Origin of the sequence: Catenulispora sp. GP43 (assembly GCF_041260665.1) — a bacterium.
Taxonomy (GTDB): Bacteria; Actinomycetota; Actinomycetes; order Streptomycetales; family Catenulisporaceae; genus Catenulispora.
The window spans coordinates 115,343-171,785 of the sequence record NZ_JBGCCT010000012.1; the positions used below are offsets into that span (position 1 = coordinate 115,343).

At 70.6% G+C, this 56,443-nt stretch carries 52 protein-coding genes and 1 tRNA gene (2 of these 53 cut by a window edge); 25 read left to right on the forward strand and 28 right to left on the reverse strand.

Features of this window, described 5'->3' with window-relative positions; all coding sequences use genetic code 11:
• Window positions 1-2,490, reverse strand: partial view of a pyruvate, phosphate dikinase gene (gene ppdK, locus ABH926_RS24565; protein ID WP_370368090.1) — the 5' portion only. The gene continues 207 nt to the left of window position 1, outside the view; only the first 2,490 of its 2,697 coding nucleotides appear in the window; its start codon is at window positions 2,488-2,490; the stop codon falls past the left edge of the window.
• Window positions 2,491-2,817: 327 nt separating this feature from the next.
• Between ppdK and ABH926_RS24570 the strand changes: the two genes are divergently transcribed.
• Window positions 2,818-3,369, forward strand: coding sequence for a YceI family protein (locus ABH926_RS24570; RefSeq protein WP_370368091.1), 552 nt, complete (start codon window positions 2,818-2,820; stop codon window positions 3,367-3,369).
• A gap of 67 nt (window positions 3,370-3,436) precedes the next feature.
• Here the strand turns inward: ABH926_RS24570 and dusB are convergent, their stop codons facing one another.
• Window positions 3,437-4,504 (reverse strand): tRNA dihydrouridine synthase DusB, encoded by a 1,068-nt coding sequence (gene dusB, locus ABH926_RS24575; protein WP_370368236.1) that lies wholly within the window; start codon window positions 4,502-4,504, stop codon window positions 3,437-3,439.
• Window positions 4,505-4,743: 239 nt separating this feature from the next.
• On the opposite strand from dusB, the gene ABH926_RS24580 reads away from it, so the two are divergent.
• The gene (locus ABH926_RS24580) at window positions 4,744-5,517 is read left to right on the forward strand and encodes a hypothetical protein (protein ID WP_370368092.1); all 774 of its coding nucleotides are present in this window, start codon (window positions 4,744-4,746) and stop codon (window positions 5,515-5,517) included.
• 109 nt (window positions 5,518-5,626) lie between these two features.
• Entirely contained in the window at window positions 5,627-5,920 is a 294-nt protein-coding gene (locus ABH926_RS24585) for a hypothetical protein (RefSeq protein WP_370368093.1), read from the forward strand.
• A 53-nt stretch (window positions 5,921-5,973) separates the two neighbouring features.
• On the opposite strand, the gene ABH926_RS24590 is transcribed toward ABH926_RS24585, so the two are convergent.
• Window positions 5,974-7,356 (reverse strand): glycine--tRNA ligase, encoded by a 1,383-nt coding sequence (locus tag ABH926_RS24590; protein WP_370368094.1) that lies wholly within the window; start codon window positions 7,354-7,356, stop codon window positions 5,974-5,976.
• Window positions 7,357-7,620: 264 nt separating this feature from the next.
• On the opposite strand from ABH926_RS24590, the gene ABH926_RS24595 reads away from it, so the two are divergent.
• The 4 genes from ABH926_RS24595 (at window position 7,621) to ABH926_RS24610 (ending at window position 11,066) form a co-directional block, all read left to right on the forward strand.
• Window positions 7,621-8,559, forward strand: a complete 939-nt coding sequence (locus tag ABH926_RS24595; RefSeq protein WP_370368095.1) for a metal ABC transporter substrate-binding protein — start codon at window positions 7,621-7,623, stop codon at window positions 8,557-8,559.
• Window positions 8,559-9,434: a metal ABC transporter ATP-binding protein gene (locus ABH926_RS24600; protein WP_370368096.1), complete on the forward strand. Its 876-nt coding sequence runs from the start codon at window positions 8,559-8,561 to the stop codon at window positions 9,432-9,434. The genes ABH926_RS24595 and ABH926_RS24600 overlap by 1 nt, the downstream gene beginning before the upstream one ends.
• Before the next feature lie 208 nt (window positions 9,435-9,642).
• Window positions 9,643-10,629: a metal ABC transporter permease gene (locus ABH926_RS24605; RefSeq protein WP_370368097.1), complete on the forward strand. Its 987-nt coding sequence runs from the start codon at window positions 9,643-9,645 to the stop codon at window positions 10,627-10,629.
• Window positions 10,626-11,066: a Fur family transcriptional regulator gene (locus ABH926_RS24610; RefSeq protein WP_370368098.1), complete on the forward strand. Its 441-nt coding sequence runs from the start codon at window positions 10,626-10,628 to the stop codon at window positions 11,064-11,066. The genes ABH926_RS24605 and ABH926_RS24610 overlap by 4 nt, the downstream gene beginning before the upstream one ends.
• Before the next feature lie 141 nt (window positions 11,067-11,207).
• Here the strand turns inward: ABH926_RS24610 and ABH926_RS24615 are convergent, their stop codons facing one another.
• The 5 genes from ABH926_RS24615 to leuA all read right to left on the reverse strand — a co-directional run bounded on the left by ABH926_RS24615 (window position 11,208) and on the right by leuA (window position 16,490).
• Window positions 11,208-11,465: a hypothetical protein gene (locus ABH926_RS24615; RefSeq protein ID WP_370368099.1), complete on the reverse strand. Its 258-nt coding sequence runs from the start codon at window positions 11,463-11,465 to the stop codon at window positions 11,208-11,210.
• Window positions 11,466-11,573: 108 nt separating this feature from the next.
• Window positions 11,574-12,467, reverse strand: coding sequence for an isoprenyl transferase (locus tag ABH926_RS24620; protein ID WP_370368237.1), 894 nt, complete (start codon window positions 12,465-12,467; stop codon window positions 11,574-11,576).
• Between the two features lie 57 nt (window positions 12,468-12,524).
• The gene (gene recO / locus ABH926_RS24625; protein WP_370368100.1) at window positions 12,525-13,256 is read right to left on the reverse strand and encodes a DNA repair protein RecO; all 732 of its coding nucleotides are present in this window, start codon (window positions 13,254-13,256) and stop codon (window positions 12,525-12,527) included.
• A gap of 137 nt (window positions 13,257-13,393) precedes the next feature.
• Complete coding sequence (locus ABH926_RS24630) at window positions 13,394-14,668, reverse strand: zinc-ribbon domain-containing protein (RefSeq protein ID WP_370368101.1); 1,275 nt, start codon at window positions 14,666-14,668, stop codon at window positions 13,394-13,396.
• 64 nt (window positions 14,669-14,732) lie between these two features.
• Window positions 14,733-16,490: a 2-isopropylmalate synthase gene (gene leuA / locus ABH926_RS24635; protein WP_370368102.1), complete on the reverse strand. Its 1,758-nt coding sequence runs from the start codon at window positions 16,488-16,490 to the stop codon at window positions 14,733-14,735.
• 331 nt (window positions 16,491-16,821) lie between these two features.
• On the opposite strand from leuA, the gene ABH926_RS24640 reads away from it, so the two are divergent.
• The 4 genes from ABH926_RS24640 (at window position 16,822) to ABH926_RS24655 (ending at window position 21,413) form a co-directional block, all read left to right on the forward strand.
• A complete protein-coding gene (locus ABH926_RS24640) occupies window positions 16,822-17,886 on the forward strand; it encodes a M4 family metallopeptidase (RefSeq protein ID WP_370368103.1) in 1,065 nt (354 codons plus the stop codon).
• Between the two features lie 79 nt (window positions 17,887-17,965).
• Window positions 17,966-18,943, forward strand: coding sequence for a GNAT family N-acetyltransferase (locus ABH926_RS24645; RefSeq protein ID WP_370368104.1), 978 nt, complete (start codon window positions 17,966-17,968; stop codon window positions 18,941-18,943).
• Window positions 18,944-18,951: 8 nt separating this feature from the next.
• Complete coding sequence (locus tag ABH926_RS24650) at window positions 18,952-19,923, forward strand: GNAT family N-acetyltransferase (protein WP_370368105.1); 972 nt, start codon at window positions 18,952-18,954, stop codon at window positions 19,921-19,923.
• A 68-nt stretch (window positions 19,924-19,991) separates the two neighbouring features.
• On the forward strand, window positions 19,992-21,413 hold the full coding sequence (locus ABH926_RS24655; protein ID WP_370368106.1) for a hypothetical protein: 1,422 nt from the start codon (window positions 19,992-19,994) through the stop codon (window positions 21,411-21,413).
• 92 nt (window positions 21,414-21,505) lie between these two features.
• Here ABH926_RS24655 and ABH926_RS24660 read toward each other — a convergent pair whose 3' ends face one another.
• From ABH926_RS24660 to ABH926_RS24690, 7 genes are all read right to left on the reverse strand, one after another.
• Window positions 21,506-23,509, reverse strand: coding sequence for a cell wall-binding repeat-containing protein (locus ABH926_RS24660; protein ID WP_370368107.1), 2,004 nt, complete (start codon window positions 23,507-23,509; stop codon window positions 21,506-21,508).
• 100 nt (window positions 23,510-23,609) lie between these two features.
• The gene (gene era, locus ABH926_RS24665) at window positions 23,610-24,737 is read right to left on the reverse strand and encodes a GTPase Era (RefSeq protein WP_370368108.1); all 1,128 of its coding nucleotides are present in this window, start codon (window positions 24,735-24,737) and stop codon (window positions 23,610-23,612) included.
• A 96-nt stretch (window positions 24,738-24,833) separates the two neighbouring features.
• Window positions 24,834-25,163: a cytidine deaminase gene (locus ABH926_RS24670; RefSeq protein WP_370368109.1), complete on the reverse strand. Its 330-nt coding sequence runs from the start codon at window positions 25,161-25,163 to the stop codon at window positions 24,834-24,836.
• A gap of 60 nt (window positions 25,164-25,223) precedes the next feature.
• Window positions 25,224-25,296, reverse strand: a tRNA-Gly gene (locus ABH926_RS24675).
• An 83-nt stretch (window positions 25,297-25,379) separates the two neighbouring features.
• Window positions 25,380-26,657 carry a hemolysin family protein gene (locus ABH926_RS24680; RefSeq protein WP_370368110.1) on the reverse strand — a complete coding sequence of 426 codons (1,278 nt, stop codon included), beginning with the start codon at window positions 26,655-26,657 and terminating at the stop codon, window positions 25,380-25,382.
• A 49-nt stretch (window positions 26,658-26,706) separates the two neighbouring features.
• Window positions 26,707-27,186 (reverse strand): rRNA maturation RNase YbeY, encoded by a 480-nt coding sequence (gene ybeY / locus ABH926_RS24685; protein ID WP_370358267.1) that lies wholly within the window; start codon window positions 27,184-27,186, stop codon window positions 26,707-26,709.
• A 5-nt stretch (window positions 27,187-27,191) separates the two neighbouring features.
• Window positions 27,192-29,504, reverse strand: coding sequence for a PhoH family protein (locus ABH926_RS24690; protein WP_370368111.1), 2,313 nt, complete (start codon window positions 29,502-29,504; stop codon window positions 27,192-27,194).
• A gap of 189 nt (window positions 29,505-29,693) precedes the next feature.
• Here ABH926_RS24690 and ABH926_RS24695 point away from each other — a divergent pair, with 189 nt between their 5' ends.
• From ABH926_RS24695 to ABH926_RS24705, 3 genes are all read left to right on the forward strand, one after another.
• Window positions 29,694-30,803 carry a hypothetical protein gene (locus ABH926_RS24695; RefSeq protein ID WP_370368112.1) on the forward strand — a complete coding sequence of 370 codons (1,110 nt, stop codon included), beginning with the start codon at window positions 29,694-29,696 and terminating at the stop codon, window positions 30,801-30,803.
• Window positions 30,804-30,816: 13 nt separating this feature from the next.
• Window positions 30,817-32,217, forward strand: a complete 1,401-nt coding sequence (locus ABH926_RS24700) for an adenylosuccinate synthetase (RefSeq protein WP_370368113.1) — start codon at window positions 30,817-30,819, stop codon at window positions 32,215-32,217.
• Window positions 32,218-32,373: 156 nt separating this feature from the next.
• The gene (locus ABH926_RS24705) at window positions 32,374-32,730 is read left to right on the forward strand and encodes a hypothetical protein (protein WP_370368114.1); all 357 of its coding nucleotides are present in this window, start codon (window positions 32,374-32,376) and stop codon (window positions 32,728-32,730) included.
• Window positions 32,731-32,781: 51 nt separating this feature from the next.
• On the opposite strand, the gene ABH926_RS24710 is transcribed toward ABH926_RS24705, so the two are convergent.
• Window positions 32,782-33,144: a histidine triad nucleotide-binding protein gene (locus ABH926_RS24710; protein ID WP_370368115.1), complete on the reverse strand. Its 363-nt coding sequence runs from the start codon at window positions 33,142-33,144 to the stop codon at window positions 32,782-32,784.
• Window positions 33,145-33,224: 80 nt separating this feature from the next.
• Between ABH926_RS24710 and ABH926_RS24715 the strand changes: the two genes are divergently transcribed.
• Together ABH926_RS24715 and ABH926_RS24720 are read left to right on the forward strand one after the other, a co-directional pair.
• On the forward strand, window positions 33,225-34,712 hold the full coding sequence (locus tag ABH926_RS24715; protein ID WP_370368116.1) for a N,N-dimethylformamidase beta subunit family domain-containing protein: 1,488 nt from the start codon (window positions 33,225-33,227) through the stop codon (window positions 34,710-34,712).
• Window positions 34,713-34,759: 47 nt separating this feature from the next.
• Window positions 34,760-35,251 carry a GNAT family N-acetyltransferase gene (locus ABH926_RS24720; RefSeq protein ID WP_370368117.1) on the forward strand — a complete coding sequence of 164 codons (492 nt, stop codon included), beginning with the start codon at window positions 34,760-34,762 and terminating at the stop codon, window positions 35,249-35,251.
• Window positions 35,252-35,287: 36 nt separating this feature from the next.
• On the opposite strand, the gene ABH926_RS24725 is transcribed toward ABH926_RS24720, so the two are convergent.
• Window positions 35,288-35,611: a hypothetical protein gene (locus ABH926_RS24725; RefSeq protein ID WP_370368118.1), complete on the reverse strand. Its 324-nt coding sequence runs from the start codon at window positions 35,609-35,611 to the stop codon at window positions 35,288-35,290.
• A gap of 200 nt (window positions 35,612-35,811) precedes the next feature.
• Here ABH926_RS24725 and ABH926_RS24730 point away from each other — a divergent pair, with 200 nt between their 5' ends.
• From ABH926_RS24730 to ABH926_RS24740, 3 genes are read left to right on the forward strand one after another with little or no spacing between them, the layout of a single operon-like run.
• Window positions 35,812-36,204, forward strand: a complete 393-nt coding sequence (locus ABH926_RS24730) for a GntR family transcriptional regulator (protein WP_370368119.1) — start codon at window positions 35,812-35,814, stop codon at window positions 36,202-36,204.
• A gap of 54 nt (window positions 36,205-36,258) precedes the next feature.
• Window positions 36,259-37,143, forward strand: a complete 885-nt coding sequence (locus ABH926_RS24735; protein ID WP_370368120.1) for an ABC transporter ATP-binding protein — start codon at window positions 36,259-36,261, stop codon at window positions 37,141-37,143.
• Window positions 37,140-37,772, forward strand: a complete 633-nt coding sequence (locus ABH926_RS24740; protein WP_370368121.1) for an ABC-2 transporter permease — start codon at window positions 37,140-37,142, stop codon at window positions 37,770-37,772. Before ABH926_RS24735 ends, ABH926_RS24740 begins: the two co-directional genes overlap by 4 nt.
• 15 nt (window positions 37,773-37,787) lie before the next feature.
• Here the strand turns inward: ABH926_RS24740 and ABH926_RS24745 are convergent, their stop codons facing one another.
• From ABH926_RS24745 to hrcA, 3 genes are all read right to left on the reverse strand, one after another.
• Window positions 37,788-38,531, reverse strand: coding sequence for a 16S rRNA (uracil(1498)-N(3))-methyltransferase (locus ABH926_RS24745; RefSeq protein ID WP_370368122.1), 744 nt, complete (start codon window positions 38,529-38,531; stop codon window positions 37,788-37,790).
• 61 nt (window positions 38,532-38,592) lie between these two features.
• Entirely contained in the window at window positions 38,593-39,714 is a 1,122-nt protein-coding gene (dnaJ, locus tag ABH926_RS24750; protein WP_370368238.1) for a molecular chaperone DnaJ, read from the reverse strand.
• Window positions 39,715-39,781: 67 nt separating this feature from the next.
• Window positions 39,782-40,813: a heat-inducible transcriptional repressor HrcA gene (hrcA, locus tag ABH926_RS24755; RefSeq protein ID WP_370368123.1), complete on the reverse strand. Its 1,032-nt coding sequence runs from the start codon at window positions 40,811-40,813 to the stop codon at window positions 39,782-39,784.
• 227 nt (window positions 40,814-41,040) lie between these two features.
• On the opposite strand from hrcA, the gene ABH926_RS24760 reads away from it, so the two are divergent.
• Window positions 41,041-41,892, forward strand: a complete 852-nt coding sequence (locus tag ABH926_RS24760) for an MBL fold metallo-hydrolase (protein WP_370368124.1) — start codon at window positions 41,041-41,043, stop codon at window positions 41,890-41,892.
• Between the two features lie 25 nt (window positions 41,893-41,917).
• Window positions 41,918-42,748, forward strand: a complete 831-nt coding sequence (locus tag ABH926_RS24765; protein WP_370368239.1) for a DUF3097 domain-containing protein — start codon at window positions 41,918-41,920, stop codon at window positions 42,746-42,748.
• 57 nt (window positions 42,749-42,805) lie between these two features.
• Here ABH926_RS24765 and ABH926_RS24770 read toward each other — a convergent pair whose 3' ends face one another.
• The 5 genes from ABH926_RS24770 to ABH926_RS24790 form a co-directional block, all read right to left on the reverse strand.
• Window positions 42,806-43,372, reverse strand: coding sequence for a DUF4232 domain-containing protein (locus ABH926_RS24770; RefSeq protein ID WP_370368125.1), 567 nt, complete (start codon window positions 43,370-43,372; stop codon window positions 42,806-42,808).
• Between the two features lie 68 nt (window positions 43,373-43,440).
• Window positions 43,441-44,130 carry an MOSC domain-containing protein gene (locus ABH926_RS24775; protein WP_370368126.1) on the reverse strand — a complete coding sequence of 230 codons (690 nt, stop codon included), beginning with the start codon at window positions 44,128-44,130 and terminating at the stop codon, window positions 43,441-43,443.
• 13 nt (window positions 44,131-44,143) lie between these two features.
• Window positions 44,144-45,370: a radical SAM family heme chaperone HemW gene (gene hemW, locus ABH926_RS24780; protein WP_370368127.1), complete on the reverse strand. Its 1,227-nt coding sequence runs from the start codon at window positions 45,368-45,370 to the stop codon at window positions 44,144-44,146.
• Between the two features lie 21 nt (window positions 45,371-45,391).
• Window positions 45,392-46,243: an SDR family NAD(P)-dependent oxidoreductase gene (locus ABH926_RS24785; RefSeq protein WP_370368128.1), complete on the reverse strand. Its 852-nt coding sequence runs from the start codon at window positions 46,241-46,243 to the stop codon at window positions 45,392-45,394.
• A 211-nt stretch (window positions 46,244-46,454) separates the two neighbouring features.
• A complete protein-coding gene (locus ABH926_RS24790) occupies window positions 46,455-47,720 on the reverse strand; it encodes an MFS transporter (protein WP_370368129.1) in 1,266 nt (421 codons plus the stop codon).
• Between the two features lie 178 nt (window positions 47,721-47,898).
• Here ABH926_RS24790 and ABH926_RS24795 point away from each other — a divergent pair, with 178 nt between their 5' ends.
• The 3 genes from ABH926_RS24795 to ABH926_RS24805 are packed head-to-tail and all read left to right on the forward strand — an operon-like array spanning window position 47,899 to window position 52,883.
• Entirely contained in the window at window positions 47,899-48,393 is a 495-nt protein-coding gene (locus ABH926_RS24795; RefSeq protein WP_370368130.1) for a GNAT family N-acetyltransferase, read from the forward strand.
• Window positions 48,394-48,425: 32 nt separating this feature from the next.
• Window positions 48,426-50,141, forward strand: coding sequence for an RNA ligase family protein (locus tag ABH926_RS24800; protein ID WP_370368240.1), 1,716 nt, complete (start codon window positions 48,426-48,428; stop codon window positions 50,139-50,141).
• A 6-nt stretch (window positions 50,142-50,147) separates the two neighbouring features.
• On the forward strand, window positions 50,148-52,883 hold the full coding sequence (locus ABH926_RS24805) for an RNA repair domain-containing protein (RefSeq protein ID WP_370368131.1): 2,736 nt from the start codon (window positions 50,148-50,150) through the stop codon (window positions 52,881-52,883).
• Window positions 52,884-52,935: 52 nt separating this feature from the next.
• Here the strand turns inward: ABH926_RS24805 and ABH926_RS24810 are convergent, their stop codons facing one another.
• From ABH926_RS24810 to lepA, 3 genes are read right to left on the reverse strand one after another with little or no spacing between them, the layout of a single operon-like run.
• Complete coding sequence (locus ABH926_RS24810) at window positions 52,936-53,520, reverse strand: hypothetical protein (RefSeq protein ID WP_370368132.1); 585 nt, start codon at window positions 53,518-53,520, stop codon at window positions 52,936-52,938.
• 59 nt (window positions 53,521-53,579) lie between these two features.
• On the reverse strand, window positions 53,580-54,287 hold the full coding sequence (locus ABH926_RS24815) for a PhzF family phenazine biosynthesis protein (protein WP_370368133.1): 708 nt from the start codon (window positions 54,285-54,287) through the stop codon (window positions 53,580-53,582).
• A gap of 37 nt (window positions 54,288-54,324) precedes the next feature.
• Complete coding sequence (gene lepA / locus ABH926_RS24820) at window positions 54,325-56,178, reverse strand: translation elongation factor 4 (RefSeq protein ID WP_370368134.1); 1,854 nt, start codon at window positions 56,176-56,178, stop codon at window positions 54,325-54,327.
• Between the two features lie 238 nt (window positions 56,179-56,416).
• Here lepA and rpsT point away from each other — a divergent pair, with 238 nt between their 5' ends.
• A protein-coding gene (gene rpsT, locus ABH926_RS24825; protein ID WP_370368135.1) for a 30S ribosomal protein S20 crosses the window boundary here: on the forward strand, window positions 56,417-56,443 show its beginning. The gene runs 240 nt beyond the window's last position; only the first 27 of its 267 coding nucleotides appear in the window; its start codon is at window positions 56,417-56,419; the stop codon falls past the right edge of the window.

Below are 56,443 nucleotides of genomic sequence, written 5' to 3' on the forward strand. Positions count from 1 at the left end.
CAGCTTGCCGACGCCCTCGCGGTCCAGCGTCTCGAACGGCGACACGCCGAAGATGCCGCGGTCCAGGTACGCCGAGAAGAACGCGCCCTCGACGTCGTCGCGGGAGAAGCCCCACGTGGTCTGCGTCAGGTCGTTGGTGCCGAAGGAGAAGAACTGCGCGGCCTCGGCGATCTGGCCCGCGGTCAGGGCCGCGCGCGGCAGCTCGATCATGGTGCCGATCAGCGAGCGGACGTCGGCGCCGGTGCGCTCCTTGACCTCGGCCAGGACCTGCTGGGCCTCGTCGCGGATGATCTCCAGCTCCTGGACCGCGCCGACCAGCGGGACCATGATCTCCACCCGGGCCACGCCGCCGGCCTTGGCGACCTGCGCCGCGGCCTCGGCGATGGCGCGCACCTGCATCATGAACAGGCCCGGGATGACCAGGCCCAGGCGCACGCCGCGCAGGCCCAGCATCGGGTTGGCCTCGTGCATCTTGTGCACGGCCTGCAGCAGGCGCAGGTCGTTCTCGTTCTCCTCGCCCTTGGCCTCGGCCACCGCCACCCGCACCGACAGCTCGGTGATGTCCGGCAGGAACTCGTGCAGCGGCGGGTCCAGCAGGCGCACGGTCACCGGCAGGCCGCCCATGGCGGTGAAGATGGCGACGAAGTCGTCGCGCTGCATCGGCAGCAGCTCGGCCAGCGCGGCCTCGCGCTCGTCGTCGTCCTCGGCCAGGATCAGGCGCTCGATCAGCGCGCGCCGCTCGCCCAGGAACATGTGCTCGGTGCGGCACAGGCCGATGCCCTGCGCGCCGAAGCGCCGGGCGCGCGCGGCGTCCTCGGGGGTGTCGGCGTTGGCCCGGACGTACAGCCGGCGGCGCTCGTCGGACCAGGTCATGATCCGGTGCACGGCCTTGACCAGGTCGTCGGCCTTCGGGGAGTCGGCGCCGAGCCGGCCCTCGAAGTACTCCACGACCGGGGAGGCCACGACCGGGACATCGCCGAGGTAGACCCGGCCGGAGGTGCCGTCGACGGAGATGACGTCGCCCTCCTCCACGACCTCGCCGTTCGGCGCGGTCATCCGGCGGCGCTTGGTGTCCACGTCCAGCGACTCCGCGCCGCACACGCAGGTCTTGCCCATGCCGCGGGCGACGACGGCGGCGTGGGAGGTCTTGCCGCCGCGCGAGGTGAGGATGCCCTGCGCGGCGATCATGCCGTTCAGGTCGTCGGGGTTGGTCTCGCGACGGATCAGGATGACCTTCTCCCCCGAGCGCGACCACTTCACGGCGGTGTAGGAGTCGAAGACGGCCTTGCCCACCGCCGCGCCGGGCGAGGCGTTCATGCCCCGGGCGATCTGCTCCGCCTTCACGTTGTCGTCGAAGCGCGGGAACATCAGCTGCGCCAGCTGCGCGCCGGTCACCCGGTCCACGGCCTCGTCGGGCGAGATCCGGCCCTCGTCGACCAGCTGCACGGCGATGCGGAACGCGGCGGCGGCGGTGCGCTTGCCGACGCGGGTCTGGAGCATCCACAGCTTGCCGGACTCGATGGTGAACTCGATGTCGCACAGGTCGCGGTAGTGCTCTTCGAGCGTGGCCATGATCTGGGTGAGCTCGCGGTAGGACTCGGGGTCCAGCGAGCCGAGCTCTTCGAGCTGCATGGTGTTGCGGATGCCGGCGACGACGTCCTCGCCCTGCGCGTTCTGCAGGTAGTCGCCGTAGACGCCGGTCTGGCCGGAGGCCGGGTCGCGGGTGAAGGCGACGCCGGTGCCGGAGTCCATGCCCAGGTTGCCGAAGACCATCGAACAGATGTTCACCGCGGTGCCCAGGTCGTTGGGGATCCGCTCCTGGCGGCGGTAGAGCTTGGCGCGCTCGCCGTTCCAGGACTCGAACACGGCGCGGATCGCCAGGTCCATCTGCTCGCGCGGGTCCTGCGGGAAGGCACGGCCGGCCTCCTTCTCGACGATCGCCTTGAAGGCCTCGACCACGCCGCGCAGGTCGTCGGCGTCCAGGTCCAGGTCGTTCTGGGTGCCCTTGGCGTGCTTGACGGCGTCCAGGGCCTCGTCGAAGTGCTCGCCGTCCACGCCCAGGACGGTCTTGCCGAACATCTGGATCAGCCGGCGGTAGGAGTCCCAGGCGAAGCGCCCGTTGTCGGCCTTGGCGGCCAGGCCGTTGACCGACTCGTCGTTCAATCCGATGTTCAGGACCGTGTCCATCATCCCCGGCATGGAGAACTTGGCGCCGGAGCGGACCGACACCAGCAGCGGGCCGTCGGCCTGCCCCAGCTTCCGGCCCATCCTGGCCTCGAGCGCGTCGAGGTACTCCGACACCTGTTCCCGCAGCTCCGGCGGCTCTTGGCCGTGCTCCAGGTAGACGCGGCAGGCGTCGGTGGTGATGGTGAAGCCGGGAGGGACCGGCAGCCCGAGGTTGGTCATCTCGGCGAGGTTGGCGCCCTTGCCGCCGAGCAGGTCCTTGAGGTCCTTGTTGCCTTCGGTGAAGTCGTACACGAACTTCGGCACGCAGATACTCCCTGACTGATCTGTGTGGCACACACCGCGGCGGCGACGGGACGGACTGAGGGGGTGTCCCGCCGCATTGCCCTGACGCTGCGGAGCGTAGCGCGTCGGCCCGGCGTGTTCGCCAGGGCTATACCCCGATTCAAGCGTTTCGTTCCTGTGAGCCGCCTCACCCAGGGCGTGGGGAGCGTCACCCATGCGGACCTCTCGGGGAACCGCCGGGAATGAATATGCCGCAGGGTGTGCTGTGCGGGACGATAGGTTAGTTGAAGCCTCAACCAAGATCACTCGGCGCGGTCCCGCACCGAGCCCACCAGGAGGAAGCACCAAATGAGCACCGACTACGCGTCCCTGACCGGCGATTACACCTTCGACGTGGCGCACAGCACGGTCGGGTTCATCGCCCGGCACGCCATGGTGACCAAGGTCCGCGGAGGCTTCAACGAGTTCGAGGGCGAGATCCACGTCGACGGCGCGAACCCCGAAAAGAGCAGCGCCACGGCCACCGTGAAGGTCGCCAGCGTCGACACCCGCAACGAGCAGCGCAACGGCCACCTGCTCTCCGGCGACTTCTTCGAGCAGGACAAGTTCCCGGACATGACCTTCAAGTCCACCGGCGTCGTCGCCAAGGGCGAGGACCAGTTCGTCCTGAAGGGCGACCTGACCGTCAAGGACGTCACCAAGCCGGTCGAGTTCGACGTGGAGTTCCTGGGCACCACCGTCGACCCCTACGGCAACACCCGGATCGGGTTCGAGGCCAAGACCAGCGTCAGCCGCAAGGACTTCGGCATGACCTGGAACGCGGCGCTGGAGACCGGCGGCGTGCTGGTCAGCGACAAGATCCAGCTGGAGCTGGAGATCTCGGCGATCAAGAAGAGCTGAGCCGACTGATCTCCGACGGAGCGCCGGGACCGCCTGGAGGGTCCCGGCGCTTCTATGTGCGCCGGGCTCAGCCGCCGGAGTCCTCCATCTCGGCCCCGGCCGGCACCGTGTCGTCGTCCCGGTCGTCGAGCCAGCCGTGCGGCAGCGCGACCTTGCCCGGGGAGTTGGTGCGCCCGCGCGGCTTGCCGAGGGTGTCGGTCGGGAACGGGGTGTCCGGGTCCAGGTGCGCGAAGAAGCCGTCGAGCTCGGCCAGCGACGAGGACATCGCCAGGCCCCGGCGCACGTCGCCGCCGACCGGGAAGCCCTTGAGGTACCAGGCCACGTGCTTGCGGAAGTCCACGACGCCCTCGCGCTCGGTGCCGAGCCAGGAGGCGAGGAGTTCGGCGTGCCGGCGCATGGTGGCCATCACCTCGCCGAGGGCTGGGAGCTTGCGCTCAGTGCGTCCCTCGAACGCGGCGGCCAGGTCGGCGAACAGCCAGGGGCGGCCCAGGCAGCCGCGGCCGACCACCACGCCGTCGGCTCCGGTCTGGCTCATCATGCGCAGCGCGTCGTCGGCCTCCCAGATGTCGCCGTTGCCCAGGACCGGGACGTCCAGCTCGTCCTTCAAGGCCTTGATGGCGGTCCAGTCGGCCTCGCCGCTGTAGCGCTGGGCGGCGGTGCGGCCGTGCAGCGCGACCCAGGCCGCGCCGGCGTCCTGGGCGATGCGGCCGGCCTCCAGGAAGGTGTGGTGCTCGTCGTCGATGCCGATGCGCATCTTGACGGTGACCGGGATGCCGGCCGGGGCGGCGGCCTGGACCGCGGACTCGACGATCTGACCGAACAGCCGGCGCTTGTACGGCAGGGCCGCGCCGCCGCCCTTGCGGGTGACGCGCGGGACCGGACACCCGAAATTCATGTCGACGTGGTCGGCCAGGTCCTCGGCGGCGATCATCTCCACCGCCTTGCGGACTGTGACCGGATCCACTCCGTACAACTGGAGACTGCGCGGCTTCTCGTCGCCGGCGAAGGTCACCATCCGCAGGGTCTTCTCGTTCCGCTCCACCAGGGCGCGGGTCATGACCATCTCGCAGACGTAGATCCCGGCGCCGTGCTCGCGGCACAGCTGGCGGAACGCCACGTTGGTGATGCCGGCCATCGGGGCCAGCACCACGGGCGGCGCAACGGGCAGGGAGCCCAGAGTCAGAGTCTGTTTGTCTGGGGAAGTCACGCTTCCAGGATCCCATAGCGCGGCGGAGCACCCGTTCGGATATTCCAGTCGGCCTTGTGACAACCGGCCCGTTAGTCTGAACGTCATAAGGAAAGAGTTAAGAAACCGGCGGGGGGACACCGCTGGAACAGCAGAACAGCGGGTGGGCGAGAGTGAGTGGAAAAGTGGTGAGAGGGAACCGCACCGGTGGTAGCGGTGCGGACGCGAACGGCCCGCGGGGGCGGGGGCCGGAGCGAGGACGCGACAAACTCGCGCAGGGCATGCTGGCCGGCGCACTGGGGGTCTTCATAGCGGCCGGGATCTCGGCGTGCAACACGAATCCGCACGCCGCGGACGTCCCGCCGCCCTCGACCGTGGAGCAGCAGCCGGCGGCCAACGGGCAGAGCCCGGACACCGAGTCGAGCTCGCACCACAACGCGCCGAAGCCGGGGATAGTGCTGCCGAACACCATCCAGGTGTTCTACGCGACCACCCCGGTCTTCCAGGACCTGACGCACCACATCGTGCTGTGGAACGCGACCCAGGCGTACAAGGCGATGTACGCGGCCGCCTACCAGCCGGCCGAGGCCGGCACGGCGGACCTGAAGCGCTACTGGACCGGCACCGGCTACCAGCAGGCACACGGCTGGGCGCAGGCGTGGATCAGCGCCAAGCAGCAGCCGGTGGGCTTCTCGGTGCTGTCGAACGTGGTGGTGGAGAACCTCACACCGGAGCAGGCGACCGTCGGCTTCTGCGAGGACCTGTCCGGAGTGGTGCGCGGCAACGTCCAGACGCACACCCCGGGCAAAGCGCTCCAGCCGAAGAACTCCCTCGGCGACCGGATCGAGTACAGCATGGTGCCGACCGGGGTGAAGGGGCAGTGGCAGGTCAACGGGGAGTCGATCGCGAAGGCGTCGGCACTGTGCCCGCCGCCTTCGGAGAAGCACCACCACGGGCACTGACGTGACAGCACTGACGTGACTTCCGGGGGTGGGGGTTCGGTTAACCCCACCCCGGAAGACTCGTGCTCGCACGATCGATCGCGCGAGGGCGAAACGCCAGGCTGGAGGCATGACCTCGACGACAGTGAAGTCCAGCCGCCGCACTCCGGGCACTCTGACCGGCCCTGTTCGTGCCCTGCTCGCTCTGCCCGCGTTCACGCTCGCCGGCTACCTCGTCTGGCTCGCCTTCACCAACATCTGCTATCCGCTCCGGCCTGAGCTGGGCCTGCCCGGCTACACCCGCGATTCCTGGGGCGGCCCGACCTACGCCGGAGTCTGGGCGGTGCACGGCGCCGCCGGCGTGGCGATGCTGGTCGTGGCGTTCTTCACCGTACGGCCCGTCGTCCGGCGCCGGTCACCGTAAAGGGTGGGCCGCCGGAATCCTCCGGCGGCCCACCCTTTGTTCAGTACCGGGCCTCAGGCCCCGATCAGCCGGGCGGCGAGGTAGCCCTCGACCTTGTCCAGGGACACCCGCTCCTGCTCCATCGAGTCCCGCTCGCGCACGGTCACGGCCTGGTCGTCGAGGGTGTCGAAGTCGACCGTGATGCAGAACGGGGTGCCGATCTCGTCCTGGCGGCGGTAGCGGCGGCCGATGGCGCCGGCGTCGTCGAACTCGACGTTCCAGTTCTGGCGCAGCAGCTGCGCCAGGTCCCGGGCCTTCGGCGAGAGGTCGGCGTTGCGGGACAGCGGCAGGACCGCGGCCTTCACCGGGGCCAGGCGCTTGTCCAGGCGCAGGACCTTGCGGACCTCCATCTGGCCCTTGGCGTTCGGGGCCTCGTCCTCGGCGTAGGCGTCGAGTAGGAAGGCGAGCATGCCGCGGTTCACACCGGCCGCCGGCTCGACCACGAACGGCGTCCAGCGCTCACCGGTCTCCTGCTCCAGCTGAGTGAAGTCCTCGCCGGAGTGCTTGGCGTGCGTGGACAGGTCGAAGTCGGTGCGGTTCGCGATGCCCTCGAGCTCGGAGAACTCCTGGCCGCCGAAGTTGAAGCGGTACTCGATGTCGACGGTGCGCTTGGAGTAGTGCGACAGCTTCTCCTGCGGGTGCTCGTAGAAGCGCAGGTTCTCAGGCTTCAGACCCAGGTTGGTCCACCAGTTGTAGCGCTCGTTGAGCCAGTACTCGAACCACTGCTCGTCCTCGCCGGGCTTGACGAAGAACTCCATCTCCATCTGCTCGAACTCCCGGGTGCGGAAGATGAAGTTGCCCGGGGTGATCTCGTTGCGGAACGACTTGCCGATCTGGCCGATGCCGAACGGCGGCTTCTTGCGCGAGGCGTCCCGGACCGTCTTGTAGGACACGAAGATGCCCTGCGCGGTCTCCGGGCGCAGGTAGGCCAGGCCCGCGTCGTCCATGGTGACGCCCAGGTGGGTCTGCAGCATCAGGTTGAAGACCTTGGGCTCGGTGAACGTGCCCTTGTTCCCGCAGTTCGGGCAGTTGATGTCGGCCAGGCCGCGCTCGGGCACCCGGTGGTGCTTGGCCTCGTAGGCCTCGATGAGGTGGTCCTCGCGGAAGCGCTTGTGACAGGACTGGCACTCGGTCAGCGGGTCGGTGAACTCCTTGACGTGACCGGAGGCCTCCCACACCTCGCGTGCCAGGATGACCGAGGAGTCCAGGCCGACGACGTCCTCCCGGCCGGTGACCATGGCCTTCCACCACTGGCGCTTGATGTTCTCCTTGAGCTCCACGCCGAGCGGCCCGTAGTCGTAGGCGGCACGTGTACCGCCGTAGATCTCGCTGGAGGGGAACACGAAGCCACGGCTCTTCGCGAGCCGGACGATGGTCTCGATCTTGTCGGCGGCCACAGTCGCTCTCTTTCTTGTTGCCACCGCATCCACGGTGGCGAAGCCCGGCCGGATGCCGGGTTTCGGATGATGGCCCAGCTTAGCGGGTTCACGGCGGGGTTTAGGAACGGTTTCCGGCGCAGGTCGGCGCGGGTCGCGGCGGGCTGGGCCGGGTGGTCGGGCGGTGATCCGCGCCCATCGTGGGCCCACCGTGTGCCCCTGGGGAAAATCATGTGCCCATCGGGAAAATTGACAATCATTTTCATTTCCAGCGACCATGGTCACATGCTTTCCCGCACCACCCGCACCCGCCGTACCGGCCGCCTCCGAGCGGCGGGCGTGGCCGCGGTCCTGGTCGTGGTGCTGGCGCTGAGCGGCTGCCTGAAGCAGTCGGGCAGCCAGGCCGCCGCCGGGCAGCTCGACGTCGTGGCCGGCTTCTATCCCTTCGCCTACCTCGCCGAGCGGATCGGCGGTGAGCACGTCGCCGTGCGCAACCTCACCAGGCCCGGCGCCGAGCCGCACGATCTGGAGCTGACTCCGTCGCAGGTCGGCGCGGTGAGCAAGGCCGATCTGGCCATCTACGAGAAGGGGCTGCAACCGGCCGTGGACGACGCGGTGGCGCAGAACAAGCCCAAGGCCGCCCTGGACACCGCGACCGTGGTGCACCTGGAGGACCACGGCGACCTCGGTGAGGGCGACGCGCACAGCGCCGACCCGCACGTCTGGCTGGATCCTGTCGACTTCGGCAGGATCGCCGACGCGGTGTCGGCCAAGCTGCAGCAGGTCGACCCCGCGCACGCCGCCGACTACCAGGCGAACCAGGCCGCCCTCGACGCCCAGCTGAAGGCCCTGGACGCCGACTACCGCGCCGGGCTCGCGCATTGCCAGCGCAAGGACATCGTGACCAGCCACGCCGCATTCGGCTACCTCGCCGAGCGCTACGGCCTGGTGCAGGTGCCGCTGGCCGGGCTGTCGCCGGACGACGAGCCCAGCGCGGCCCACCTCGCGAAGATCCAGCACCTGATCAAGACTGAGGGCGTGACCACGGTCTTCTTCGAGACCCTGGCCAGCCCCAAGACCGCGCGGACGCTGGCGTCGGACACCGGGACCAAGGCCGAGGTACTCGACCCGATCGAGGGCGTCAAGGATCCCCAGACCCAGGACTACCTCTCGATCATGCGCGACAATCTGGCCGCGCTGCGCCTGGCGCTGGGGTGCTCGTGATGGCCCGGCGGACCCCGGCGGTGGCCGTGAGCGCGCCCGACGAGGCGCCCCCGCCGGTCGTGGCCGCGCACGGCGTGACCGTCTCCCTCGGCGGCCGGCGGATCCTGCACGGCGTGGACCTGCGGGTGCCCGGCGGCCAGACCGTGGCGCTGCTGGGGGCCAACGGCTCCGGCAAGTCCACGCTGGTCAAGACCATCGTCGGGCTCTACCCGGTGGACGGCGGGGGCATCGACCTGTTCGGCACGCCGGTGCCGGCGTTCAAGGCCTGGCAGCGGGTCGGGTACGTGCCGCAGCGCACTACGGCCGCGGCCGGCGTCCCGGCGACGGTCGGCGAGGTCGTGGCCTCCGGCCTGCTCAGCCCGCGCGCCTGGGTGCGGCGCCGCACCCCCGGCGACCGCGGCGCGGTGCGCGAGGCGCTGGCCACCGTGGGCATGCTGGAGCGCTTCGGCGACCCGGTCGCCTCGCTGTCCGGCGGCCAGCAGCAGCGGGTGCTGATCGCCAGGGCCCTGGCCCGGCGCCCCGACCTGCTGATCATGGACGAGCCGATGGCCGGCGTGGACCTGGTGAGCCAGCAGGCCTTCGCCGACACGCTGGCCGACCTGTCCGCGCACGGCACCACCATCCTGCTGGTCCTGCACGAACTGGGACCGCTGGCGCCGCTCATCGACCGCACCGTGGTGCTGCGCGCCGGCGTGGTCCGCTACGACGGCGCCCCGATCGAGCACGGCGAGCCCGACGCCGGCCACGGCCGCGAGGCCCCGGGACACGACCACGTGCACCCGCACGGCGGGCCGTCCGACGCGCCGGGGACGCCGGAGTGCCCGCCGGGGCACGCCCCGGTGGAGGCGCTGACCGGCAAGGACGGGCTGGGATGAGGCCCGCGGGATCGGCGGGCGGGCGGCGAGCAGGCCGCGGGTCCGCGCCGGTCCGGTGCGCACGTTCGGCTTCGGCGGGCGCGCGCTCCGGACCGCACCCGGTTTCGGCCCCGGCTCTGGCTTCGGCCGCGCCCCTCGCTCCGGCTTCGACTCCGGCTTCGGCTCGGGCCCCGGCCGCTCCCTCCCCCACCCCGAAAGCAGGCCCCGCATGCTGAACGACACCATCTTCAGCCTGCCGTTCATGCAGCGCGCCTTCCTCGCGGCCCTGGCCATCGGCCTGGCCGCGCCGGCCATCGGCACCTACCTGGTGCAGCGCCGCCTGGCGCTCATGGGCGACGGGCTCGGGCACGTCGCGCTGACCGGCGTCGGGCTGGGTCTGCTGACCAAGACCTCGCCGGTGTGGGGCGCGGTGCTGGTGGCGGTGGCCGGGGCGGCGGCGGTGGAGCTGATCCGGGAGCGGGCCAAGGCCAGCGGGGACGTGGCGCTGGCCATGCTCTTCTACGGCGGGCTGGCCGGCGGGTCGATGCTGATCTCGCTGTCGGGCGGCAACGCGAATCTGAACTCGTACCTGTTCGGCTCGATCCTGTCCACCTCGGACGGGGACCTGTGGGCGATCGCGGCGCTGGCCGTCGGGGTGCTGCTGGTCACGCTGGGGCTGCGGCGGGCGCTGTTCGCGGTGTGCCAGGACGAGGAGTTCGCGCGAGTCGCCGGGCTGCCGGTGCGGGCGCTGAACCTGCTGATGGCGGTGACCACCGCGGTGACGGTGACCGTCGGCATGCGCGTGGTCGGGGTGCTCATGGTCAGCGCCCTGATGGTGGTGCCGGTGGCCGCCGCGCAGCAGCTGACCCGGGCCTTCGCCGCGACGATGGGGGCGGCCATGGCGGTCGGGGTCGGGGCCGCGTTCTCCGGCGTCACCATGTCGTACTACGCGGACACCCCGCCCGGCGCGTCGATCGTGCTCATCGCGATCGCGGTGTTCATGGTCGCCAGCATCTGCGCCGGCCTGGTCCGCCGCGGGCGGGGCCGGTCCGGGTCCCGGGTCCGGCCGCCGGTGACCGAACCGGATCCCGCGACCGAACAAGCCGCTCGCAACCACCCAGAGCCTGCCACAATGACATCGGGCCGCCCCCCGGCCGGCCGACCGCCCGGCACCGCGCACCGATCCGCACGCCAACCGCTAGGAGAAGGACAGTGAGTACCGCAGACACCTCCGGCGACCACCACGGCGACAGCGGACGGGGCCTGCCGGCCCAGGGCCGCTCCACCCGCCAGCGGTCGGCGGTCGCGGCGCTGCTGGACGAGGTCGACGACTTCCGCAGCGCCCAGGACCTGCACGACCTGCTCAAGCAGCGCGGTGAGTCGGTCGGCCTGACCACGGTCTACCGCGCCCTGCAGTCCCTGGCCGACGCCGGCGAGGTGGACGTGCTGCGCACCGGCGACCGCGAGGTGATCTACCGCCGCTGCTCCACCCCGCGGCACCACCACCACCTGGTCTGCCGGGAGTGCGGCAAGACCGTCGAGGTCGAGGGCCCGGCGGTGGTGGAGAGCTGGGCGGCCCGGGTCGCCGCCGAGAACGGGTACACGGACGTGTCGCACACGCTGGAGATCTTCGGCACCTGCGGCGACCACTGAGATACGCCAGAGCGCCAGACACACCAGGCACGCCGGTCCCGCCACCGGCTCGGGGCGCGGCCCCGGCACGGCACGATAAATTTGAACGGTCCGAGGGCGTCCCGCGGTCGTCGCATGACCGCGGAGCGCCCTTGGACGCTGTCACCCGCGGTGGCCAGGCGGCCCGATGACGGTGCCCCAGTACTGATAGACCATGGTGCCGGCCCGGTCGAAGCCGGCGAGATCGTCGGTGGGCCGCAACGGAAGGCGATCCGGGAAGACGGCCAGCTTCACCCCGGGCCACGGCGTCGGCAACGGCACCACCACCTGCCGGAACCCGTCGAGCCCGTGCCACACCGCCTGCGTCACGTTCTCCGTGACCATGGCGAGGTACGTCGCGTCCTCAGCCGTGCCGGCCACCGCGACCCCGGAACTCGGCCTCGTCGGTGGCTCTCACTGATACGACCCCCTCTCACTCAGGAAGGAGTGCAAGGGGGCCGTATTGCTATGCCCGACGTCGGCTACGTCTTACGCCGCCGCGTCCGGGTCGCCGTACTCGCTCTCGTTGTACTCGTACTCCGGCTCCGTCTCCGCCGCGAACTGCTCCTCGTTCGTGATCGCACCGCCGTAGCGGCGGTCGCGCCCGGCGAAGGACTCGCAGGCACGCCACAGGTTGGTGCGGTCGAAGTCCGGCCAGAGGGTGTCGTCGAACACGAACTCCGCGTAGGCCGATTCCCACATCAGGAAGTTCGAGGTGCGGTGTTCGCCGGAGGAGCGGATGAACAAGTCCACGTCCGGCATGTCCGGCTCGTAGAGGTAGCGGGTGACCGTCTTCTCGTTGATCTTCGCCGGGTCCAGGCGGCCGGCCTTGATGTCGCGGCCCATGGCGGCCATGGCGTCGGCGATCTCCCAGCGGCCGCCGTAGTTGACGCACATGGTGAGGGTCAGGAGCTTGTTGTCCTTGGTGCGCTCCTCGGCCCACTCCAGCTCGTCGATCACCGACTTCCACAGGCGCGGGCGGCGGCCGGCCCAGCGGATGCGGACGCCGAGCTCGTCCATCTCGCCGATGCGGCGGCGGATGGTGTCGCGGTTGAAGCCCATGAGGAAGCGGACCTCCTCCGGGGAGCGCTTCCAGTTCTCGGTGGAGAAGGCGTAGGCGGAGATGTGCGTGATGCCGCCGAGCTGCACCGCGCCCTCGACCACGTCGAACAGCGAAGCCTCGCCGACCTTGTGGCCCTCTATGCGCGACAGGCCGCGCTCCTTGGCCCAGCGGCCGTTGCCGTCCATCACCAGGGCCACGTGCCGGGGCACCAGGTCCAGCGGGATGTCCGGCGGCAGGGCGCCGCGCTTGTGCGGGAAGGGGTCCCGGTTGACGCCCGGCTGCCGCTTGGCGAGGCGCTCTTCCAGGATCCGTCGGGTCAGTCTCACCGCTCCACCTATCTCGTACTACGTCCTACGTCGTGCTCTCCGGCCGCCGCCTCAGCGCTCGACCAGGCGCAGGGAACGCAGGCCGCGTTCCAGATGCCACTGCAGGTAGGCGGCGACCAGGCCGCTGCCCTCCCGCCGGTGCTTGTCGGCACTGGCGTCGGCGGTCCCCCAGTCTCCCGCGAGCAGCGCGCCCAACAGGGCGAGTGTCTCACGGGCCGGGGCCACCGACCCCGCCGGTTTGCAGTCCGAGCACACCGCCCCGCCGGCCGGAAGGTTGAAGAACCGGTGCACTCCCGGGTCCCCGCAGCGCGCGCAGTCCTCGAAGGACGGCGCGTAGCCCGCGATGGCCAGGGAGCGCAGCAGGAACGCGTCCAGGACCAGTCCGGCGGCGTGCTCACCTGATGCCAGCGTACGCAACCCGCCGACCAGCAGGAGGTACTGCTGCACGGCGGGCACATCATCTTCACTCAACCGCTCCGCGGTCTCCAGCATGGCCTGCCCGGCCGTGTAGGCCGGGTAGTCGGCGACCAGCGTGCCGCCGTACGCCGCCAGCGTCTCGGCCTGGGTGACCAGGTGCAGGTCGCGGCCGTGCTTCTCGAAGATCTGGACGTCGACGAACGTGAAGGGCTCCAGCCGCGACCCGAACTTCGACGACGTGCGGCGCACCCCCTTGGCCACGGCCCGCACCCGGCCGCGGTCCCGGGTGAGGAAGGTGATGATCCGGTCGGCCTCCCCGAGGTTGCGGGTGCGCAGGACGACGCCTTCATCACGGTGCAGGGGCATTGACCCAGTGTAGGCGGCGGCCGGGGACGGCGGAGGGCCCGTGTGGGGACGGAAGTCCACCCCCGCACGGGCCCTCGGACGCTGTCAGCCCGCCGTCAGTCCGCCGTCGTCCGCCGCAGCCGCCGACGTGGCCGAAATCACTGCCCCTGGTGCGGCGGCGGCCACCCGCCGGCCGGCCCCGGCTCGTCGGCGCGGGTGACGTGCGTCGGCTCGTCGGCGGGATCGACCGGCCGCGGCAGCGGGACCACCATGGTCTCCATGGACGCCGAGTTGTCGACCATGGTCGGCGGCGGCGCGGGCACGGTCGGCTGCTGCGGCGGGACCGGGATGAGCATGGTCTCCATCGCGTTCGCCGGCTGCTCGAGCCGCGTGGGCGGCGGCTCGGGGACGGTGTTCTGCTGCGGCGGGACCGCGTCGTGGGCGCCGGTCGCCGGAGCGGGCTGGGGCGCCGGGATCAGCATGGTCTCCATGCCGGAGCCGCCGGCCGGGGGCGGAGTCTGCGGCGGGACGGCGCCATGGCTGCCGGTCGCCGGAGCGGGCTGCGGGGCCTGGATCAGCATGGTCTCCATGCCGGAACCACCGGCCGGCGGAGCCTGCGGCGGCACCGCGTCCTGAGCACCCGTCGCCGGAGCCGGCTGCGGAGCCTGGATCATCATGGTCTCCATGCCCGAGCCGGCCGGAGCAGGAGCCGGAGCCTGCGCGCCGCTGCCCCAAGCCGGCGCCTGCGGCGGCACCGCACCCTGGTGGGCACCGGTCGCCGGAGCCTGAGCCTGCGCCGCGCTGCCCCAAGCCTGGGCCGGGGCCTGCGCGAGAGCCGACGGCACCGCCGCCACGATCCCGGCCACATAAGCCTGGCTCATCCCCAGCGCCGCGCCGACCGAGTCGATCACCGCGCGCTCGGCCGGCTGCACCGGGCCGTCGGCGGCGGCGACCCGGGTCGCGCCGGCCACCAGCGCCTCGCGGCCGGCGTCGGGCAGCTGCCCGGCCAGGCTCGTCAGCATCTGCGTCAGGTCCGCCGGGACCACCTGCATGTCCTGCGCCAGGTTCGGCTCGCCGTAGCCGACCGCGCCGGCCGTCACGATCTCCTGGACCGCGATCGCCCGCGCGCCGGGGTGCTCCCAGCCGCCGCGTCGCAGGACGTTGACCATCACCCCGCGCACCGTGTTCTGCAGCAGGTCGGTGAACTGCGACGCGGTCGGCCGGCCGAGCACCGAGTCGCGGAAGTCGTTCTTGCAGTACGTGCAGCGGACGAACTCGCCGACCGTCTTCAGCGGGATCAGGGGGATGAAGAACAGCGTGAAGAACCGCTGCGCCTTGCGCCGCTCGTAGTTCCGGTCCGCACCGCAGGTCGGGCAGGAGAACACCCCGCTGCCGATGACCCGGAAGACGGTTTTCCAGCCCCAGATGATCATTGGTACTCGTCCCCTCCGTCCCGCTCCTTACGGAACGGAGGGAATCCTTTCACAGACGGTGCGGTCAGCGGTAAGCCCGGTTCACCGCCGAGATGATGGCCTTCAGCGATGCCGTCACGATGTTGGCATCGATGCCGACGCCCCACAGCACCCGGCTGCCGATCGCACACTCCACGTATGACGCCGCCTTGGCATCCTCGCCGGAGGTCAGCGCGTGCTCGACGTAGTCCAGCACCCGCACGTCGATGCCGACCCCGGCCAGCAGGTTGGTGAACGCGTCGATCGGGCCGTTGCCCGCGCCCTCCAGCTGGGTGGCGGCGCCGTCCACCGTCAGGTCGACGGTCAGCCGGTCCTTGCCCTCGTTCGCCGAGGAGGCGTGGTGGCCCTCCAGGCGGATCCGGCCCCAAGGAGCGGAGGGGTTCGGCAGGTACTCGTCGACGAAGGCGTTCCAGATCTCCTCCGGCGTGACCTCGCCGCCCTCGGCGTCGGTCTTGGCCTGGATGACCTGCGAGAACTCGATCTGCGCGCGCCGCGGCAGGTCCAGCTGGTGCTCGGTCTTCAGGATGTAGGCCACGCCGCCCTTGCCGGACTGGGAGTTGACCCGGATCACGGCCTCGTACGTGCGGCCCACGTCCTTGGGGTCGATCGGCAGGTACGGCACGGCCCAGACGATCTCGTCCACGGTCTTGCCGGCCGCCGCGGCGTCCCGCTCCAGGTGCTCGAAGCCCTTCTTGATGGCGTCCTGGTGGGAGCCGGAGAAGGCGGTGTAGACCAGGTCGCCGCCGTAGGGGTGGCGCGGGTGCACCGGCAGCTGGTTGCAGTACTCGACGGTGCGCCGCACCTCGTCGATGTCGGAGAAGTCGATCTGCGGGTCCACGCCCTGGGAGAACAGGTTCAGGCCCAGCGTCACCAGGCACACGTTGCCGGTGCGCTCGCCGTTGCCGAACAGGCAGCCCTCGATGCGGTCGGCGCCGGCCTGGTAGCCCAGCTCGGCGGCGGCCACCGCGGTGCCGCGGTCGTTGTGCGGGTGCAGCGACAGCACGATGGAGTCGCGCCGCTCCAGGTTGCGGTGCATCCACTCGATGGAGTCGGCGTAGACGTTGGGCGTGGCCATCTCCACGGTGGCCGGCAGGTTGATGATCACCTTGCGGTCCGGGGTGGGCTGCCAGACCTCGGTGACCGCGTTGCAGACCTCGACGGCGTACTCCAGCTCGGTGCCGGTGTAGGACTCCGGCGAGTACTCGAAGTAGATCTCGGTGCGGGTGCCGTCGGGGCGCGCGGGCATCGCGTCGTGGAACTTCTGGCACAGCTTGGCGCCGTTCACCGCGATCTGCGTGATGCCGGCGGTGTCCTGGCCGAAGACCACCCGGCGCTGGAGCGTGGAGGTGGAGTTGTACAGGTGCACGATGGCCTGCTTGGCGCCGCGCACGGACTCGAAGGTCCGCTCGATCAGCTCCTCGCGGGCCTGGGTCAGGACCTGGATCACCACGTCGCCGGGGATCCGGTCCTCCTCGATGATCTGCCGCACGAAGTCGAAGTCGGTCTGCGAGGCGGCCGGGAAGCCGACCTCGATCTCCTTGTAGCCCATGGCCACCAGCAGCTCGAACATCTTCAGCTTGCGGGCCGGGGACATCGGGTCGATCAGCGCCTGGTTGCCGTCGCGCAGGTCCACGGCACACCAGCGCGGGGCCTGGTCGATCACCTTCGTGGGCCAGCTACGGTCAGGCAGCTCGACGGGAGCGCTGTTCCCGATATTCGCAAAGCGAAAAGGAACGTACTTGTGGATCGGCATTCCGGAGGGCTGCTGCGGCTGTACTCGCATCGTGCTCAAGACTCCCTGGTGGTCTCCAACGGATGGGGACGGCCGACGGCGGAAAACACGAACTGCCGCGACGAGGGAGCCGGCCTGTGTCGGTGCTTACAGGCCCTCGCCGCGGCTGCTAAGAAGGAGCAGGCCGCGCAGGCAGGAGTTGCACATAGCGTTGCTACGTTATCCCGACCGTCTCACCGGTCGCACTCCGCGTCCGTGATCCGAGACACCCGGGGCGCTCAGCTGCGAAGCTGCCGTCGGGCTTCACTCGATCAGCGTAATCCCGGCTCGCCCTCGCCGCGCAATCGTGACCAAGGTCACGAATCCGGCCATAGTTACCGCCATGACCAGCGCTCCAAGCCCAGCGTTCTGCGGCATCGTCCCCCCGCACCTGCTGTCCCGGCTGGCCGGCTCCGGCCTGCACGTCGCCGACGCCGCGCGCCGGACGCTGACCGCCGACATCCGGCACCGTCTCACCCGCGGCGCCGTCCCCTGGGTCGGCGAGCGGCACCTGGCACCGCCGACGATCGTGGAGCGCCGCGACGACCGCGCGATCTACGACGACCACGACACCGAGCACCTGCCCGGCTCCCAGGTGCGGGCCGAAGGGGAGCCGACCACCGGCGACCAGTGCGCGGACGAGGCCTATGACGGCCTGGGCGCGACGTTCGACTTCTATCTGAAGGTCTACGACCGCTGGTCCGTGGACGGCCAGGGCTTGCCCCTGAAGGGCACGGTCCACTACGGCGTGCAGTACGACAACGCCTTCTGGAACGGCTCGCAGATGGTGTTCGGCGACGGCGACGGCGCGGTGTTCGGCCGCTTCACCGGCGCGGTCGACGTCATCGGCCACGAACTCACCCACGGCGTGACCCAGTACACCGCGAACCTCGTCTACAACGGCCAGTCCGGCGCGCTGAACGAGTCGGTGTCCGACTGCTTCGGCTCGATGGTCAAGCAGTACCAGCTCGGCCAGGACGCGGCCGAGGCCGACTGGCTGATCGGCGCGGGGCTGTTCCTGCCCGCGGTCCAGGGTGTGGCGCTGCGCTCGATGAAGGACCCGGGGACCGCCTACGACGACCCGCACCTGGGCAAGGACCCACAGCCGGCCGCGATGTCCGGCTACGTCGACACCACCGACGACGACGGCGGCGTGCACATCAACTCCGGCATCCCCAACCGCGCGTTCTACCTGGCGGCCACCGACATCGGCGGGACGTCCTGGGAGGGGGCCGGCGCGGTCTGGTACGACGTCATCACCTCCCCCGCGCTCCCGGCTGCGTCGACGTTCGCGACCTTCGGGACCGCGACCGTGCACGCCGCCGAGTCCCGGTTCGGGCCCGGGTCGCGGCAGGCGTCCGCGGTGGCCGCGGCGTGGCGGGAGGTCGGGGTGTCGGTACATGCGTGAGGACGGCCGGCCCCGGCGCGCCTGATACCGGGAGAAAACCAATCGCCACCGGCCCGGCCGCTTCCTAGCATCAGTGGTGATGAGTATCACGATCCGGGACATCGACCCCACCGGCGAGGACACAGTCGCCACACTGCTCCCGCTGTTCCGCGCCGGTATGGCCGCGGACGCGCCACTGCATCCCGAGCCCAGCGCGACCTTCGTGCGCTGGCTCATCGCCCCGCGAGTCGACTGGCACATCACCTGCCTGGTCGCCTACGACGGAGACCGCCCGGTCGGCTGCGGCCACCTGAGCCACGACGTCGTCGTCAATCCGGACCTGGTCTTCGGCGACATGTGGAGCACCGAGCCGGACCGGGCCGAGATCGCCGCGGCACTCCTGGACGCCTACCGGGAGCAGACCCGGAGCCGGGGCGCCACGCGGCTGGTGCTGGACGGCATCGAGCACTCCGGCTACGAGCCGCACTACGCCGCGGCCGGCGGCCGGGTGCTGGACACCGACATCCGCCGCCAGCTGGACCTGGCCACGATAGACCGCTCGCAGTACACGAACTGGGCCGAACCGTCGGAGAAGAACGCGCACTACCGGATCGAGCTCTGGAAGGTACCGACGCCGGAGCACCTGCTGGGCCCGATGGTCGACGCGAACGAGGCCATGCGCGACGCCCCGCACGGCGACCTCGAGTTCGAGCACCCGCCGCCGGACCCGGACCGCCGGCGGAGGTTCGAGACCACGTCGCTGGGCACGGGCGCGCAGATGCACATCATCGCGGCGCTCGCCGAGGACGGCGAGATGGCCGGGTTCCACGAGCTGATCGTCTTCCCGGACCTGCGGATGGCCAACATCGGCAACACCGGCGTCCCGGCGAAGTTCCGCGGCCACGGCCTGGGCCTGCGGTTGAAGGCGGCGATGACCCTGCACCTGCTGGAGCACCAGCCGCACGTCGAGCTGATCTCGACCTGGAACAACGCGGACAACGCGCCGATGGTCCGGGTGAACGAGGCCATGGGCTTCGAGATCGCCGAGACCTGGAACGCCTGGCAGTTCGACGTCTGATGGGCATCGTGATCCGAGAACTCAGCATCGAGCACCCCGACGCGCTGTCCGTGGTGCTCCCCCTGTTCCAGGCCGGCATGACCGCCGACGCACCGCTGTACCCGACGCCGACCGAGGACTTCGCGAGGTGGTTCATCGTCCCGCGCTCGGTGCGACACCGGGTCCTGGCGGTCGCCCACGACGGCGAGCGGCCGGTCGGCTACGGCTTGATGCAGCACGACAACGACAGCAACCGCGACATGATCCACACCGACATCTGGATCCGGCCCGAGGACCGGGCCGAGGCGACGGTCCCGCTGCTGGACGCGTACAGAGCCCACGGACGGCAGCGCGGCTGCTCCCGCGTGCTCCTGGCCATCAGCGAGCACGCCGACGACTACGCGGCGATCTTCACCGCCGAGGGCGGACGGCCGGTGTCCACGGAGTTCCGCTCGCAGCTGGACCTGAGAGCGATCGACCGTGAGCAGTACGCCGCGTGGGCCGCGCCGTCGGAGAAGAACGCGCACTACCGGATCGAGCTCTGGCAGGCCCCGACGCCGGAGGAACTGCTGGCACCGCTGGTCACCGCTCTCGACGCGATGCGCGACGCCCCGACCGGCGACTCCGGCTTCCAGCCGCCTCCGCCCAGCACGAAGCGCAGGCGCGCCAGCGAGGTGGACAACCTGCGCGGCGGCGCGCGGACCTACGTGGCCGCCGCCCTCACCGAAGACGGCGAGATCGCCGGGATGCACGAGACCCTGGTGTTCGGGGACTTCCGGATGGCCGACGTCGGGCACACCGCGGTCCCGGCGAGGTTCCGCGGCCACGGCCTGGGGCTGCGGCTCAAGGCGTTCCTGACGCTCGCGCTGCTGGAGCGGGAGCCGAAGGTCGACGCGGTCAGCACCTGGAACGACTCGGACAACGTCCCCATGCTGCGGGTGAACGGCGCGCTGGGCTACGCCAGGACCGAAGCCTGGAGCAACTGGCAGTTCGACCTCTAATATCAGAATTCTGCAATCAGCGCTCCGAACCGGACTCGGAGCAGAACTCTGATAGGGAGGGCCGCAGCGTGGCCGACCTGCCCGTGGCCCCGCTGGACGCGACCACCCGCACACTGTGCGCGCAGACGTACTGGGACCTGGGCTTCGCCCGCGAGGCCGAGGAGCTGCTCACCGGCGACGGCTTCTCGGCCATCGGGCCGCCGGTCGGGCTGAACCTGCCCTCGATCCTGCAGCACGCCGAGCACTCGCTGCGCATCCGGCGGCGGCGGGACCACGCGCTGCTGGCGTGCTGGCTGATGGCCGCGTTCTGCGTGGCCGGGCCGCTGCTGGTCACCCGGGGCACCAAGGACTTCGCGCCGACCCTGTTCGGCGCGGCCTGCGGCCTGGGCTCGGTGGCGGCCCTGGCCTGGACGCTGGCCACCACCGCGCGCTGGATCCGGGTGCACTCCGCCTTCGCGCTGCTGCGCACCTCGGCCTCGCCGCTGGTCTCAGCGCCTCCGCTGCCCCCGGACATGCACGGGGAGATCGTCGCCGACCAGGGCGCGAACGTGATCTGCTACGCGGCCGCCTCCCCGACGCCGTTCGCCGGCTTCGGCGAGCTGGTCGACGACAAGGTCATGGTCCACCTCCCGCTGGTCCTGGTCCCGGCCTACGTCGAGGGCGCCGGGACGAAGGAGACGCACCGCGTCGACGCCACCGACCTGCACCTCTACCTGCGCAACGAGCTCGGCCGCGACAGCGGGGTCCGGGACCTGGCGATCGTCAGCAACCTGTTCGTCCGCGGCGACGCGGCCAACGGCGTGGCCGGCCTGTGGCCCGGCGGCAAGGAGGCCCGCCCCTCCCGCCAGGCGCACGCCCTGATCTACTCCGCGGGCATCAACGACCCCGGCGACCGCGCGCAGACGTACCTGACCCTGCAGACCGTCCGCCACGGCGGCAACCTCGTGATCACGATGCACGTCCGCATCCGTGAACAGCACGACCGCATATCCCTGGAGATAGCCTCCGCGATAGCCGCCCCGCTGTCGGGCAAGTACACCTCGGTGGGAGGAGCCCTGCCCCGCTCGCTCGGCGGCCTGCGGGCCCACGCGCGCTGGTACGCCCTGATGGAACTGCCCGCCGCCCTGGCCGAAGCCTGGACTGGTCCGCTGATCCGCTCCGTGAGCCGCCGCCTGCAACAGCGTGCCCGCATGGACATCCTGCGCGGCATCCGGTCCGGCCGCATGCCCGACCGCGGCGCCCGCACTTCTCTGCGCCGCTGGACCATGGATGCGGCGAAGATCCAGTACCAGGAGGAGGCGGACGCGCGCGACATCCTGCAGCGGCTGCGCAAAGCGCTGTTCGACCACCTGGTGAACTACTTCGAGATGCACAAGATCTCGACCGGGGAGCTGATGCGGATCCGGGAGAACGTGCTGATCGTGGAGATGAAGTTCCGCGGCGAGGTGATCGAGGGTGCGAAGGCCTTCGGCGCCAACGAGAAGCGCTGATCCGGCCTCTCCCCCATATCCCGACACGCGAACGGTCCCGGCACCCGAGGCAGGTGCCGGGACCGCTTCATATCACGTCCCTGTCATGGGACTCAGAACGGCAGCTGCGCTTCGCGGTACCACGCCGGGTTGAGCCCTTCGAGCTTCATGATGTCGGTGGCGACGGCGTAGGGGAAGACCTGGTCACCGCCGAACAGGTACGTGTTCTTCACCGAGTCCTTGTCCGCGGTCATCGCCGCGCTGGTCGCCTCCGACACCGACGTCGCCCCCGGGACGCTGAGCAGCAGCGGGCTGCCCTGCAGGGCCATCAGCGCGCCGCCGGTCAGGGAGTCGGGGAAGTTCATTCCGTTCGCCACGCCGAGCGCCGCGGGCTTGGTGCCCCAGCCGAAGGAGGCGACCTTCGCCGCGGTGTCGAAGCGGTCGACGCCGGCTATCGGGGTGTAGTTCGCGGCGTTGGGCGATATCGCAGCCACCGCCTTCACCGCGCCCCCGCCGATCGCGGCGACGTCCGTCTGGCCGGCGGGGTGCGCCGCGGCCTCCTTGGCGGTCACGTAGGCCGCGGTCGCCGGGGTCAGCGAGACCGGCTCGGTGACGCCGTTGCCGGTGCTCAGCACGATGGCCGCCGGGGCGCCGGAGGCGTCGGTGAACTTGTCCGAGGCCAGCGGGCCGGAGGACAGCGCGTCGGCGAAGTCGTCGCCGCGGGCGACCACGATGTGCTTCGGGTTGTTCAGCGCCTGCGGATTCTGCGCGACGCCCAGCGCCGTGTCGTAGCGGGTCGCGCCGCCGAAGCGCTCGACGTTGTACCCGAGGGTGTTGCTGATGTAGTCCTGGATCGACTGCGGGATCGCCTCGACGCCGCCGAGGATGTAAACGGTGTGCTTCTTGTCCGCCGGCAGGACGCGCTTGATCTCGGCCGCGACGTTCGCGTCGAGGCTCTTCGCACTCGCCCCGCCGGGGGTCAGCAGCAGCGGGCCGTTCTTCGCCTTGGCCAGCGGGATGCCGGCGAGCGCGTCCGCGTACACGTCGCCGCGCGCCAGGACGACCGCGCCGGCGCTGTGCGCGAACGGGAAGGCCTCCTGCGAGACGGCGACGCCGGTGCCGTAGCGGGTGGCGCCGGCGAACTGCGTCAGCTGCCCGAAGTTCGCGTTCGCCTTCGACACGTCCACCTGCTGGGTGGTGGAGGCCTGCTGACCGTACTTGTCGACGACCGAGAAAGTGATCGTCTTCAGGCCGGTGGTGGTGTAGGTGTGTTCCTCAAGCTGACCGATGCCTATGGGCATCGTCTGCTGGCTGGTCGATCCGTCGCCCCAGTCGATCGTCCCGATGCCGTTCTCGACGCTCGAGCCCCTCGTGTTGACCGACACCAGGCCCGGCGAGAGCACTGTCGTCGTGAACGCGGCGACCGGCGGGGCCGCGATTCCGATGGCCTCGTCCGCGGTGGACTTCAGGCCGGTGGCGTTGTCGCTGTAGGTCAGGGTCACGACGTGCTGGCCGGTCGCGGCGGCGCCGGTCCAGTTGCAGGTCGCGAGCATGGCCTTGGTGTCGATGGTCAGCGGCAGCGCGCCCCGGCCGTGGTCGCACGTGCCCGCCAGCCCACTCAGGTCGGTGCCGGCCGGCAGGATCTTGCTCAGATCGAAGGAGCTGGTCCCGTGGCTGGTCACCACGGCGCCGGCGGCGTTGAGGTCGATCAGGACCGACGAGGTGTACTTGATGTTCGCCGGGTCGGTGGCGTCGACGGCGACCTGCTTCGTCGTGGTCGTGGCCGAGACGTCCGAGTGCGAGGTCTCGGTCAGCGTCTCCTTCAGCGCCCCCGGCGCGTACGCGTGGGTGGCCTGCAGGGTGCTGGCAGTCGTGCCGTCACCGAAGTCGGTGATGTTCGAGTCGCCCTTGGAGCCGGTGGCGTCGCTGTTCACTGTGAGCACCGCCGAGGCGCCGCTGCCCGATACCGTCGCCTGCGCCTTCAGGGCGGCGTTCGGCCCCGCGTTGGTCGACGACCAGGCCAGCGCCGACGCGGTCCCCGCCATGCCCACGCCCAGGCCGACCATGGAGCTGGACACCGCGACGAGTGCGAGCCCCTTGTGCTTCACCGATTTCATGATGCGTCCTCCCCTTGTTTCTGGTGAATCCCTTCATGAGACTCGCCGGGAGGGTGCAAGGTTGCGCGCGGGGCCGGATGTGTTTTTTCAGAGGCCTGAATCAGAATCCGAGCTTCGCCAGCTGCTTGGGATCGCGTTGCCAATCCTTGGCGACCTTCACATGCAGGTCCAGGAAGACCGGCGTCCCGAGCAGCGCCTCGATCTGCCGGCGGGCCCGCGAGCCGACCTCGCGAAGCCGCTCGCCGCCGTGGCCGATGACGATCGCCTTCTGGCTCGGGCGCTCCACGTAGAGCGTCGCGTGCACGTCCAGCAGCGGGCGGTCGGCGGGGCGGCCCTCGCGCAGCGTCATCTCCTCGACGGTGACGGCCAGCGAGTGCGGCAGCTCGTCCCGGACGCCCTCCAGGGCGGCCTCGCGGACCAGCTCGCCGACCATGACCTCCTCCGGCTCGTCGGTCAGCTCGCCGCCCGGGTACAGCGGCGGGGACTCCGGGAGCTGCTTCACCAGCAGGTCCTCCAGGAGCTGGATCTGCTCGTCGCGCACGGCCGAGACCGGGATCACCTCGGCCCACTCGATGCCGACCTCGCGGCCGAGCTCGACCAGGGCCAGCAGCTGCTCGGCGATCTGCTCCTTGGCGGCCTTGTCGGTCTTGGTCAGGATGGCGATCTTCGGGGTGCGCCGGACCTGGGCCAGCTCGGCGGCGATGAAGCGGTCGCCGGGGCCGATCTTCTCGTCGGCCGGCACGCAGAACCCGATGACGTCCACCTCGGCCCAGGTGGCGCGCACCTCGTCGTTCAGGCGCGCGCCGAGCAGGGTGCGCGGCTTGTGCAGGCCGGGGGTGTCGACCAGGACCAGCTGCGCGTCGTCGCGGTGCACGATGCCGCGCACGGTGTGCCGCGTGGTCTGCGGGCGCCCGGAGGTGATCGCCACCTTCGCGCCGACCACCGAGTTGGTCAGCGTGGACTTGCCGGCGTTGGGACGGCCCACGAAGCAGGCGAACCCGGCGCGGAAGTCGTCGGGGAACTCGTGGCGCTCCGGCGAGTCGTCCCGGACGCCGCGGCCGTAGGCGGTCGGCGCCGGCTCGGAGTCGCGGACCCGGTCGGAGGTGACGCGCTTCTCGGCGAGCTGCTGGCTGCGCTTGACGCGCTCGGCCTTCTTCTTGGCCGCCTCGGCGTTGGCCGCCTGGCGGGACCGGGATCGTCCACTCGCGCTGCTCGTCATGGGAACCATTGTCCCTTACTCGAGAGGGTCCGCCGCTCAGAGCTCCATGCGCCTTCGGATCAGAGCTTCGGGCGCCTTCAGATCAGCGCTCCGGACGGCTTCGGATCAGAGCTTCGGGTCGGCCAGGAACAGGCGCGGCGGCGTGCCGGAATCCTTCAGGTCGGCGATCACGTCCAGGTCCTCCTGCCGGAACTGCTTGTCCTCGGTGACCAGTACCGCGGCCTCCAGCGCCTTCGCCCCGCTGACGACGGCCATCGCGATCGCGGTCTGCAGCGCCGAGAGCCGCAGGGCGGGCAGTTCGACGGTGGTGGCGACATAGGTGCGGCCGGTCTCGTCGCGCACCGCCGCGCCCTCGGCCGCGCCGTTGCGGGCCCGCTGGGCCTTGGCGAGGGTGTGGAGCTTGGCGTTCTCGGGGTCCAGCTGGTTGTCGGTCATGGGCCAACGCTATCGAAAACGCCGAAGGCCCCGGAGCACTGCTCCGGGGCCTTCTCGCTGAGCGGATGACGAGACTCGAACTCGCGACCCTCACCTTGGCAAGGTGATGCTCTACCAACTGAGCCACATCCGCATTCGCCTGCCGGGTTTCCCTGGCGACGAAGAAAACTATAGCCCATGTCCGGGGTGGGTTCGCCACCTGGTTACCGGGACGTGTCAGGCGTCGTCCTGCGGAACACGCTTCACCAACACCGTGCCGATACGGCGCCGCCGGCCCTCCGGCGACTCCGCGGTGAGCCGCAGGCCCTCGACTTCGATCTGCGCGCCGGGGATCGGCACCCGGCCCAGGCGCTTGGCCATCAGGCCGCCGACGGTCTCCACGTCGTCGTCCTCCAGGGCCACGCCGAACAGGTCGCCGAGTTCGTCCACGCCCAGGCGCGCGGTGACCCGCGCGGCGTCCGCGGACAGGCGCTCCACCGAGGGCCGCTCCACGTCGTACTCGTCGGCGATCTCCCCGACGATCTCCTCCAGGATGTCCTCGATGGTGACCAGGCCGGCGGTGCCGCCGTACTCGTCGATCACCACCGCCAGGTGGATGTGCCCGGCCTGCATGTCGCGCAGCAGCTCGTCGGCGGGCTTGCTGTCCGGGATGCAGACCGGGTCGCGCATCACGGACTCCACCAGCTCGGTGGTCTCCCCGCTCGGGTGCTCGTGGATGCGCCGGACCAGGTCCTTGAGGTACACGATGCCCACCACGTCGTCGGCGTTCTCGCCGACCACCGGGATGCGGGAGAAGCCGCTGCGCAGCGCCAGCGACAGCGCCTGGCGCAGGGTCTTGTGCCGCTCGATGAAGACCATGTCGGTGCGCGGGACCATCACCTCGCGCACCAGCGTGTCGCCGAGCTCGAAGACCGAGTGCACCATCCGGCGCTCCTGGTCCTCGATGACGCTGTTCGCCTCGGCCAGGTCCACCAGCGCGCGCAGCTCGGCCTCGGAGGCGAACGGGCCCTCGCGGAAGCCCCGGCCCGGCGTCACCGCGTTGCCGACCAGGATCAGCAGCTGCGCCAGCGGCCCCAGGATCCGGGTGAGCAGCGCCATCGGGCCGGCCACGGCCAGCGCCACCCGCACCGAGTGCTGCCGGCCGATGGTGCGCGGCATCACGCCGATGAAGATGTAGGACACCGCGATCATGACGCCGATCGCGGCGAAGCCGGCGCCCCAGGAGCTGTCGATCCGGCGCATGAACAGCACCGTGACCAGCACCGTGGCCGCGATCTCGCAGGCCACGCGCAGTAACAGGACCAGATTCAGGACCGGGGCCGGGTCGTCGGCCAGCTGCTTGAGCCGGGCCGCGCGCGGCAGGCCCTGCTCGACCAGTTCGGCGGCCCGCACCCGCGAGACGCGGGACAACGCGGTGTCCGCACAGGCGGAGAACCCCGCGACCGCGACGAGGACCACGACCGCGACGATCTCCCAGAACAGCAGGGCACTCATGCGCCGCCCCCGGCGGCCGCTCCAGTGCCCTGCCGATGTCTATGACCGCTCATCGAGCGCCTGACCTGGCCTTCCATCCTCGTAGCAGCTGTTTCTGCAGGCCGAACATCTCGGCCTCCTCCTCCGGCTCGGCGTGGTCGTAGCCCAGCAGGTGCAAGATCCCGTGCGTGGTGAGCAGCCGCAGCTCCTCAGCAGTGGAGTGGCCGGCGTCCTTGGCCTGCTTCTCGGCCACCTCCGGACACAGCACGACGTCCCCGAGCAGGCCCGGCACCGGCTCGTTGTCGTCCTCGGCGCGCGCCGGACGCAGCTCGTCCATCGGGAAGGAGAGCACGTCGGTCGGGCCCGGCTCGTCCATCCACTGGATGTGCAGCTGCTCCATCGCGGCGGTGTCGACCAGCAGGATGGACAGCTCGGCCATCGGGTGGATGCCCATCTCGCCCAGCACGTACCGGGCGACCCCGACCAGCTCCTCGGCGTCCACCCCCTGCTCGGTGCCGTAGTCGGTCTCGTTGGCGATGTCGATCGACATGGGGTTCAGTGCCTCTTCCTCTTGGCGTCCCCACCAGAACTGTGGTCACCGCGGTCCCGGTCGCGCACGGCGTCGTAGCGCCCGTACGCGTCGACGATGTCCCCCACCAGCCGGTGGCGCACGACGTCGGCACTGGTCAGCTCGGCGAAATGGATGTCCTCCACGCCGGACAGGATATTGCGCACGACCCGCAGCCCGGACTCGGTGCCCCCGGGAAGGTCGACCTGGGTCACGTCGCCGGTGACCACGATCTTGGAGCCGAAGCCGAGGCGGGTCAGGAACATCTTCATCTGCTCGGGGGAGGTGTTCTGGGCCTCGTCGAGGATGATGAAGGCGTCATTGAGGGTGTTGTGCGTGAGCAGGTAATCCTCGGTGACATACAGCGAGTCCGCCGCGGCCACCTGGATGCAGACCGTCTCCTCGCGTCCCTCCCGCTCGATGCTGTCGATGAAGCGCATCGGGCGTCCGCCTCCGCCGGCAGCGTGGTAAGCGTCACGCTTTCGGGTGAGCCGGAAGGGCTCGACACCCTCGGGAAGACGGATGTCGACGACATGGGAGTCGCGACGGTGCTCGACCACACGGCCGTTCACCACACCACCGGTCATGTCCTCAGTAAGGCGCCGGCGGGTGTAGACGACGCCGCCGAGCGAGCGGACCAGCTCGATCACATCGTCCCGGAGAAGGATCGAGGTGGTCGTGTACTGGATCCGGCAGGTGCGGTCCTTCTGCACCACCGGGCCGCCGTCGGAGTCCAGCAGGCCCTGCAGCACTGCGAGGCGGATCTCCGGCGTGTTGCGGAGATAGACATCCGGAACGAACTTCGAGACCGAGGTGTTGCCGAGCATGTCCAGCGCCCGCATAGCCGCGGTCACCGGGTTCTCGAGGGTCACGACATCGCCGGGGGCCTTCACTCGGTTCAGTGCGTAGTCCACGCCGCCCCGATGCCGGACCGTCACGCCGGGCAGTGCCGCTTCGAGAGCCACGACAAGTTCAGCGTCGGTAGTGGCGTACGACGGGGTGGTCGAGCCGGTCACGCAGCCGTCGCCGAGGAGCAGACCGAGAGCGTAGGCGTCCATCGGAACATCCTGCTCAGGGTGGCACACCGGCGCGGTGAGCAGCGGCAGCTCGTAGCGGCGAGCCCGCGCCGCACGGAGATTGCCGATCATCTCCTGCGTTTCCAGAACCCGCCAGGGCTTGTTCCGGCGCTTGTCCGCTGCCGTACGAACGGTCCACAGGTGCTCGCCGCAGCACAACACCGAAGCACCGTCCTGCGCGGTGACGCGATAGACGTCCTTCTCGCCCTGCGGATAGACGCCCAGCACCGGCGTCGGCTCACCATTCGAACCGATGACCAAGTCGCCGACCTGAAGCTCGCCGATCGGCCGCCAGCCGTCGGGCGTCAAGACTCGGACGAAGGTCGGATGGGCCCGGCCCCGCATGTAGGCCAGCGGTGCCACTTCGATGACCCCGGCCGCCATCAACCGCGGAATGCTGTCCGGATCGATCATGTCGTGCAGCGCGTCGTACAGCGGCCGCAGGTACGGGTCGATCTTCTCGTACAGCGTCCCGGGTAGGAACCCGAGCTTCTCCCCGGCCTCGACCGCGGGCCGGGTCAGGATGATGCGGTTGACCTGCTTGCTCTGCAGCGCCTGCACGGCCTTGGCCATCGCCAGGTAGGTCTTGCCGGAGCCGGCCGGGCCGATGCCGAACACGATCGTGTTGCGGTCGATGGCGTCGACGTAGGTCTTCTGGTTCAGCGTCTTGGGGCGGATGGTGCGGCCGCGGTTGCTCAGGATGTTCTGCGTGAGCACCTCGGCCGGGCGCTGGCCGTCGACGTCGGCCTCGCCGCTGCGCAGCATCTGGATCGAGCGCTCGACGCCGTCCTCGGTGAGCGGGGCGCCGGTGCGGAGCATCAGGAGCATCTCCTCGAACAGGCGCTGCACGAGGCCGACCTCGCCGCGGCTGCCGGCGACGGTCACCTGGTTGCCCCGGGCGTGGATGTCCACGCCGGGGAAGGCCTTCTCGATCACCCGCAGCAGGCCGTCGCCGGCTCCGAAGACGGAGACCAGGGGGTGCCCGGACGGTATCTCGATCTTGGCCTGGACGACGCCCGGCGCGACCTCGTCGGCGCGGACGGCGCGTGCGGCCCCTGAAGCGGCGCCGGAGGCGGGCCTGGAGGATCCGGAGGACCCGGAGGACCCGGAGGACGCCCCTGCCCCGTTAGCCCCCGCGCGGCCGGTTCCGGCCGCCCTCCCGTTGCGGTCCGCGGCGGAGGACTGGCGGCCCTTGCCCGAGCGCGGTGCGGTGTTGTCTGCCATAGGAACGGCCGTACGGCCTTTGATCACTCTCCTGTCTCCGTGTCGCCTCCATGCTAGCCCGCACCCCCGCGACCAGGGCGGGAGATTTTGGCCGCCACCTCTTTTCGTCACCTTGACGCTATGCGGGTCCGGGCCTATTATCGTCAACTAGACGATAACAACCGGCCGACGGCGGGGAAGGCGATATCCATGGGCAGCGGACGCTGGGACTACAACGCATACGAGGCGGCGGAGGCCTACCGCAAAGCGAACGGCCACAGCGCCTTCGACTACCACGACCGGGTGCTCAGCCACACCCCGCGCAACCAGTGGCGCGCCCATCCCGACCTCGAGCCGTACGGCGTCGGCGTCCGCGAGAGCCGGGACAGCGCCGAGCACCCGACCTCCCTGGCCATCTCCGTGCTGTTCGACGTCACCGGCTCCATGGGCGGGGTCCCCCGGGTGCTGCAGACCAAGCTCGCCGACCTGCACGGCCTGCTGCTGCGCAAGAACTACGTCGACCACCCGCAGATCATGTTCGGCGCGATCGGCGACGCCTACTCCGACCGGGTGCCCCTGCAGGTCGGGCAGTTCGAGTCCGACAACCGCATGGACGACCAGCTCGGCGAGATCGTGCTGGAGGGTGGCGGCGGGGGCCAGATGCGCGAGTCGTACGAGCTGGCGATGTACTTCATGGCCCACCACACCTCGCTGGACTGCCACGAGAAGCGCGGCAAGCGCGGCTACCTGTTCATCATCGGCGACGAGATGCCCTACCCGAACGTCAACCCGACGCAGCTCGCGTGCGTCCTGGGCCAGACCGCCGGCCAGACAGCCGGCCGGCCCGACCGCTCGGGCCGCCAGGGCCGCGGCGGGGGCCGGGCCATCCCGATCGAGGACGTGGTCCGCGACGTGAAGCGCAAGTTCGACGTCTACTACATCCTCCCAGAGGGCTCCTCCTACGCCGGCAACGACGAGGTGCTCGGCGCCTGGCGCGCCCTGCTCGGCCAGAACGTCATCCAGCTCGACGACCTGGACGCGGTCTGCGAGACCATCGCGCTGACCATCGGCCTGGCCGAGGACCGCATCGACCTGGACGCCGGCCTGGACGACCTGCGCAACGTCGGATCCCGCGCGGGCCGCTCCGTGGAGCGCGCCCTGGGCGACCTGGACGCCCGGCGTGGCAATCACCGCCGCGATCGGCACCGCGTGTCGGCGGACCCCGCGGTGCGCTACCTGCGCTCGCAGGGAGCCGGCTACACGTACGACTCCGGAATCGACGACCCCGGATACGACAACCGCCCCGAAAGCCGCTGGTAAGAGAGCCTCCGCAATGGACCTGATCGGCATGAAGCACGCGATCGTGGTGGACCTCGGCTACGGGGACGCCGGCAAGGGCTCGACCGTGGACTGGCTCTGCTCCCCCGGACACACCGATTCCCGCACTGGTTCTCGCACCGATTTCGACACAGATTCCCGCACCGTTTCCCGCACCGAGACACGCATCCGCGCCGTCATCCGCTTCAACGGCGGCGCGCAGGCCGGCCACAACGTGGTCACCCCCGACGGCCGCCACCACACCTTCGCGCAGTTCGGCGCCGGCACCTTCCACGGCGTGCCGACCCACCTGTCCCGCTTCATGCTCGTCGAACCCTTCGCGCTGGCCGCCGAGGCCGCGCACCTGGCCGAACTCGGCATCCCCAATCCGTTCGCCCTGGTGTCGGCAGACTCCCGCGCGCTCATCACCACCCCCTACCACCGTGCCGCGAACCGTGTACGCGAATCCGCCCGGGACCGCACCCCCGGGTCGAACCGCCACGGCACCTGCGGCATGGGGATCGGCGAGACGGTCTCCTTCTCCCTGGCCGTCTCGCCTGATATGCCACCGCGCGTGGGGGACTGCCGGGACCGCGCCACGCTGGTCAGGAAGCTGACAGCGCTGCGCGGCCGCATAGCGGCCGATCTGGAGTTGTCCGGTTTGCACCTGCCCACGGACCTGCCGAGCCCGGAGTTCTGTGCGGACGTCTACCAGGCGTTCGCACAGCGGGTGCGGATCGTGGACGAGGAGTGCGGCGGATATCTCGCCGCACTCCTGGCATCCGGACCCTGCGTCTTCGAGGGCGCGCAGGGTGTGCTGCTGGACGAGTGGTACGGCTTCCACCCGCACACGACCTGGTCGACGACCACCTTCGCCAACGCGGAGGCGTTGCTGAAGGAGTCGGACCAGGGAGCGGACAGCGCTGTGCGCCTCGGCGTGGTCCGCACCTACAGCACCCGGCACGGCGCCGGACCGCTCGTCTCGGAGGACGCGGGCCTGACCCCGATGCTGCCGGAGCCGCACAACGAGACCGGAACGTGGCAGGGGGTGTTCCGGATCGGTCACTTCGACGCGGTGGCCCATCGCTACGCGCTCGACGTGTGCGGCGGCGCCGACGCGTTGGTGGTCACGCACGCGGACGTCCGGGCGGCCGGCCGGCGCCTGTGCCGGGCCTACCAGGCCTCGGCCGACGTGCCGGCGATGGAGAAGCTGCCGCGGAGCCTGCTGCCGGACCTGGACTATCAGCGGCTGCTCACCAAGACCGTGTCGTCGTGCACGCCGGTGTACGACGACGGCCCGCGGGACGAGCGGGACTGGCCGGACGTCATCGGGGAGGCGTTGGGGACGCCGGTCGGCGTGGTCTCCTCGGGCCCGACGTGGCGGGACAAGGCCGCGCGCCTGCCCTGCGCGAAGTAGTGCGCGAAACAGTGCGCGCGCAGGACCGGGCCGCCCTGGTCGGCGCCGCCGAACGCCAGTGAATCAGAACATTGACGTCCTTCGGCCGGTCACTACGATGAACCGAGGCTGAACAGGGCCGACTCGGCACCATCCCACCTCTGTCAGGAGGCTCGTATGCGTGCAAGAAGGATCGTCACGACGGGGATCGCCGTGACGGTGGCTGCCGGCTTCACGGCTTTCGCTCCGACGGGCGCGATGGCGAACACCGCCGCCCCGCCGTCCTGTGAGCAGGCCGGGCAGACCACGCAAAAGAACGTCTCGTACTACAACTGCGAGTACTACGTTCCAGGTAACCCGTACCTCACCTGGAGCGGGGCGCCCATCATCCGCGGCCAGGGGACCGGTGAGCTGTGGGGCACCTGCGTCGACGGCTCGCTGCCCTACTACATCACCGTCAGCTGGACCGACTCCACAGGGACGACCTACTCCGGCACCACCACGCTGACCTGTGTGGGCGGCGGCAAAGTCTAGCCGTGGCGGCCGGTGCTGCCCCGTTCAGCGACGGGGCAGCTCTCAGGCCGCTCAGGTCCCGAAGCGCCCGAGGAAGTCGCCGCCGAGCACATGCGCGTGGACGTGGAACACCGTCTGCCCGGCGTGCGCGTCGGTGTTGAACACGGTCCGGTAGCCGTCCGCCGCGATCCCCTCCGCCTTCGCCACCTCGCGCGCCTCGACCAGCAGCGCGGCGGCGAGCTCGGGCGCCTCGGCGGCGAGTTCGGCCGCGTTGGCGTAGTGGGCGCGCGGCACGATGAGGTCGTGGACCGGGGCCTGCGGGTTTATGTCCTTGAAGGCGACGGTGAGCTCCGTCTGGCGGACCACGGTCGCCGGGATCTCGCCGGCCACGATCTTGCAGAAGAGACAGTCGGGTTGCGGTTGGCCGTCGGCCATCGTGTCCTCCTGGGGCGCCCGTCGGGCGGTACGTAATGGTCTGCTGATCGGGAGGTTTTCCGGCGATAGGCTACGGCACCATGCGCCTCCTCGAGGGTTTCACCCCGGCCGCCGCCGCGATCGGCACCACGCCCGACGTCCCGGACCTGGGCGACGACGCCCGGGCCGCCGTCAAGGGCTTCGCATCGGCCACCGCCGTGGCCCCCGGAGAGTCTGTCGACTTCCACATCTCCGTGGCCGAGCCGCAGGAGATCACCGTCGAGATCTACCGGGTCGGCGCCTACGGGGACCATCGCACGGCCTTGCTCGGCAGCAGCGAGCAGGTGGCCGTGGTGCCGCAGCCCGAGCCGGTGACGGATCCGGACACCGGGATGATCACCTGCCTGTGGGAGCCGGCGTGGCGGCTGAACGTGCCGGCCGACTGGAAGTCCGGGGCCTACCTCGCGGTCCTGCGGGCCGGGCAGGGCGCCAACTACGTGCCCTTCGCCGTGCGCGATCCGCGCCGCCGCGCGAACTGGCTGGTGGTCGTGCCCTTCGCCTGCTACCAGGCCTACAACATGTACCCGTTCGACAACGCGCGCGGGAAGAACCTCTACTACGGCTTCGCCGAGAACGGCGAGCAGGCCAGCAAGCTGCGCGCGTCCTCGGTCTCCTTCCGGCGGCCCTACGAGCTGACCGGGATGCCCCGGGAGGCCGAGCGGGTCCACGACTTCGTCGTCTGGGCCGAGCGTCAGGGCTATGACATGGAGTACGCCACCAGCGAGGACCTGGACCAGGGGCGCGTCGACCCGCTGAACTACAAGGGCCTCATCTTCCCCGGCCACGACGAATACTGGTCGGCGGGCATGCGCAAGTCCCTGGTGAAGGCCCAGGACTCGGGCGTGTCGACGGTGTTCCTGCAGGCGAACAACGTCTATTGGCACATCCGCTACGAGGGCACCACGATCACCTGTTTCAAGTCCCGCCAGGACCCGGTCAAGACCAAGCGCCCCGGGCAGACGGTGATGTGGCGCGACCTGCGGCTGCCCGAGCAGGAACTGCTGGGCGCCCAGTACGTCAGCCTGGTCAAGGGCGACGCCCCGCTGGTCGTCACGAACGCCGACCACTGGTTCTGGCAGGCGGCCGGCGTGAGCGACGGCGACACCTTCCCCGGCCTGGTCGGCGGCGAGGCGGACGCCGTCCACGAGAAGTATCAGAAGGCTGACGGCACCGAGTTCACCGTCCTGGCCCGCTCGCCCTACACCGACGGCGCCGACGGCACCCGCGAACAGCAGACCGTGCTGCACCGCAAGCCCAGCGGCGCGTGGGTCTTCGACGCCGGGACCTTCTTCTGGCCGATGGCGCTGGGCCGCGAAGGCTTCGCCGACCCGCGCATCGAGGCCGCGACCGCCGCGCTGCTGGCCCGCATCGCCGCCGGCGACGGCCTGGCCTCCCGCTCGGCCCGCCGCCGCGCCGCCCTGACCGCGGCCGTGAAGCGCGAGGCCAGCCCCTCGGCGGTGTCCGCGAAGGCCAAGCCGGTGGTGAAGCGGGTGGGCCGCAAGGTGAAGCACACCCTGAAGCGCCCGTAGCGCCCGTAGCCGGAGCGGTAGGTGCCGGGGCGGTACATTCGGGCGCCATGACGACGAAGCCGACCAGGAACGTACGCCTGGACCCGATGACAGCCGACGAATACCCGGCCTGGGAAGCGGTGATGGTGAGCGGCTTCGCGGCGGCCCAGGTCCGCGAAGGACACTGGGCCGCCGCGACCGCGCGGCAGCAGGCGCTGGACGTGACCCGGGGACTGCTTCCGGCGGGCGTCGAGAGCCACGCGAACCACCTGTGGACCGCCCGCGACGCCCAGACCGAGCGCGAGATCGGCGCGCTGTGGATCGCCATGCGCGAGCTCGGCCCAGCGCTGGAGGCCTTCATATACGACATCCACGTCAGTCCCGACGCGCAGGGCGAGGGCTACGGCCGGGCCATCATGCAGGCCGGGGCGGCCGCGGCGCGGGCCCTGGGCGCCGAGACCGTCGCGCTGAACGTGCACGGTGCGAATGACCGGGCCTACCAGCTCTACAAGAGCCTCGGCTACACGGTGACCAACCGGCACATGCGGTTGGGCTTGTGAATCAGGCTGCGGATAAGCCCTTCATCAGGCTGCGGGTCAGGCGCCCCAGCCGTAGGCGTCGCCGGTCTTGATCTCCTCCCAGAACGCCGCCTCGGGCTGTCCGGTGACCTGCGCGGCCTCCATGATCGGCGCGATCTGGGCCTGCTGCTCGGCGAAGAACGCCTCGAAGCTCTGCCGGTCCGGCCACTCGTCGAGTGCCAGGATGCCGTTTCCGTCGGCGGAGCCGTAGAACCGGTGCGCGATGAGGCCGTGGCGCTTCGCCGCCTCGACGATGCTCTGCAGCTTCTCCGCGTTGTCCTTCGCGTACTGCTCCATCGCCTGCGGGTTCCCGGGGAACCTCAGCGTCAAGAACACGGACATGGTGGCTTCCTCTCGCCGCGTGCCCACGGTCGCCGGGGCACGGCTGAGTGTGTGATCCCCTCCAGTCGAGCAGCCGAACGATCCGGTCGTGCCGTCCACTGCGCCATCCGGACGAGCCGCACGCCTTGCGCTCCTACTGTGCTGACTGTATATATTGCACAAGTACAGATGAAGCCGTCCGGCAGGACAGGAAGGGTGCCATGCGAGTCGTGTTGTCGAACAGCTCCCAGGTGCCGCTCTATGAGCAGATCAAGGAACAGATCGGGGCGGCGATCCTCGGCGGCGACCTCGCGGAGGGCGCCGCCCTGCCGTCGGTCCGGGCGCTGGCGCGCGACCTGCGGATCAGCGTCATCACGACCACCCGCGCCTACACCGAACTGGCCGCCGAGGGGTTCATCGCCACGGTGCCCGGCAAGGGCGCCTTCGTCCAGCCGCTGGACCGCGGACTGGTCCGCGAGCAGCGGGTCCGGCAGGTCGAGGCCGGGCTCCAGGCCGCGCTCGACGCCGCCCGCCCGGCCGGGCTGGGCCGCGACGACCTCGTCGAGATCCTCGACACGCTGATCCGGGCCGAGCAGCAGGAACCCGCTTCCTGACACCGCCGGCCGATCGACACGACACAGGTACGACACAGGGAGGGGGGTCCCTCGGTGGAACCAGAGTTCGCGTTCGCCTTCCGCGGGGTGCAGACCACGGTGGGCCGATTCCGGCTGCGAGACATCAGCTTCTCGCTTCCGCAGGGCTATGTCATGGGCTTCGTCGGGGCCAACGGCGCCGGCAAGACCACGTCGATCCGGTGCCTGCTGGGGATGCAGCGGATCGAGCGGGGCCGGATCGAGGTGCTCGGGCACCGGGTCCCGGCCCCGGTCGCGCTCCGGCAGGAGGTCGGGGTGGTGCTCGACCACACCTATCTCGTGGGGGAATGGCGGCTGAGCGAGGTGGAGCGCGCGGTCGGGCCCTTCTACGACCGCTGGGACACCACGCGCTACCACGACCTGCTCGACGGGTTCGGCCTGGACCCCCGGGCCCGGGTCAAAGACCTGTCGCGCGGCATGGCCGTGAAGCTCATGATCGCGATCGCGCTCTCCCACCGCGCCCGGCTGCTGGTCTTCGACGAGCCGACCAGCGGCCTGGACCCGGTGGCCCGGGACGAGCTGTCCCAGATCCTCGGCGACTTCCTCACCGACGAACGGCACAGCATCCTGTTCTCCACGCACATCACCTCCGACCTGGAGCGCATCGGCGACTACCTGACGCTCATCCACGAAGGCCGGATCGTCGCCACCGGGACCAAGGACGAGATCGTGGACGGCTACCGCATCGTGCGCGGCGGCCCGGACGACCTCGCGGACGTCGTCGGCATCCCGCTCATCGGCGTGCGGCGCACCGGCGTCGGCGTCCAGGCGCTGGTCGCCACCGAGGACGCCGCCCTGCTCGGCGACCGGGTCGTGGTCGATCCGCCCAGCCTGGAGGAGATCGCCGTCCACATCGGATCGCGGGAGAACACCCGCGTCCCCGCCGAGGAGTACTCATGACAGCCGTGGCCCGCGTCGCGCTGCTTGACCTGCGCACCATCGCGCCCTACCGCCGCCAAGTCGTCCTCACGCCGCTGCTGGTGATGGCGATCATGGTCAACCACCCGGAGGTCATCGTGCCGGGGCTGGTCCTGCTGTGCGCCTCGACCACCGCCGGCTACCCGTTCATGGTCTCCGACCGTGCGGACCTGGAGACCCTCTACGCCGTCCTGCCCCTGACCCGCCGCTCGCTACTGCTCGGCCACTACCTGTGGGCGACGGCGGTCTTCGCCGTCACCGCCGGGCTCGGCACACCCGTGGCGCTGCTCCTGGCCCGGCAGCAGCACCACGCGTTCAGCGGGCACACCGTCGCGACCGTCGTGACGCTGTCCTGGGCGGCGTTCGCGCTGACCGTCTCGATCCAGTTCCCGCTGTTCGTCAGGTTCGGTTTCACGAAGTCCGGCCTGATGGCCACGACCCTGCCGATCAGCATCGTCGCGGTCGCCGCCACCCGCCTGCATCTGCGCTACACGCCGGACGCGACGGGTTTCGCGCTGTTCGCGGCCGGCGGCGCGGCGCTGCTCGCGGCCTCCATGGTCGCCACGACCGCGGTGGATCCGCGGCGGACCGGCCGCTCGGCCATCGACTAGCGATCAGCCCCAGGATCAGTCCCAGCGCCCCGACTTCGCCAGCACCACCGTCGCCGCGGCGGTCCCGGCCGTCGAGGTCCGCAGCACGGTCGGGCCCATCTTGCAGGACTGCGCGCCGACCGCCTCGAAGGCCGCCAGCTCCCGGCTCGAGATGGACCCCTCCGGGCCGATCACCAGGACCACCGAGCCGCCGCGGGCCACCTCCAGGCCGGCCAGCGGCGTCCGGGCGTCCTCGTGCAGCACCAGGGCCTGGTCCGCGCCCGCGAGCAGTTCGGCGACCTCGGCGGTCGAGTGGAGCGCCGCCACTTCCGGCCACCAGGCGCGGCGGGACTGCTTCGCAGCCTCGCGCGCGGTCGCCCGCCACTTGTTCAGCGCCTTCTCGCCGCGCTCGCCCTTCCACTGCACGATCGACCGGCTGGCCGCCCACGGCACCACGGCGTCGACGCCGATCTCGGTCATCGTCTCCACGGCGGTCTCGCCGCGGTCGCCCTTGGGCAGCGCCTGGACCACGGTGATCCGGGGTTCCGGGGCCGGGGTGCGCACCACGTCCCGGACGTCGAGCTCCAGCCAGTCCTTGTGCGCCACCGCCACCACGCACTCGGCGACCACGCCCCGGCCGCCGGCCAGGTCCACCCGCTCTCCGGCCGTCAGCCGGCGCACGAGGGCCGCGTGGCGCCCCTCGGGGCCGTCCAGGCGGACGCGGGCACCGCGCCCGGTCGTCTCAGCGTCCTGCCAGAAGAAGACCGGTGCGGTGCTCACGTGGTTTCCTTGTGTCCTTTTTGTTCTTCGTGCCCGCTTCGTACCGTCCAGCGTGCGGCAGTCAACGAGCGTTGAAGGCGTCCCGCAGGCGGGAGAACAGCTTCTGCTGCCCGGGGGCGAACTCACCCGAAGGGCGCTCCTCGCCGCGCAGCTTGGCCAGCCGGCGCAGCAGTTCCTCCTGCTCCGGGTCCAGCTTGGTCGGGGTCTTCACCTCGACGTGCACGATCAGGTCGCCGCGACCGGTGCCGCGCAGGTGCTGGATGCCGCGGCCGCGCAGCGTGATCGCGTGGCCGGACTGGGTGCCGGGGCGCACGTCGATCTCGGCGGGGCCGTCCAGGGTCTCCAGCGGCAGCTTGGTGCCCAGCGAGGCCGCGGTCATCGGCAGCGTCACCGTGCAGTGCAGGTCGTCCCCGCGCCGCTGGAAGATCGGGTGCGGCAGCTCGACGATCTCGATGAACAGGTCGCCGGCCGGACCGCCGCCGGGACCGACCTCGCCCTCGCCGGCGAGCTGGATCCGGGTGCCGTTGTCGACGCCCGGCGGGATCTTCACGGTCAGCTTGCGCCGGGTGCGCACCCGGCCCTCGCCGCTGCACTCCGGGCACGGCGAGGGGACCACGGTGCCGAAGCCCTGGCACTGCGGGCACGGCCGGGAGGTCATGACCTGGCCCAGGAACGAGCGGGTGACCTGGGAGACCTCGCCGCGCCCGTTGCACATGTCGCAGGTGACCGGGTGGGTGCCCGGGGCCGAGCCCTCGCCGGAGCAGGCGACGCAGATCACCGCGGTGTCCACGCTGATCTCGCGGGCCGAGCCGAAGGCCGCGTCGGCCAGCTCGATCTCGATCCGGATCAGCGCGTCGTTGCCCTTGCGGACCCGCGAGCGCGGGCCGCGCGAGGTCTGGCCGCCGAAGAAGGCGTCCATGATGTCCGTGAAGCCGAAGCCGGCGAAGCCGCCCGCGCCGGCGCCGGCACTCCGCGGGTCCCCGCCGAGGTCGTACATCTGGCGCTTCTGCGGGTCCGACAGGACCTCGTAGGCCATGCCTATCTCTTTGAACCGCTCCTGCGTGCCCGGATCCGGGTTGACGTCCGGATGCAGTTCTCGGGCCAGGCGCCGGTACGCCTTCTTGATCTCGTCCTGCGTGGCGTCACGCCGCACACCCAGCACGCTGTAGTAATCCGTCGACACCGACATGCCCTCGCTAGACTCCGCCCAGAAAAAACTGCTCGATTACACGCTACGTGGCGCCAAGAGTTTAGGTCTCAGCCAGTATGCGCCCCACATAAGCGGCTACGGCGGTGACCGCGCCCATCGTGCCGGGGTAATCCATCCGTGTGGGCCCCAGGACACCCAGGTGGGCCACCACGTCCTTCTCGCCCCGTCCGTACCCGGTACTCACCACCGACGTGCCGACCAGACCCTCGTGCGCGTTCTCGTGGCCGATCCGCACGGTGAGTCCGGACTGTGCCTCTCCGAACAAGCGCAGCAGCACTACTTGTTCCTCCAAGGCCTCCAGAACCGGGTAAACCGTGTCGGGGAAATCATGGCGGAAGCGCGCCAGGTTCGCGGTACCGGCCATCACGATGCGCTCCTCGCGCTGCTCGACGACCGCTTCCAGCAGCGTCGCGATCACCACCCCGACCCAGTTGCGGTCCTCGGGGCCGAACCGCTCGGCGAAGTCGGCCAGCAGCGTCGGCACGTCGTTCAGACGCCGCGAGCCGACCTCGGCGTTCAGCCGGGCCCGCACGTCCGCCACGGTGGCCTCCGGCACCGGGGCGCCGCAGTCCACGATCCGCTGCTCGACCCGGCCGGTGTCGGTGATCAGCACCAGCATGATCCGGGTCGGGGTCAGCGGGACCAGCTCCACGTGCCGCACCGCCGAACGGCTCAGCGAGGGGTACTGGACCACCGCGACCTGCTGCGTTATCTGGGCCAGCAGCCGGACGGTGCGCGCCACCACGTCGTCGAGGTCGACCGCGCCGTCCAGGAAGGAGTGGATGGCCCGCTTCTCGGCCCCGGACAGCGGCTTGACCTGCGAGAGCCGGTCCACGAACAGCCGGTAGCCCTTGTCGGTGGGGACCCGGCCGGCGCTGGTGTGCGGCTGGTGGATGTAGCCCTCGTCCTCCAGCGCGGCCATCTCGTTGCGTATCGTCGCCGGCGACACGCCGATGTTGTGCCGCTCGACCAGGGCCTTGGAACCCACCGGCTCCCTGGTGGCGACGTAGTCCTGCACGATGGCGCGGAGCACGTCGAGCTTGCGCTCGTCGAGCCTGCTCTCGGTCGTCACACCCGCCTCCGCATCTTCTCGGCCCGGCCGGCCCCGTCCCCTGGCACTCACCGAGGTGGAGTGCCAAGGCATTCCTTTCAGTGTAACGGCGTGTAGCCGGGAATGGTCCTTCCCCCCGTGCGCTTTCGACTGCGGCCCAGGTCGAACGCGCCGGTCAGAACGCACGGCGCGCGCCCCGGCCTCCGTTGACCCTCCGTTGATGTGCCCAGCGCTGGCAAGATCAAGCCATGAGTGCCTGGATCGAGACCGCAGACCGCGTCTTCACCCGCCGCTTCCAGCCCGTGAACGTCACCGTGACCGCCGTGCTCGGCGGCGACGGCGTCCTGGTCGCCGACACCCGGTGCAGCGTCCAGGAGGGGCACGAGCTGCGCGAGGAGTTGGCGAAGCTCACACCGCTGCCGGTGCGCTGGGTCGTCAACACGCACACGCACTTCGACCACATGTGGGGCAACGCGGCCTTCGACGTGCCGCACCAGGTGCCGCCGGCGGACTTCTGGGGCCAGGAGAACATGCCGGACTTCGACCGCGCCGACCCGGAGTTCGCGACGTTCAGCGAATACCTGCTGCGCGAGGGCGGCCCGGAGTGGCAGGCGAAGCTGGACGAGCTGGTGGTCCGCAAGCCCGACCGCCTCGTCGCCGCCGAGCACGCGCTCGACCTCGGCGGCCGGATCGCCGAACTGCGCCACATCGGCCGCGGCCACACCGACAACGACCTGGTGGTCTGGCTGCCGGACGCGGCGGTCGCGATCAGCGGCGACCTCATCGAGCAGTCCGGCCCGGTGGCCTACGGCAGCGACTCCTTCCCGCTGGACTGGCCGGCCACGCTCGCCGCGCTGGACGGGCTCACCGGGCAGGCCGCCACCTACATCCCGGGCCACGGCGACCCCTCGGACCACGGATTCCTTCAGGGCCAACGGGAATTCGTCACCGTGGTGGCCGAACAGATCAGGGCCCTGCACGCCGACGGCGTCCCGGTCGAGCGCGCGGAGCAGGCCGGCGGCTGGCCGATCGAGGACGCCGCGCACTTCGCCCAGGCGGTCAGGCGCGGCTACGCGCAGCTGACCGGCGAACTCCCGTAATCTGGCGGGCGTGCCAGAGCCCGACATCCGCAGCAAGCAGTACTCCGGCGACCTTGCCCATGCCCGGCGCCGGCCGGTCTCCGCCGAGGTGGAAGCGGTCCGAGAACTCGTCGTCGAGGACGTCGAGACCGGCTTCTGCGGCGCGGTGATCCGGGTCGAGAAGACCCCCGGCGGCCCCACGGTCACACTGGAGGACCGGCTCGGCAAGCACCGGGTGTTCCCGCTGGGCCCCGGATTCTGGATCGACGGCCGCCCGGTCACCCTGGTGGCTCCGAAGGCGTCCCAGGGCCCTGCGACACCCCAACGGACCGCCTCGGGTTCCATCGCGGTTCCCGGTGCGCGGGCCCGGGTGGCGCGGGCCGGCCGCATCTACGTCGAGGGCCGGCACGACGCCGAGCTCGTCGAGAAGGTCTGGGGCGACGACCTCCGGGTGGAGGGCGTGGTCGTGGAGTACCTGGAAGGGGTCGACGACCTGGCGGCGATCGTCGACGCCTTCCGCCCCGGCCCCGACGCGCGCCTGGGCGTCCTGGTGGACCACCTGGTGCCGGGCACCAAGGAGGCGCGCATCGTGGAGTCGGCCATGCGGTCCCCGTACGCCGAGCACCTGCTGGTGGTCGGCCACCCCTACATCGACGTCTGGGAGGCCGTGAAGCCCGCCGCGGTGGGTATCCAGGCCTGGCCTCGGGTCCCGCACGGCCGGCCGTGGAAGGAAGGGGTCTGCGAAGCCCTGGGCTGGCCGGTGGACACTCCGGCGGCCTGGAAGCGGATCCTGCGCTCGGTGCGCGACTTCCGGGACCTGGAACCGCAGCTGCTGGGCCGGGTCGAGGAACTGATCGACTTCGTGACAGGTCTCTGATTCGCCTGGGCTGTGATCCGCTTTACCTCTGATCCGCCTCCGCCGGCGCGCCGGATCTCAGTGCGGCGCGGCGTAGGTCCCGGCGACCCAGCCCTCTTCGTAGACGCTGTCGTTCGCGCAGTGAGTCCGGCCGGTAAAGGGCAGGACGTCGCCCGGCGGCGTGACCCGCACGGCGGAGATCGCCACGCAGACGCCGTCGCCGTCACTGCCGTACCCGATGACCATCGTGGCCGAGTCGCCCGATTCCAGGGTGTACGGCTTCAGCTGCGGATCGGAGCTGAAGCCGACCGGCAGCGGTTGGCGGTGCGCGTCGAGGTACGTCAGCTCGGGCTGCGCCGGCAGCGTACAGGTGGTGCCGTGGTTGTTGGTGACGACGAGATCGCTGAACGTGGTCCCGGATGCCGCGCCGTGCAGCGGTACCAGCTTCTCGGCCAGTCCGCCGCACTGTGCCGGGTCCGCGGCTCCGGCCGCGGTCGACACCATGTCGCCGCCGCTACCGCCGCCTGGACCGCTACCGCCCACGATCTTGCCGCCGGAGTCACAGCCGGCCATCGTCAGTACGCTGACCGCGGCCACCGCCGCGACCGCCGTCAACGCCCCCGCGGACTGAGAGAACCGATGCATGAGTTCCTCCTGCCGAAGAAATCCCCCTTTGCATCGTGACGTGTGATCTCGGGGCCGCGTTGCCTGAATCAGGCCTCGGATTCTCCCCCGGCGCCGTCCTCGGGGATCCCGAGCCGCTTGCGCGCCCACTGCTTCAGCGGCGGCGCGAGCTCGGCGACGTCCAGCAGCAGCGCCGCCTCGGCTCGGTCCCGGTGGAAGATGCGCGAGCCGTCGGCGACGGTGAAGCCGTGCGCCGGCCGGGACAGCACCTCGACCCGGTCCCCGGCGCCGACGTCGCCCTCGGCGACCACCCGCAGGTAGGCCCCGGGCCGCAGCGCGCGCTCGAAGCGGCGGGTCATGCTCTGGTCGCCGGCCCGCACCCCGAGCTTCCAGCACGGGATCCGCGGCTGCGCGACCTCCAGCTCCACGCCGCCGATCCGCCAGCGCTCGCCGACCACCGCGTGGCTGACGTCGTAGCCGCGGACGGTGAGGTTCTCGCCGACGAATCCGTCCTCGATCTCGCGGCCGAGTTCGGCGGCCCAGAAGTCCAGATCCTCGCGGGCGTAGGCGTACACCGCCTTGTGCACGCCCGCGTGGTTCACCTGATCGGCCTGGCGGTCGCCGTCGACGTGATGGTCGACGATCTTCACCCGCCCGGACACCGGGTCCTTGAAGATCGCGGTCTGCCGGACCTCGCCGTTCAGCTCGACATCGCGGGGCAGCCCCACGTTGACACTGATCAGCAGGCCGCCGTCCGCTTCGGGGCGCGCAGTGGTCATGGCGCCCATCCTCTCAGTCCACGAGATCCCGGACAACCGCGTCTGCCAGCAGTCTTCCCTTGAGCGTAAGGACCGCAAACCCCTCGGCCAGTGACCGCGGATCGAGCAGTCCGGCCGCCGCGGCGCCGATCGCGGCCAGCCGGCCGGCCTGATTGAGGATGCTGATGTCACAGCCGGAATCCAGCCGCAGTTCCAACAGGATCCGCTCGACCCGGCGGTCCTCGGCCGTCAGCACCTCGCGGGCGTGCGCCGGGGACTGCCCGGCGGCGATGCGCTGCGAATAGGCGCTGGGATGCTTGACGTTCCACCAGCGGGTGCCGCCGACGTGGCTGTGCGCGCCGGGGCCGACGCCCCACCAGTTGGCGCCGGTCCAGTAGAGCAGGTTGTGCTGCGAGCGGCCCCGCGGCGAGGCGGCCCAGTTGGAGACCTCGTACCAGGAGTAGCCGGCGGCGGTCAGCTTCTCCTCGGCGATCAGGTAGCGGTCGGCGTGGACGTCGTCGTCGATCATCGGCAGCTCGCCGCGCTTCACCCGGGCCGCCAGGCGGGTGCCGTCCTCGACGATCAGCGAGTACGCGGAGACGTGGTCGGGGGCCGCGCCGATCGCGGCGTCCAGGGAGGCGCGCCAGTCGTCGTCGCTCTCGCCGGGCGTGCCGTAGATCAGGTCGAGGTTGACGTGCTCGAACCCGGCCTCGCGCGCCTCGCGCACACACGCCTCGGGCCGTCCCGGGGTGTGCCGGCGGTCCAGGATCCGCAGCACGTGCTCGCGCGCGCTCTGCATCCCGAAGGAGATCCGGGTGAACCCGCCGGCCCGCAGTTCGGCCAGGTACGCCGGGTTCACCGACTCGGGGTTGGCCTCGGTGGTGACCTCGGCGTCCGGCGCCAGCCCGAACTCGTCGCGGACCGCGCCGAGCAGCGCGACCAGGTCCGCTGCCGGGAGCATGGTCGGCGTGCCGCCGCCGAAGAACACCGTCCGCACCGGCAGGTCCGCGCCGCCGAGCACCTTGCGCGCCAACCGGATCTCCTCGATCGCGGTGGCGGCGTAGGTGGCCTGGGAAGCGCCGCCACCGAGCTCGGAGGCGGTGTAGGTGTTGAAGTCGCAGTAGCCGCACCGGGTCGCGCAGTACGGGACGTGGATGTAGAACCCGAGCGGGGTGCCGGACAGGTCGGGCTCGGCGAGGGCCTGCGGCGGCAGCGATCCGTCTGCGGGGACGGGTTCACCGTCGGGAAGGACACCAGGCATGCCTTTATTGTCCCTTACGGATCACCGCGCCCCGACCCACTGCGCCGTCATGCCCTGCACCGCGGACCCGTCGACGTCGGCCAGCTTGGTCCCGACGAACCCGCGGGCCCACTCGGAGGTCTGGGCCCGGAACGGCGGGTCCTCGGACTCCAGCACCTCCAGGACCGTCGCGGCGGCCTCAGCGGCGCTCTGCGCGTTGCCGAAGGACTGGCGCGCGCGGTCGATGTAGCTCTGCAGCGCCGGACCGTAGGGACCGGCGCCGGCCACCAGCGCCGGCACGTCCAGCCGCTGGCTGGCGACGAACTCGCTGGCCACCGCGCCGGGCTCGACCACCGTCACCCGCACCCCGACCGTCGCCGCGACCGGGGCCAGCGCCTCCATGAAGCCCTCGACGGCGAACTTCGCCGCGCAGTACGCCTCGTTGAACGGCTGCCCGACCACGCCGCCGACGCTGGTGACCGTGACCAGCCGCCCCTTCGACGCCCGCAGGTGCGGCATCGCCGCCTGGGTGACCTCCACCACGCCGAAGTAGTTGACCTCCATGGCCGCCCGGACCGGGTCCATCCCGGCGACCTCGATCGTCCCGACCACGCCGGCCCCGGCGTTGTTGACCACCGCGTCGAGCCCGTCATGCGCGGCCGTCACACGCGCCACAGCGGACTGGATGCCGGCCGGGTCGGTGACGTCGAGGCGCTCGACGTGGATCCGTCCCGCGGCCCCGACCGCGCCGGCCTCGGCCAGCAGGTGGCCGGCCTTGCCCGGGTCGCGCATGGTGGCCACGACCTCCCAGCCGGCGCGCGCGGCGGCCACGGCCGCGGCCAGCCCGATGCCCGAGGAGGTGCCCGTGATCAGAACGGTCTTCGAGGCGGTCATGCGGACTCCACATCTGAGGCGTTGTCGGCATCATCGCACCGGACGGCGGAGCTGTCCGCAAGCAGAGAGCGCCCGCTTGATCTACCGGGGCGGGTCCATCGGCTCGATCTGCTCCGGCTCGATCGGCTCCGGCTCCGTCGGCTCCAGCAACTCCAGCGACTCCGTCAGTCCGGTCCGAGCGACCGCCCCGCCCTCAGCCTCAGCCTCAGCCTCAGACCGCCGACACCGCCGCAGACACCGCCGCCTGCCCAGCCGCCGCCTCCATCGCCACCGCGGCCTCCTTCGCGGCCAGCAGCGCCGGCGGCCGGATCCGCACCGCCAGCGGCATCGCGCACCCGGCGGCCGCGAACACCGCCCCGATCACGAACCATCCGGCGGGCGCCCAGTCCACGCACGCCAGCGCGTAGATCCCCGGCGCCAGCGACATGGCGGCCCCGGTCACCATCGACAGCAGCCCCTGGTACTGGCCCTGAGCGTGCTCGGCGGCCAGCTCGTACCCGAGCTCGAACACCCCGGCCTGCTGCACGATCTCGCCGAGGGAGTGCACCGCGGCGGCGACCAGCAGCAGCACCACCGCCGCCCACGCCGGCACCCACCCGATCGACCCGAACAGCGCCGCGGCCCCGGCGAAGACCCATCCGGACCGGACCGTGGCCTTCACGCCCTTGGCGACCGTGTCCACGCCCCGGCTCATCCGCACCTGCAGCGTCGCCACCAGCACCGTGTTGATCACCAGCACCGCGCCGACGGTCCAGCGCGGAGCGTGCCCCAGCTTGGCGATCCACAGCGGCGCGGCGAACAGCAGCACCTCGAACTGCATGCTCATCAAGCCGATCAGCCCGGCGCAGGCAAGGAACCGCCGGTCCCCCAACGCGAGCCACCGGTTGGCCCCCGGCGGCACCGGCAGCGGATCCATCCGCGGCACCCGCAACGCGATCAGCGCGGACACGACGAACGACACGGCGTTGAAACCGATCAGCCCGACGTACCAGGCGTGCGTGTCGAAGACCAGACCGAGTCCGCCGGCCACCCCGCCCAAGGCGATCCCGACGTTGGTCACCGAACGCAGATACGCCCGGAACACCGCCTTGTCCTCGCCCCCGAACCGCGCGATCATCGCCCCGCGCGCGGCCCGGTTGCTGGAGGCGACCAGGTTCTCGACGACTGCCACCCCGAGAAACTGCCAGAAGCTGTGCACCATGGTGAACGCCAGCATCACCACCCCGGCCAGCAGTCCGAGCACCACGCTCACCTCACGCGGCCCGCGCCGGTCCGCGAGGTGTCCGACCGGGACCCCGGCGACAAGCCCGACCAGCCCGGCGACGGTGAAGCCCAGGCCCACCTGCGAGGCCGGCAGGCCGACCGACCGCGTGAAGTACATGACCATGACGGTCATGTACATGCCGTTGCCGATCGTGTTGACGAACGTGGCGACGGCCATGGTCCGTTGAACCCGGTCCTGTGGCAGCAAACTCAAAACACCCTCCCCAGCGGCGATCTCCCCAACGCCTTGACAGCCCGACCCTATCGTCATGCCCCACACCCCGGAAAGACCATTACAGGCGCTGCACGATAGACTGTCGTCACATCACCAAGCCTCCCGGTTCCCCGGGAGGCTTTTTCTGTTCCCTGATGTCCCTTTGTGGGAGGTTTCCGTGTCTGAACTGCTGATTCGCCGCGCCGACCCCGCCGATCCCGTCGACCGTGCGGCGCTGGAACGCATGTGGCTGATGTTCCGCCACGACATGTCGGAGTTCGCCGAGCAGCTGCCCAATCCGGACGGCTCGTTCCGGAGCGAGTGGCTGATGTCGGCTTTGGAGGACGAGAACTGGGCCGCGTACCTGGCGCTCGTCGGAGACCGCCCCGCGGGGTTCGCCTTCGTACGCGCCTTGGAGCAGCCGGCTCGTGTGCTGAACAGCTTCTTCATCGCGCGCGGCGCTCGACGCAACGGGTACGGGACGCGGTTCGTCAAGCAGGTGCTCGCCGCGCATCCGGGGCCGTGGGAGATCGCATTCCAGGAGCGGAACGTGGAAGGCGCGCAGTTCTGGCGGCGCGTGGCCTCGGAGGTCGCCGGCGACGCGTGGCGTGAGGAGGTACGGCCGCCGATGACCGGCGGGACGGCGTCGAACGTGTGGGTCGTTATTCCGTAGAGCCGCGCGGAATCGGTCCCTACAGTGGCGGAATGCGAGTCCACTATCCCCGCACCCCTCATCTGCCCTGGTCGCCCGGCGCCACCGCAGACGACGTGCGTACCCGGGATCTGTCAGGGCTCGCAGGCCGCCGCGTCATCGTCACCGAGAAGATGGACGGGGAGAACACCACCCTCTATGCCGACGGACTGCACGCGCGTTCCTTGGACTCCGCGCATCATCCGTCGCGCGCATGGGTGAAGGCGCTGCACGGCCGTATCGCCGCGCGGATCCCCGAAGGATGGCGGATTTCCGGTGAGAACCTGTTCGCTAAGCATTCGATCCCTTATGAGGACCTGGACGGGTACTTCTATGGGTTCTCTGTATGGGACGGCGACCAGTGTCTGGACTGGATATCCACAGTGGCGTTCCTTCAGGGACTGGGGATTCCGACGCCGCGTGTGCTGTGGGCCGGCGACTTCGACGAGAAGCTGATCCAGCAGCAGCTGAAGCTGGATCTGAACCACCAAGAGGGCTACGTAGTGCGTCCCGCGGAGGGATTCGCTTATACGGAGTTCGCGGAGCGTGTCGCCAAGTGGGTCCGACCGTCTCATGTGCAGACCGACACACACTGGATGCACGCCGAAGTGGTGCCCAACAAGCTCGGGGCCAAGGCTCCGTTCTGGGCCGCGCGCAGCGGAGTCGATGTCGGTGCTGAGGAACTGGCTACCGCGCTTTCTCTAGAGCCGCCCAAGCACGACGACGTCGTGGCCGATGCCTACTCGCGTCTCGACGCCTCCGGCTGCCACGGCAACGCGCGGTTGGTCGGCTCCGTCGCCGCGCTTCTGCATCACCGACCGCGCGCCGCGCTCATGGCAGATCTCGCGGCGTCGCTGGAGATGCCGACGGTGCGGCGCATCGCGGACGTAGTCGGACTCGCTCGCCGTGTGCAGACGCCTATCGATGACGAGTATCGGCGTGCGGGGCTCACGCGTATGGCGTTCGGCACGGACCTGGCCACGCTTCATGCCGTTGCCGCCGCTACCGCCCCGGACACTGCTGCTGCGGAGAACGTCGCATGGTCGGTCTTGTTCTCCGACGATCTCGCGGTGCTTCCCGCGACGCTTCGTCTGGCCTGCCGCGAGGCCTTCGCCGAGCTTCCCCCGCGAGCCGCCGACCGCTGCTGGGGCGAAGCACGTCACCTGCTCGCCGAGGGGCGCATCGCCTCGGCCGAGGAGGCCACGGCGGCGACGTGGCGCTGGCGGGACGGAGCGTTCCCGAAGCTGCTGCACATGGTCGGCGTGTCCGGGAGCGGCAAGAGCTCGACGGCGAAGACCCTCGCGGGCCGCGCCGGCACGGAGCTCATCAGCCTCGACGACCTGCGCACGGCGCGGGGATCGCGGGCGGATCAGTCGGCGAACCAGGAAGTGCTCAGCGAAGGCCTGCGGCTGCTCGACGACGCTTTGGCGCGGGGAGGCGACGTGGTCTGGGACGCGACGTCGCTGACCCGGCAGCAGCGGGGCTTGGTCGATGCGGTCGCGCGGCGCCGCAATGCGCTGATCGAGCATCAGGTGCATCTCGCTCCGGCATCGGTGCTGGAGGAGCGGAACGCGGAGCGTGCGCATCCTGTGCCCGGGAAGGTGCTGGCTGCCCAGCTGCGCCGTTTCGACCCGCCGTATCCCGGCGAGGCGCACCGCGCGGTCTACGCCGACACGGTCGGGGACGATGCGGCGTACGACGTTCTCGCGTACTCCGTCTGGGAGGGCTGAGCGGCGATGCGTACCAGTCAGGAGATCTACCACCGGGTGCGATGGGACGCGCGGTTCGACGCGTCGCGATTCGTGATGGGGCTGGAGCAGCGCGGGCGCGAGCCGAAGCGGGTACCGCTGCCCTCGTTCGATCCGCAGGGGGACATCCCGTGGCACCGGGTGCTGTTCTTCGAGGCTGACGGCCGGCTGGTGTGGGACCGGGCTTCGGGAGTGGACGCGTTGGACGCCTCCGGGGCGGGGCTGGCGCAGCGGACGCGGCTGCTGGCGGCCCCGTTCTTCGAGCCGCGGACGCCGCACGCTTTCGTGGACGGTCGCTGGCAACCGGCCGGCACTCTTTCATCCGCCGCCACGGCCGACACTGAACTGCGTGTCCTGACGTGGAACACGTTGTGGGACCGCTACGACGGAGCCCTGATCCGTACGGCCGAACGCCGTCCCATGCTGCTCGCGGCTTTGCGCGACGCGGAGGTGGACGTGATCGCGCTGCAAGAGGTCGAGCCGGCGCTGGTGAAGATGCTGCTGGCGCAGGACTGGGTCCGCGCGGAGTGGACGCTCGGCGGCGATCCGCGCTCGGCGGATGTCGCGGACAGCGGGCTGCTGGTGCTCAGCCGGCTGCCGGTGGTCGAGGCCGGGTGGCATGCGCTGGCTCGGTACAAGGCGGTCACGGCGGTGGTCGTGGAGACGGTCGCCGGCCCGGTCGTCGTCGCGAACACGCATCTGAGCAGCGATCACTCCACCGACGGCGCCGGGCTGCGCGGTGAGCAGCTCGGGCAGCTGGCCGACGGGCTGCGGGACATCGACTCGGTACCCGTGGTTCTCGTCGGCGATTTCAACGACGACAGCGAGGCACCGGCCGCCCGCCTCGGCATGACCGATGCGTGGACGCGGGTGCATGGCGTGGCGGACGAGACCGCGACATTCGATCCGGTGGGGAATCCGCTGGCCGCGGTCTCGTCGCTGACCGGGCAGGCGAAGCGGTTGGACAGGGTGCTGCTGCTCGGCGCCGCGGCTTCGGACGCGCGGCTGATCGGCGAGACGCCGAACGCCGAGGGGCTGTTCGTGTCCGACCACTATGGGATCACCGCGGTTGTCACTCCTGTTGCCTCGACGACGACCACACCCACCGCCACCGCCATCGCCATCGCCACCACCTCACCAGCGATCGACGCGACGCCGACCGCACGAACCGCCGTCGCCTGGATCCCGCCGAACGCGACGTGGGACTCGATCCAGGAGGTCCGGCAGCGGCTCGACCCCCAGGTTCTGCGCTGGCCCCCGCATGTCAATCTGCTGTTCGGTTTCATCGCCGAGTCGGAGTTCGACGCCGCGATCCCCTTGCTGAGCAAGGCCGCGGCGACCGTCGCCGCGTTCGAGACCGAGCTCGCCGAAGTCCGGCACTTCACTCATCGCGGCGACAGCACCCTGTGGCTGCATCCCACCGGGGATGCGTGGCAGAAACTGTATGCGGCGTTGCTCGAAGCGTTCCCCGCCTGCCGCGGTCGCGAGACGTTCACGCCGCACCTGACGATCGGCAAGGTCGCGGATCCGAGCCGGACGCCGGTGAAGATCGCGCCGATCGCCACCGAGGTCGGGGAACTGGCGGTGCTCTCGCGCCGTGCGGACGGGCCGATGAAGGTGCGCGCGGTCATCGAGCTGGGCAGCGGGGCGGTTCGCTGGACGGACGCCGAGGCCGGCGATCCAACTCTCCTGCGGGCTTCCGACCTCGACCGGCCCGCCGCGACCCTGACCAGCCGCATCACCGAGGCCCTGCCCGAAGCGGTCGTCCTCCTGGCCGGTTCCCGCCGCACCGGCACACACCTCGCCGGCGCGGACGTCGACCTGGTCGCGGCCGTCCCCGGCACGCCGGACGTGGACGTGCTCGAACGGCGCGTGGCCGAGGCACTCGGCGAGGGGCACCGGGTGCGCCAGCTGGTCGCCGCCCGCGTGCCCGGCCTGCGCATCGTCACCGCCCGCCTCAGCGCGGACCTGGTCCTGGCCCCGACCGGCGACATCCCGCCCGCCGAAGCGGTGGCACGGCGCACCGAACTCGGCGAGACCATCGCCGGCTCCCTGTCCGCGGTCTCCGACGCCGAGGCGCTCCTCGCCCTCCGTCCGGGCCCGCACGTCCGGCAGGTCAAGGCCTGGGCGCACGCCCGCGGCCTCGACGCCGCCCCGCTCGGCGGCCTCCCCGGCTTCGCCTGGGCGCTGATGGCGGCACGCTGCCGCGACCTCACCGACTTCTTCGAGACCTGGGCCGCCCACACCTGGCACCTCCCGATCCCGACCCCCACCGCACCGATCCGCGACCTGACCCTGCACCTCACCCCGTCGATGCGCGACCTGATCACCGAAGAGCTCTACGAAGCCTGGGAGACGGCCACGGCGAACCCCGATCCGCTCCCCGCCCTGCTGACGCCGCCCCCGATGCACCGCCGACACCGCCGCTGGGCCGTGGTCACCCTGACCGCGGACGGCATCGAGGCACGCGACGTCCTCGAAGGACGCGTCCGAGGCCGCCTGCGCAGCCTGCTGTCAGCCCTCGACGAGGCCGGCATCACCGGCACCCACACCTGGCCCCGCCCCTTCCACGCCACCCCCGCGGAGCTGCGCACCGCCATCGGCCTGGGCCGCACACCGCCGACGCGCGAGGAGCTCGGCGCGATCGCCAAGCCGTGGCTGCGGGGGCTGGGCGGGGTGACGGTGGAGCTGGCCGCGAACGGGGATGTGCCGACGCTGGGGTAGAAGGCGCCCCTGCGGCCAGCGTTCAACAAACCACTACCGAAAACGCAGCAGCTCACAGCCCCGCAACTGAGCTGACGAGTTCATCGATGTGGTCGGCGGGCATCCCCATGGCCTGACGGGCTCGCATCCGCTCGGTGGCGAGCAGTCGACCCTCCGGTTCCTCGTCCAGGTCGTCAGCGGTGATCTCGGCCAAGCCGCCGTACAGTGCGACCAGGCCGCGAGTCGCCCATGCTGCGGCTTCCCGGTGGTGGCCATGCATGTGGAGGGTCTCGGCGACGAAGACGACCATGTCAAGGTCCTCCAGGCGCAGCTTGCGTGCCGCCTCGAGAACCGCCAGCGCCTCCTCGTCACGGTTCCGCACGAACAGGAATTCGGCGAAGAAGCCGTGCACGCCCCCTGCGACGAAGCCGCCATCGTCGATCGCCGCCCGGTACAGCTCCTCGGCGGTGGCATCGTCCCCAGCCATCGCGTAGTACTCGGCGGCCTCGGTGTAGTTCTGCGCCCGCGATCGGGGATCCTCATCGCCGTCGATACGTAGTGCCTTCGCGAGTGCGAGGGTCTCTTCGGAGCTACGCGGCGGGAAGAGTCGGCCGCCGGAACCCGGCTGCGGGGTGCGGGGTGCTTTGCGACGCGCCATCGGCCCAGGATACTGCCGCCTCGGGATGGGGTGACGCCCTCCCGCAAGGAGGGCGCGTCCTAAGCCGTCCCCCCGACCGTCACCGTCCGCATCCCGTCCCCCGCGACCCGCCCGCCGATCTCAGCCCATCCCTCGGTCTGCGCCGGCCGCGCCAGGATCTCCGATCCCCACCCCTGCCGGATCACCAGCGGCCTGCGCAGCGCGCCGACCTGCCGCATCGCCGCCGAGCCGGTGGCCTCGTCCTCGTCGACGCCGCTGTCCGCGGCGAACACCCGGGCCCGCATGACCCCGTTCGGCTCGTCCGTCCAGGCCCAGAACTGGTGGCGGCGGTACTCCGGGCCCGGCGGGACCGCCAGGGTCTCCACCGCGGCCTCGTCGGCGACCTCTACCAGGCCCCAGTCCGGGGCGTCGGCGATGCGGCCGCGGATCCAGGTGCGGCCGCCCTCCGCCCAGGTCGGGACCTCGGCGGCCTTCTGCGGGCGCAGGGTGGGGACCTCGCGGCCGGACAGCCGGGCCAGGAGCCAGGCGGTGCCGACCAGGGGGTGGCCGGCCAGCGGGAGCTCCGCGGCCGGGGTGAAGATGCGCAGCCGGGCGCTCTCGACGTCGTCGACGAACACCACCTCGCTGAACCGCAAGTCCGAGGCGAGCTTGCGGCCCGCGTCGGCGTCGAGATCCGCGGCGTCCAGGACGACGCCCAGGTTGTTGCCGAACAACCCGTGCGCATCGGTGAACACCCGGACTATATGGACGTCGGCCATCACGCTCATTTGCCCAGGCTACAGCCCACGCCCGGCCGCGCGGCCCCTACTTCTTGGCCTTGTCACCCGTCTCATTGGTCAGCGCGGCGATGAAGGCGTCCTGGGGCACCTCGACCCGGCCGACCATCTTCATGCGCTTCTTGCCCTCCTTCTGCTTCTCCAGCAGTTTGCGCTTGCGGGAGATGTCGCCGCCGTAGCACTTGGCGAGCACGTCCTTGCGCATGGCCCGCACCGACTCGCGGGCGATCACCCGGGAGCCGATCGCGGCCTGGATCGGCACCTCGAACTGCTGGCGCGGGATCAGCTCGCGCAGCCGCTCGGTCATGCGCACCCCGTAGGCGTACGCCTTGTCCTTGTGCACGATCGCCGAGAAGGCGTCGACGGTCTCGCCGTGCAGCAGGATGTCCACCTTCACCAGGTCGGCCTGCTGCTCGCTGGTGGGCTCGTAGTCCAGCGAGGCGTAGCCGCGGGTCTTGGACTTCAGCGAGTCGAAGAAGTCGAAGACGATCTCGGCCAGCGGCAGCGTGTAGCGGATCTCGACGCGGTCCTCGGACAGGTAGTCCATGCCCAGCAGCGAACCGCGCCGGCTCTGGCACAGCTCCATCACCGCGCCGACGAAGTCGTTCGGGGTCAGGATGGTCGCGCGCACCACCGGCTCGTGGATCGCCGTCACCTTGCCGCCGGGCATCTCCGAGGGGTTGGTGACGATGTGCTCGGTGCCGTCCTCCATGTCGACCCGGTACACCACCGACGGCGCGGTGGCGATCAGGTCCAGGTTGAACTCGCGGTCCAGGCGCTCGCGGATGATCTCCAGGTGCAGCAGGCCCAGGAAGCCGCAGCGGAAGCCGAAGCCCAGCGCGGCCGACGTCTCCGGCTCGTAGACCAGGGCCGCGTCGTTGAGCTGCAGCTTGTCCAGGGCCTCGCGCAGCTCCGGGTAGTCCGAGCCGTCGATCGGGTAGATGCCGGAGAACACCATCGGCTTGGGCTCCTTGTACCCGCCGAGGGAGTCCGTGGCGCCCTTGTTCAGGGTGGTGACGGTGTCACCGACCTTGGACTGGCGCACGTCCTTCACACCGGTGATCAGGTAGCCCACCTCGCCGGCGCCCAGGCCCAGCGAGGCGGTCGGCTCCGGGGAGATGACGCCGATCTCCAGCAGCTCGTGAGTGGCGCCGGTGGACATCATCTGGATGCGCTCGCGCTTGTTCAGGTGCCCGTCGACGACCCGGACGTAGGTGACCACGCCCCGGTAGGAGTCGTAGACCGAGTCGAAGATCATCGCGCGCGCCGGGCCGTTCGGATCGCCGGCCGGGGCCGGGATCCGGCGGACCACCTCGTTGAGCACGTCCGGGACGCCGACGCCGGACTTGGCGCTGACCCGGAGGACCTCGTCGGGCTCGCAGCCGATCAGCCGCGCCATCTCCTCGGCGTACTTCTCCGGCTGCGCGGCCGGCAGGTCGATCTTGTTCAGGACCGGGATGATCTGCAGGTCGTTCTCCATGGCCAGGTACAGGTTGGCCAGGGTCTGCGCCTCGATGCCCTGCGCGGCGTCGACCAGCAGCAGGGTGCCCTCACAGGCCGCCAGCGAGCGCGAGACCTCGTAGGTGAAGTCCACGTGCCCGGGGGTGTCGATCATGTTCAGGATGTAGGTCTTGCCGTCGTCGGCCCGCCAGGGCAGCCGGACGGCCTGCGACTTGATGGTGATCCCGCGCTCGCGCTCGATGTCCATCCGGTCCAGGTACTGCGCACGCATGGCACGCTCGTCGACCACACCGGTGAGCTGGAGCATCCGGTCGGCCAGGGTCGACTTGCCGTGGTCGATGTGGGCGATGATGCAGAAGTTGCGGATCAGCGCCTGGTCGGTGTTCGACGGCTGCGGGATGTTCGGCGGAAGGGCGGGCACTCGGCGGGTCCAGTCTGTCCGGGGTACGACGTGATGGGGATGCGATCGTGGCTTATTACACTGCCACCTATCGTCCCATGACCCACGGGGTTACCGGGAACGGGTAAACAGGGACGTCACCGGCCACGTGCCCGGTTTGGGTCCGCACACGGCCGCCTGCTAACCTGGTCCCTTGCGTGGCGCGTGCGTTGCCTCGCGCCCACCACCATCTCACTCACCAAAGTAGAGGCATCTTTCAGTGGCGAACATCAAGTCCCAGATCAAG

What these genes read in the sequence shown, in the direction of transcription:
- ABH926_RS24570 (WP_370368091.1), top strand. Translation starts at nt 2,818, where the DNA reads ATGAGCACCGACTACGCGTCCCTGACCGGCGATTACACCTTCGACGTG.
- dusB (WP_370368236.1), bottom strand. Translation starts at nt 4,504, where the DNA reads ATGGCCGGCATCACCAACGTGGCGTTCCGCCAGCTGTGCCGCGAGCAC.
- ABH926_RS24585 (WP_370368093.1), top strand. Translation starts at nt 5,627, where the DNA reads ATGACCTCGACGACAGTGAAGTCCAGCCGCCGCACTCCGGGCACTCTG.
- ABH926_RS24595 (WP_370368095.1), top strand. Translation starts at nt 7,621, where the DNA reads ATGCTTTCCCGCACCACCCGCACCCGCCGTACCGGCCGCCTCCGAGCG.
- ABH926_RS24600 (WP_370368096.1), top strand. Translation starts at nt 8,559, where the DNA reads ATGGCCCGGCGGACCCCGGCGGTGGCCGTGAGCGCGCCCGACGAGGCG.
- ABH926_RS24605 (WP_370368097.1), top strand. Translation starts at nt 9,643, where the DNA reads ATGCTGAACGACACCATCTTCAGCCTGCCGTTCATGCAGCGCGCCTTC.
- recO (WP_370368100.1), bottom strand. Translation starts at nt 13,256, where the DNA reads ATGCCCCTGCACCGTGATGAAGGCGTCGTCCTGCGCACCCGCAACCTC.
- ABH926_RS24630 (WP_370368101.1), bottom strand. Translation starts at nt 14,668, where the DNA reads ATGATCATCTGGGGCTGGAAAACCGTCTTCCGGGTCATCGGCAGCGGG.
- leuA (WP_370368102.1), bottom strand. Translation starts at nt 16,490, where the DNA reads ATGCGAGTACAGCCGCAGCAGCCCTCCGGAATGCCGATCCACAAGTAC.
- ABH926_RS24640 (WP_370368103.1), top strand. Translation starts at nt 16,822, where the DNA reads ATGACCAGCGCTCCAAGCCCAGCGTTCTGCGGCATCGTCCCCCCGCAC.
- ABH926_RS24645 (WP_370368104.1), top strand. Translation starts at nt 17,966, where the DNA reads ATGAGTATCACGATCCGGGACATCGACCCCACCGGCGAGGACACAGTC.
- ABH926_RS24660 (WP_370368107.1), bottom strand. Translation starts at nt 23,509, where the DNA reads ATGAAATCGGTGAAGCACAAGGGGCTCGCACTCGTCGCGGTGTCCAGC.
- era (WP_370368108.1), bottom strand. Translation starts at nt 24,737, where the DNA reads ATGGTTCCCATGACGAGCAGCGCGAGTGGACGATCCCGGTCCCGCCAG.
- ABH926_RS24670 (WP_370368109.1), bottom strand. Translation starts at nt 25,163, where the DNA reads ATGACCGACAACCAGCTGGACCCCGAGAACGCCAAGCTCCACACCCTC.
- ABH926_RS24680 (WP_370368110.1), bottom strand. Translation starts at nt 26,657, where the DNA reads ATGAGTGCCCTGCTGTTCTGGGAGATCGTCGCGGTCGTGGTCCTCGTC.
- ybeY (WP_370358267.1), bottom strand. Translation starts at nt 27,186, where the DNA reads ATGTCGATCGACATCGCCAACGAGACCGACTACGGCACCGAGCAGGGG.
- ABH926_RS24690 (WP_370368111.1), bottom strand. Translation starts at nt 29,504, where the DNA reads ATGGCAGACAACACCGCACCGCGCTCGGGCAAGGGCCGCCAGTCCTCC.
- ABH926_RS24695 (WP_370368112.1), top strand. Translation starts at nt 29,694, where the DNA reads ATGGGCAGCGGACGCTGGGACTACAACGCATACGAGGCGGCGGAGGCC.
- ABH926_RS24700 (WP_370368113.1), top strand. Translation starts at nt 30,817, where the DNA reads ATGGACCTGATCGGCATGAAGCACGCGATCGTGGTGGACCTCGGCTAC.
- ABH926_RS24705 (WP_370368114.1), top strand. Translation starts at nt 32,374, where the DNA reads ATGCGTGCAAGAAGGATCGTCACGACGGGGATCGCCGTGACGGTGGCT.
- ABH926_RS24710 (WP_370368115.1), bottom strand. Translation starts at nt 33,144, where the DNA reads ATGGCCGACGGCCAACCGCAACCCGACTGTCTCTTCTGCAAGATCGTG.
- ABH926_RS24715 (WP_370368116.1), top strand. Translation starts at nt 33,225, where the DNA reads ATGCGCCTCCTCGAGGGTTTCACCCCGGCCGCCGCCGCGATCGGCACC.
- ABH926_RS24720 (WP_370368117.1), top strand. Translation starts at nt 34,760, where the DNA reads ATGACGACGAAGCCGACCAGGAACGTACGCCTGGACCCGATGACAGCC.
- ABH926_RS24725 (WP_370368118.1), bottom strand. Translation starts at nt 35,611, where the DNA reads ATGTCCGTGTTCTTGACGCTGAGGTTCCCCGGGAACCCGCAGGCGATG.
- ABH926_RS24730 (WP_370368119.1), top strand. Translation starts at nt 35,812, where the DNA reads ATGCGAGTCGTGTTGTCGAACAGCTCCCAGGTGCCGCTCTATGAGCAG.
- ABH926_RS24740 (WP_370368121.1), top strand. Translation starts at nt 37,140, where the DNA reads ATGACAGCCGTGGCCCGCGTCGCGCTGCTTGACCTGCGCACCATCGCG.
- ABH926_RS24760 (WP_370368124.1), top strand. Translation starts at nt 41,041, where the DNA reads ATGAGTGCCTGGATCGAGACCGCAGACCGCGTCTTCACCCGCCGCTTC.
- ABH926_RS24770 (WP_370368125.1), bottom strand. Translation starts at nt 43,372, where the DNA reads ATGCATCGGTTCTCTCAGTCCGCGGGGGCGTTGACGGCGGTCGCGGCG.
- ABH926_RS24775 (WP_370368126.1), bottom strand. Translation starts at nt 44,130, where the DNA reads ATGACCACTGCGCGCCCCGAAGCGGACGGCGGCCTGCTGATCAGTGTC.
- hemW (WP_370368127.1), bottom strand. Translation starts at nt 45,370, where the DNA reads ATGCCTGGTGTCCTTCCCGACGGTGAACCCGTCCCCGCAGACGGATCG.
- ABH926_RS24785 (WP_370368128.1), bottom strand. Translation starts at nt 46,243, where the DNA reads ATGACCGCCTCGAAGACCGTTCTGATCACGGGCACCTCCTCGGGCATC.
- ABH926_RS24800 (WP_370368240.1), top strand. Translation starts at nt 48,426, where the DNA reads ATGCGAGTCCACTATCCCCGCACCCCTCATCTGCCCTGGTCGCCCGGC.
- ABH926_RS24805 (WP_370368131.1), top strand. Translation starts at nt 50,148, where the DNA reads ATGCGTACCAGTCAGGAGATCTACCACCGGGTGCGATGGGACGCGCGG.
- ABH926_RS24810 (WP_370368132.1), bottom strand. Translation starts at nt 53,520, where the DNA reads ATGGCGCGTCGCAAAGCACCCCGCACCCCGCAGCCGGGTTCCGGCGGC.
- ABH926_RS24815 (WP_370368133.1), bottom strand. Translation starts at nt 54,287, where the DNA reads ATGAGCGTGATGGCCGACGTCCATATAGTCCGGGTGTTCACCGATGCG.